This window comes from Psychrobacter sp. Ps2 (assembly GCF_022129405.1).
Classification (GTDB): Bacteria; Pseudomonadota; Gammaproteobacteria; order Pseudomonadales; family Moraxellaceae; genus Psychrobacter.
On record NZ_JADQAM010000046.1, the window covers coordinates 1 to 50,617 of the forward strand.

Sequence of the window (50,617 nt, forward strand, 5' to 3'; positions counted from 1 at the left end):
ATCGTTTTATGATTATGTTTGATGACCGTATCAGTAAGCATTTAATCTAAATGGCAGTTACACAGAATATGGGATGGTCTCAATTACTCTTCATTTTGATATTTACATGGCGTTTCGTTAGCGCTTGCCCTTCTAAGATAGCTTTCGCAGCTTTTGCTTCTTGAGCACTCTCGAAACCAGTAATATGATATTTGCGAACGTCACTGCTATCGACAATCTGTAATTGCTCGCCAATCAGCGTTATCTTATCACCATCCGTTAAATGAATATGCTCACGCTTACCTAGATTGTCATGGACCAGCTCGCCAGCCCTTACCCACAATGTGCCACTGCTAATCATACCGCTCATGGCTTTTTTATGCTGTTGGCGCTTTTTATTAAAAATGAAGCTACTAATGATAAGCAGGGCAAGCGCACCGATGGCTAGACGCTCAGGCAATAGGCTCATCGCCATGGCGACTGCGACGGCCCCGACCAATAATGCAGAACCAAACCAAAACATGCCATTATCAGCAGCATTTGATTGCCCTTGTAAGGTGATTTTGGCGCCATCATCAGTCAGCTTTAGCATGTGTTGTTACCTATTACGTAATGTACGAATATTTTCTATTAAAAAACTGCCTATTAGCAGCTAACAGGCAGTTATTGAGACCAAAAACAAAGACAGTGTGTTGTAACTAAGCGCTAGTCTACCAACCAAGCGCCGTCTGTTGCATTTTAATCAATTCAGCGATGCCTTTTTCAGCTAATGACAGCATAGCATCTGCTTGAGCACGAGTGAATGGCTTTTCTTCAGCAGTACCTTGCAGCTCAATGTACTCGCCTTTTTGGGTCATCACAACGTTCAAGTCGGTATCGCAGCTAGAGTCTTCTTCGTAGTTCAGATCAAGATACGCTTCGCCATCTTTCATACCAACAGAAACCGCAGCAACCAGTCCGATTAGCGGATCTGCTTTGAGTTTCTTGGCCTTTTGGATACTCTCTAGCGCATCGATAAGCGCAATTGCAGCACCAGTGATACTAGCCGTACGAGTACCACCATCCGCTTGCAACACATCGCAATCAAGATAGATGGTGTTTTCACCAAGTTTACTCAGATCAATCATGGCACGCAAGCTACGACCGATCAAACGCTGAATCTCTTGCGTACGACCTGACTGTTTACCTCGAGCCGCTTCACGCTGATTACGAGTGTTGGTCGCACGTGGCAACATACCATACTCGGCTGTGATCCAACCTTTGCCTTTACCCTTGAGCCAGCGCGGCACACCAGATTCTACACTGGCAGTACATAGTACTTTGGTATCGCCAAAACTTACCAATACTGACCCTTCAGCATGCTTCGTATAATGGCGCTCAAAGCTGATCGAGCGAAGTTGGTCAAGCTCACGATTGTCAATACGCATAAAAATTCCTAGTACAATGTTATAAAAGCAGTGTCATAAAAATACCTATCAGTCGTTAGCAAACACATTGATAGGTATGTAGTCGACTAAAATCTTAAGATATCCTAACGTGACAACGGCGCAATAGCAAGATTCACACCTGCCATTACGCCACCGTTATCAATAGAATGTCAGATATAAACTATTCTAACCCTTCCATCTTACGCAATTCCTTACGTAGGATTTTGCCAACGTTCGACTTTGGTAATTCGTCAACGAACTGTATATGACGTGGGCGCTTATAGCCAGTCAGTTGTTTTTTGCCATATTCTAGTAGCTCTTTTTCAGTCACGTCGCCTTTTTTGACCACAAACAGTTTTGGCTCTTCGCCGCGATCATCATTTGGTACACCAATAGCACCGCATTCTACGACTGCTGGATGCTCACTCATCGCCTCTTCAATTTCGTTTGGATAGACGTTGAAACCAGATACCAAAATCATGTCTTTTTTGCGATCAACAATTTTGATAAAGCCTTTTTCGTCCATGATTCCAATATCGCCAGTTTTTAAGTAACCGCTAGCCGTAAAGGATTCAGCAGTTTCTTTCGGACGATTCTGATAACCAATCATGACCTGTGGACCTTTTACACAGATTTCACCTCGATCGCCCATGGCTACTATATTTTCGTCATCATCAATGAGCACAATATCCGTACTAGGCGCAGGAATACCTATTTTTCCAGTAAATTCCGCAATGGTCATCGGATTGAAAGCCACTACGGGTGAGGTCTCAGATAGGCCGTAACCTTCAACGATAGGCAGGCCAGTGATTTTATGCCACTCTTTGGCTACGCTAGGTAATACTGACATACCGCCGCCGATAGATGCTTTTAGGTTAGAAAAATCCAAATCAGCAAAGTTATCTTTGTGTACTAAGCCATTAAACAAGGTATTCACAGCAGGAATAAACGCTGGCTTGTACTTGGCCATCTCTTTGATAAGCCCATCAAGATCGCGCGGATTCGGAATGAGTAGCGAGGCATAACCTTGGTACATACTACACATACCGCAGACCATAAATGAGAATACGTGATATAGCGGCAGTGCAGTCAAAATCACATCTCTACCATCTATATCATCATCAAATGCACTGTTCATTAGCGCGCTGACCTGTAGCATGTTGGCGACTAGATTGCCGTGAGACAGCATCGCCCCTTTCGCTACTCCTGTCGTACCACCGGTATATTGCAGTAGGGCCACATCGCTTAAGTTCAACTCAGGGCGCTGGTACTTACTGGCTGATTCAGCATTTAAGGCATGCTTGAAGCTCACACTATTCGGTATGCTATAAGCAGGAATCATCTTTTTAACATGACGAGCCACGAGGTTGACCACAGCTCCTTTAATCGTACCTAGCATATCACCAATGGTACACACCACTACGTGCTCTACCTGACCTTTATCTTCGGCATCTTGATACGTTTTGGCAAAGTTTTCAACGATAAATAGCGCTTTCGCACCACTATCATGCAGCTGATGTGATAGCTCACGGCTGGTGTATAGAGGATTTACATTGACCAACACCATCCCTGCGCGAATGATACCCAAAGCGACCACTGGATACTGCAAGACGTTGGGCATCATTACCCCAACTTTATCGCCTGCGACCAGTCCTATTGACTGCAAATAGCTAGCAATCTGTCGGCTATATAGATCTAATTGCTTAAAAGTAATCGATGAGCCCATGCAGATATAGGCAGGTTTTTGGCCATAACGGCTAAAATTACGCTCGAACACATCCAGTAAAGAGGTATTGTCTTCTGGCATCTCGATAGTAGCATCGATGCTATAGCGCTCATAAGCGCTCAGCCACGGACTATCACTGTCGATGGTCGGCATAGTAGGAAACGCGTTGCTTTGATAAACGTCGTTAGTAGTATTGGCTTTATCGTCAGTTGCAGCGCTATTATCTGTCGTTTTTTTATTAATATTATCCGTCATAATTTTCCCTAAATGTTACTGTTAAAAACATTGAATATGCTAATGGAAACACCATTTTTTATGATTATCGCTGACAGCAGAAGCTTATGAATAAGAAATAGATAAGTATGATCGGGTTTGTCATTCATAAGCTTTGCAAATTAAAGTGTGTTACTGGGTCTATGATAAATAATACTACCACTCAGCACGACCAAGTCGAAAACGATATTTACTACCATGATTTCGCCTGTTACCTTGAGCAAAACCAGTACGATTTTTTGGACAAAAACAAAAATACGTCGATGGGCACTATAGCAGTTTTAATAGATATTCTCTATTAATAGTGGCTGTCATCCGCAAATGTCAAAAGCGATAAAGACAAAAAAATGATAAGACAGCATGGTTGCAGCCTTATCATTTTTGGTTACTACTTTAGTTACTACAGTATCTAATCGAGCGACACTTTCACATGTGTCTTTGGTTAATACACACATCTATCAAACAACTATCTAGGTGCGTGTATCAGCAAATTAACCGTGGTTTTTTTCTTCGAGTACGCGTAAGTCTTTATGTAAGATTTTGCCGACGTTTGATTTTGGCAACTCATCGATAAACTCAACATGGCGCGGACGTTTATAGCCTGTGAGATTCTCTACCGCATAATCCAATACTTCTTGCTTGGTCAAGCTTGTATCGTTACGGACAACAAAAATCTTTGGTATCTCGCCGCTCTTTTCATCTTCGATACCGATAACGCCGCACTCCAAGATTTTTGGATGACCAGACATGACTTCTTCGACTTCGTTTGGATAGACATTAAAGCCTGAAACCAAGATCATGTTCTTTTTGCGATCAACAATAGTGACATAGCCGTCTTCGTCCATAATACCGATATCACCAGTTAAAAAATAACCATCTGGCGTCATCACTTCATTGGTCGCATCTTCGCGCTGCCAGTAACCTTTCATCACCTGTGGACCACGAACCCCAATCTCACCGCGCGCGCCGATCTCGACTTCATTGCCTTCTTCATCGATGATAGCAATTTCAGTACCTGGCATGGGAACGCCGATGGTGCCACTAAACTCTGTGCTGCTCAGCGGATTGGCAGTAGCCACGGGTGACGTCTCAGACAAGCCATAACCTTGTAGGATAATGTTGCCCGTGATTTCGCGCCATTTCTCAGCGGTAGCGCTCACAACTGCCATACCGCCGCCCATCGACATCTGCAACTTGCTATGATCCATGGCTTTAAACTCTTCGTTGTTAGCCAGTGCATTGAACAAGGTGTTGACCGCTGGGAAGAAGGCGGGTGGATTGCCTTTATATGCTTTCATTAAGCTATCAAGGTCGCGAGGGTTTGGCACTAGTAAGCAGACGCAGCCACGATAGATCCCAAACATACCGCAAACGGTAAACGAGAAAATATGGTATAGCGGCAGGGCGGTCAGAATAACAGCCTGCTCGCCTTTGGCATCGAACTCATCAAAAGCACTACCTAAGAAGGTGTTGCTCTGTACTAAGTTGGCAATGAGGTTTTTGTGCGTGAGCATCGCGCCTTTAGCCACGCCTGTTGTACCACCTGTGTATTGTAGGACAGCAACATCATTGAGCATAATGTCATTAGGACGCTTGTATTTACGCGCAGGACTTTTTTTCAGCATGTTCTTAAAGCTGATGCTTTTAGCGATACTATAATCAGGTACCATCTTTTTGACATGGCGTACGACAGTATTGACCATAAAGCCTTTGAGCGTACCCATCATGTCGCCCATACCAGTGATGACGACATTATCAACCACATCACGGCCGATATCTTGATAAGTTTTAGCGAAGTTTTCGACCATGATTAGTGCTTTGGCATCAGAATCTGTAAGTTGATGCTCAAGCTCTTTGGTGGTGTATAAAGGGTTGACGTTGACCAGGGTCAAACCTGCACGCAAGACACCAATGACAGATACTGGCAGTTGCAAAATGTTTGGCATCATGACTGCGACTTTATCGCCTTTGGTCAAGCCAAGCGACTGCAAATAAACAGCGACTTGCTTGCTTTGCTCATCAACTTCTTTAAAAGTAATACTAGCGCCCATACAGACATAAGCGGTCTTACTGCCATATTTAGCAAAACTTTGCTCAAAGATATCAATAAGCGAAGTGTTATCAGCTGGCATATCGATATCATAAGTCATGCCAAGCTTTTCATAGGTTTTTAGCCAAACTTTATCGTCACGACGGGTTAAGTTTCCTTGATTTTCCATAATCTTTTCTCTCCTAGTAATAATACATTACCGTCAACCCACGCCAATCACAGTGTGATAAATATACAAAACGTCAGAGTCGTGCCTATCACTATGATGAAAAGCAAGGCTGCGACATATTTGTATAGTGCTGAGCGAACAATATAGCGGTAAATAGCCCTTTGTTCATTAACATACACACTTTATACATAGTACTCAATACAAAAGATTGCTACACCAGTTCTCAAATAGGCTTGACGCTAAATATCTCCATATATATCAATACATTAGATTAAAAACATCAGTCATACCATTAGAAAATATGACCCTTAACTTCTGCTTCATAATGACTATCCCGACACGATATCTGTTCACTATTGGCTATTTTTTAGCGCACTCGCCAGCTCAGTCAACGTCACAAAGTTGCGACGAGTACCATCAGTATCGCTACTCGGTCTATCTGCGATACTACTTTTGGCAAGCTTAGTGCTATCACTGTACTGCCAGTCATTAATATAATTGCTTTGAGTCAAGCGTTGACCGAACCCTGCTACTGCCATCGCAAACTGAGTATCGATACTGGCTTTGTTTAAAGCGTGGCTAGCTTTATTAATAGGTTGGCTAACGAGTTTAGAGCTACCACCTGTCGGTGCTTTATAACGAATTTTTAGATAGCCAAGCTCATTAGAGTTCTGTTTATTATTCCAACTAATACTGGCATTGCTAGCAGCATAACGGCGATCGCTATATAACCCTTTTTGTCCTTTTGGTGTCACTTCAAACAAAGCTATCACTGCCTTACCTGCCCCAAGCTCACCTGCATCAATTTTGTCATTATTGAAGTCTTCTTCAGCCAGTACGCGATTTTCATAACCAATCAAGCGCCACTCGCTCACCACATCAGGATTAAACTCAACTTGGACTTTTACGTCTTTGGCAACAGTGTTAAATGTCGCAGCTAATTCATCGCCAAAGACTTTTTTTGCTTCAGTTAGACTATCAATATAGCTGTAATTACCATTGCCGTTGTCCGCCATCTGCTCCATCATGTGATCATTCAGATTACCACGACCGAAGCCAACGGTAGACAAAGAGATACCGCGATCGCGATTGGCTTTGACCAAATCCAGCATCTCATCGACATCACTAATACCGACATTAAAATCGCCATCCGTTAACATCATTATTCGATTGATACCGTTCTTTTTTAGTCCTTGTTCAGCTTGCCTGTAGGCCAATTTCAGAGCATCTTCCCCATTGGTTGATCCTGAGGCGTTTAACCCATCGATCGCAGCCAATATTTTTGCTTTTTGGTCACCACTGGTCGCAGGCAATGCCACACTAGTACTACCTGAATAGGTCACGATACTGATGCTGTCTTGGGCGCGCATTTGCTCCGTCAACAGCTTAAGCGACGACTGAGCCAATGGCAGCTTATCGCGTGACGACATAGAGCCTGAGACATCTACTAAAAATACGAGATTGGCAGGAGGCATAGACTGCTTATCCGTTTTTTGCAACCAACTACTATCAACGGCCTTGATACCAACTTTGACGATTTTATTATCCTGATCTGCCCTATCCCAAGGTGAGTCTACTACCTCAGTTGATACAACAAATGGGGCACTACCTAGGCGTTTGCCATCATCAAATTGATAGTTAAAATAATTAATCAATTCCTCTACCCGTACGGCATCAACAGGTGGTAGTTGACCCTCGTTTAAATAGCGGCGCACATTGGCGTAGCTGCCCGTATCGGTATCGATAGACAGGGTGGATACCGCCATATCCGTAGTTCGATGTACAGGATTGGCTGCGTTTTTTTGATAGTTGTCTTTTGCCTCTGGCGTGACTATGATGCTCGGTGATGGGCGTACGATACCTGTCTGCGCCGCAGAACGTATCATCATCTGTTGGCTGATGACTGATGGCTTAACACTGGGTGACGCCATGATAGACTCTGACATCACTGCTGCATCTTGATTGACTGTACTGCTTGTCTCGGCTGGTGGCGTTTTGCTCATTTGTGAAGGGCTACAGGCTGTCAATCCTAGATTGGCTATAGCAGTAATCAACAGCACATTTCTAGTAACGTTTTTCCCTAGGTGCTTACTTTCGTTTTTTAGCATTTTAGAGGCGGAAATTTTAGATAAAGTGTCAAATGACATAACAGAAATTCCTTATTGTAAGATAATTCAGTAGCGACTTGTCCGTGTCAATATATGGTTAACGCTATTTAAATAGGCAAAGTAGCCGCCTTTTTCAGTCTATTAACTGTCATACTTTCAGTTATTAATTTTGCATTAAAACTATTCTGAACCTACTGTCTGTAGACTAAGGATAGATAAAATATCTTAAATAAAAAGGATTAAACCTTAAGACATCTATTAACCATATAAAAAACAAATATTAGATTTACTATACTTAACTTAATCTATAAAAGCTATGAATCACCACACTATAAAAGACCCTTATAAGCGCTTGTTTTAAGCACGTCACGAGATGTCGTATATTCTGACATACGTCTTTTTAATTGGTGCAATATCCTTTACGATAGCACTATCCTATTTGTATGCTTGAACCAATTATCTATACCTATTAAAACTGATAAGTGAATCCTATTTTATGTCTGATGTTATTGATCATACGATCGCCCCAATTATTCCCAATGAGCCGATGGATACTCGTTCAGTCGCAGAGTTCACTGAGCAGGCCTATCTCAACTATGCCATGTACGTCATCATGGATCGGGCGTTGCCAAATATCGCTGACGGTCTAAAACCTGTCCAACGTCGCATCGTCTATGCCATGAGCGAGCTTGGGCTAAAATCCTCTGCCAAGGCGAAGAAATCCGCACGTACGGTCGGTGACGTCTTGGGTAAATACCATCCGCATGGTGATATCGCTTGTTACGAAGCGATGGTACTGATGGCTCAGCCGTTCAGCTATCGCTATCCGCTTATCACTGGTCAAGGTAACTGGGGTAGCCCAGATGATCCGAAATCCTTTGCCGCGATGCGTTATACCGAAGCCAAAATGTCGGCTTATGCCAATACGTTGCTCGCAGAATTGGGGCAAGGCACCGTCGATTGGCAAGATAACTTCGATGGCACGATGCAAGAGCCAACTACCCTACCTGCCCGCCTGCCTAATATCTTATTAAATGGTACGACAGGTATTGCTGTTGGTATGGCAACTGATATTCCGCCACATAACCTTAATGAAGTGGTACGCGCGGCCATTCGTTTGCTCAAAAACCCAGAGCTGTCGGTTAAGCAGCTTACCCAATCGATACCCGCACCTGACCTACCGACACCAGCGGAAATCATCACCAGCAAAAAAGATTTGCAAGCGATGTACGAGACTGGACGCGGCAGTTATAAGATGCGCGCCACCTTTCATGTTGACTCTAAAGAAAAGAATCTCGTCATCATTGATGCGCTGCCTTACCAAGTGTCAGGCAACAAAATTCAAGAGCAAATCGCCAAGCTTATGACTGATAAGAAGCTGCCTTGGGTGACGGATATTCATGATGAATCAGATCATGAAAATGCCTGCCGTATCGTCCTTGAGTTGCGCTCAACGCGGGTCGATGTCGAGCGTGTCATGAGCCATCTATTTGCCAGTACTGACCTAGAAAGTAATTACCGCGTCAATATGAATATGATTGGCTTAAATGGTAAGCCGCAGGTAAAAAACCTAAAGGAAGTCTTGGAAGAATGGTTAATCTGTCGCCGCTCGGTGGTCACGCGACGCTTGCAATATCGTCTCGATAAAATCGATAAACGCTTACATATCTTGGCGGGCTTACTGATTGCTTATCTGAATATTGATGAAGTGATTCGCATCATTCGTGAAGAGGATGATCCAAAAGCGACCTTGATGCAGGATTATGACCTGACTGACATTCAAGCCAATGCTATCTTGGATATTCGTTTGCGTCAGTTGGCAAAATTAGAAGAGATTGAGCTGCGCCGCGAGCAAGATGAACTTGCTGCCGAACGTGCCATCATTCAAGAATACTTAGACAATCCAGACAGTCTAACCAATCTGATGATCGATGAGCTTACTGCCGATATGAAAGAACATGGCAATGAGCGTGTATCACCATTGGCAGAACGCGAAGAAGCGCAAGCACTAAAAGAGTCAGACCTCGTACCAAGTGAGCCGGTCACTGCCATCTTATCAAAAGCGGGTTGGATTCGTGCTGCCAAAGGCCATGATGTCGATGCCGCTGGCATGAGTTACCGTTCAGGTGACAGCTATCAGGCGCACGTGCGCGGCAAATCAAACGAAAGGATTTACGTACTCGACAGTACGGGACGCAGTTACAGTATCGATGCGCACAATCTTGCTTCCGCGCGTGGTCAAGGTGATCCATTGACCAGTGTATTAAAGCCGCCAGCAGGCGCTAGCTTTGAGCAGCTACTAACGGGTGATAACGATCAACGTATTATCCTTGCCAGCTCAGCAGGTTATGGTTTTATCAATACCATTGGCAACCTTGATAGCAATCAAAAAGCTGGTAAAAACGTCATTAACCTAGCAACTGATAGTCGCTTGCTCCCTGTTGCACGTATCGACGTACCAGTAGAGACGGCCGCTAATACAGAAGGTGAAAATAGCAATATAAGCGTGACACCTGATCATGTTGCCGTTGCAACCAATGCAGGGTATCTACTGATATTTGCCCTCGATGATTTGCCTGAACAAGCTCGCGGTAAAGGGAACAAACTTATTAAATTAAAAGACGGTGAAGAAGTGCTCGCAATCACACCACTTAGTCAGCAGGACAGCCTTGTCATTACTGCTGGCAAACGCCATGTGACACTCAAGCCAAATGATTTGGCTAACTATACGGGTGTTCGCGGTAATCGTGGTGGACAGCTGCCAAGAGGCTTTCAGAACGTGACGAGTGTTGAGATTGGCTAGTTTGACTAGTTTGACTAGTTAAATTTTGGAAACCCTAGTTCAAAATCTAGCTAATAAAATTAAACAGCTTAAAAAGCCGCCTATACACAATGTATAGGCGGCTTTTCTACGCTACTCAAAATAGAGAAATTATTTAAGACTTATTAGATACAGCATCCTCAAAGATCGCTTTCAGGAAGCTTGTAATCTGAGTGCTTTTCATTAGATACGGATTAAAGTCAGCACCTGCTGAGAAACTTTTTAGGGTATATGCTTCGTCTTCTGCACTTGATGTTAAATATTTTATTAAAAACCCATCCCACCTACGTTCTTCTATTTCCTCAATTTCACTGAGGTGGGGTACTAGGTAAGAGTACTCACTGATCAATTTTACTAGTATTTCATTGATAAGAGGTCTTGGACCTTCAATATTTTGAATAAAGTAATTGTCATTCACGACAAGCGCTGAGGTTACACCACTTTTTTCATTATTCCTTCGCCATTGCTCAAGCAGACGAGCCAACCCTATTCCATTATTACTGTCACTATTTCTGCCAATATACGTTAGGCTTAGCGTAATATGCTCACCATGTCTTTTTCTATCTTCTAAAGGTTGGTTGGTAGTGATATGCATAAGAAACCTTATTTATAAAAAAATTATCTAAATCAAAAGACACTTTATAGACGGCTTTTTTACGCCAATTAAAATAGATGACTCTTATGGTATAGAAATGCTACTCACTTAAAACCTATCGGATTCAGCACCTTCAAATATCGCTGTCAAAAAGCTTTCAATCTGAGTGCTTTTCATTAAATAAGGATTGTAATCAGAGCCTGCTGAGAAGTTCTTTAGGGCATGCTCTTCATCTTCAACGCTTGAGGTTAAATGCTTAACTAAAAACCCATTCCAGTGGCGCGATTCGATTTCCTCTATATTCACAATATTAGGGACAATGGTGGAATGCTCGTCAAGTATCTTTTCCAAGGCAGTATTGATAGCAGGCCTTGTCCCTTGAAAACTTTGAACGAAATAACCTTCACTAATGACTAAAGCTGAAACGATATCGTTTTCTTCAAAATATCTGCGCCAGTACTCAAGTGCGCGAGTCAGCTCAATCCCAGAATCTAGATCGACATTTTTGGCGATATATGTCATGTGGATAAGAATATGCTCGCCATGCCTTTTTCTATCTTCTGAGGATTGGCTTGTCGTTATGTTCATAAGAAACCTTATTTATAAAAAATTCATTCAAATCAAGATACACTTTAAGATAAAGTATAATTAATAACGTTTTTTATCATTTGCTATGATTTTTTTAGATTTATAACATAGAAGTTTCAATGATATAGCATACCAATATTCATAGTAGTAAAATTATACTACAAAGTTGTCACGTTCAGTATCTTGGCATTATTCCAATAATTAACAAGCCTAATCTATATTCTCCTATAGCCCTGCCTCAACGCACTTATACGACTAAGTCATGTTTACTTATAGACTAAACTCTACAAGGATTCATCAGGGCCTGTCATGTTTATTAAGTTAGCGTATTTATAGGTATATAAAACACAACCTACTCTCAATAAAAAGCCGTCTACGCTATGTATAAACAGTCTTGTATAGACGGCTTTATTACATACTAATTGTTGCACACTAATTGCTGCATATTAATTGAATAGCTAACGTATCAATACCGACCCATTTCAACTGTTGTCTCAGCAAGTACCGAATCACCTTGCCATGCTTATACATCTACCGTATACAGATGGTTCTTGCCGCCAGAGCAAGGCGGCTTATATGCACCGCCTGCCTCGCCTTTACGATTACGGTATTCTGCGACCATCTCAATACCGACTGGTACTTCGTAAGTGTGACCAAATACTTGTGGCACTTCTGCGCTCGTAGCGCCCTCTGGTAGTGCGAACTCTACGATACCATGCCCACCATGCTGCATACGTTTGTTGCTTACATCGTTATAGACGAATACCAAGCTCTCCGTGCCTGCCGGAATGTTTGAAACAGTCATGCTAGGCGTGGCTGGACTTTTGCCATCATAATTTAGACATTGCTGCCCTTCAGGTATTTTCTTGCCATCCCAAGCAGCATCATTAAATTCAACATCCATTGCAAGAGCATTGGCAGATAAAGCCAAGGTTGCAAAAACTGTAATCGATTTTAAGGTGAAAAAGTTCATGCTTGTTCCTTTAGGTAGCCGATGCATTAATAGGAATAGACCATCTTATTTCGTAGATTGGTTTTGATAATTTAATATAACTTTATAATAAATAAACACGGTTAAGTTAGTCATATCGTTTAGCATTTTTGTTAATACTCTGGACAAGCAATGAGCGGTTCTACAGGCTACATGCAAATACTGTCTCAATAAGCATACTTGTAGCATCATAGGTTACTCGATAGGTATTTATCTGATTGGGTATGTTGTAGTAGTATCTGAATCATTGTATCTACACGACTAAAAATAATAGGATCATCATGTTTATCGAAGATAAGATTGCCAAAGAAAGTATGACTACTAAGATTTCGACCCCCAAAATCATCTTTTTTGACATCGATGATACCTTGAGCCGCAACGGCATTATCGCTGAACACAATAAAGCGACGCTTGAGCAGCTTGCAGATACCGATATTAAACTAGTGATTTCGACTGGTCGTTCTAAAGCCATATTGCCTGAAGACATTCTAGCGTTGCTTGATGCAGATATATTGGACGCCATTATTTGTATGAATGGACAATATAGTTTTGATAAAAGCGGCCGAATCAGCCACTACCCGCTAACGGCTGAACAGACAGATAAAATCGTACGCCTGTGTCAGCAGAGTGATTTGATTCATAAGTTTGACTCTGCCACTCATATCGCGTGGTCAGGTGAAAATGAACGTTTACGCGAGTTCAATGCTGTCACGCCCAATTCGATCCTTGACCCTGAGTACTACAAATCAAATACCGTCTATCAGTGCTCGGTATTTTTTAACAATCAGCAAGAAAAGATGCAAGACATCGACTTTGCCCAGTATGATTTAAAGCTGGTGCATTGGCATCAGATTGGTGCTGATATATTGCCAGCAGATGCGTCAAAAGCCCGCGGTATCAAAGATGTATGCAAATACTATGATGTAGATGCAAGCGAATGTATGGCATTTGGTGATGGTATGAATGATTTAGAAATGTTCGACTTGGTTGGATTTGCTGTAGCCATGGGAGATGCACAGCCAGCTTTAATAGAACGCGCTGACTTTGTCACTGGGACAATCGAAGAGTATGGTATCCAAACCGTGCTTAATCAGTTAGCAATGAAGTCATAAGACTGTTCAGGCACATAAAACCATTAATGTTTATTTAAAAAAAGCCCTTACTAGCTGACTAGTATGGGCTTCTTATTATGGGCTAGTTTTATATAGAAAATACAAATGAAAACTGTAGCGGTGATGAATCCAATACTTTGTCGAGTATTCATTTCATCCCTTCTACAAATCCAATAGAGCGTTGAGCAATCAGTTAAGGCCTCAATTAAGGCATAGTCAAGCCACCATCGACAGCGATAGATTGTCCAGTAATAGCCATACTCAAATCAGACGCCATGAGCAATACTGAATTGGCAAAATCCGCTACCGAAGTCGCTTGGCGTAGCGGTGTTGTAGTCGCGATATAATCGAATACCTCTTCAGTGGTTAAGCTACTTGCGTCGGTAGTTTTTAATAATCCACCTGCCAGCAAATTAACCCGAATACCATACTGTCCAAGCTCGCTCGCTAGGTTGCGGGTCAGTCCAATCAATGCTGATTTAGCCGTGGTGTAATCATAATAGGTAACCACTGGGTTGTAGACAAGATTGGTCGAGATATTGATGATTTTTCCTACTTGCTGCGCTTTCATTTGCGGCAGCACCGCTTGCACCATATTGACTGCGCCTTTGACGATACCGTTCATTTGTTGCGAAAAATGCGACCACTTTACTGTTTCGATACTGGTGTACGCAGCACTTGGATTGAATTGATAACTTGGTAAAGCATTATTGACCAATATATCAATACGTCCATGACGAGTGATGACTTCAGCTGCCATGGCTTGTACTTGCTCAAGCTCGGTGACATCCGCCTGATAAGCAAATGCTCGGCCACCTGTCGCGATGATATCAGCCACTACCGTCTCAGCAGCCTGTTTACTATTGAGGTAGTTGACGCAGACGATCGCACCTGCGGCTGCCATTTGCTGTGCAATCTGTGCACCAAGCCCACGACTGGCACCAGTAACTATGGCGACTTTATCCGTAAGCAAGGCTGGTATAACTGAGTGGCTTTTATTCAAGGCGTTTTGAGTTGAGGTACTTTCGGTCATTGTGCTGTATCCCTTATTATTATGGTATGGTTGGTGTCTTAGAGCCAAAAGCTTATACTTACTTAGATGATGTTCGTCATACTTCGGTCTGCGCCAATCATAGCATGGTTATATACTATCTTTTTTCGATTCGACGTTAGCAGCTGGCTAGCAATTCTACCCAAAATTAGCTGTCATTAAGTTAGTTTTGCTACTCATCTCATTAGCCCAACTGGCTATTTTTATTAGTATTATTGAGCATTGCCTTAATGATAACCCTTTAAATTGTATAAACTAATGACCATAATAGTTTTATTGGCCATGTCAGGCTTGTATCTTTTTGGCTTTTTTATTGAATTTTTCTGATTTGCATTATCTTTATTTAGGAGAGATATTTTGACCCATTTATCATCGTCCCATCCCACTACTCACACCTCGGCTAGTGTCGGTCGTATAGTGCCAAAAGCATTGTTAGCGGCGGCTGTCGGCTTGGTGCTTGCCAGTTGTAGCAACTCTGACAATGCAGCGGATGGCAGTGCTGCGGCGAGTAATGAGACGCTGAACCTTTACAATTGGTCAGAGTATATGCCGCAAGAAATTCTTGATGGCTTTGAAGAAGAGACTGGCATCTCAGTTAATTACACCACATTTGACTCTAACGAAGCGATGTATGCCAAGCTCAAACTATTGGATGATTCTAGTCAGTATGACTTAGCGATTCCATCGACTTATTACGTCGAAAAAATGGCGAAAGAAGGACTGCTACAAGAGCTAGACAAGTCTAAATTGAGCAATTTTAAAAACCTTGATACCTCATTTACCAATACCAAAGTTGATCCTGATAACAAATACTCTATCCCTTATATGTGGGGCAGCACTGGTCTAGCCATTAACGGTGACAGTGTCGATCCGAAAACTGTCAATAGCTGGAATGACCTTTGGGACCCTAAGTATAAGGGTCAGGTGATGCTGACCAATGACGTGCGTGAAGTCTTTGGTATGGCACTGCTGACTCTTGGCTACTCAGGTAATAGTAGCAATCCTGACGAAATCGAAGCCGCTTACGATAAGCTCACCACGTTGATGCCAAACGTCAAAACCTTTAACTCTGATGCGACACGTATGCCATATATCGAAGGTGAGACTGCGCTTGGTATGACATGGAATGGTGAAGCAGTCATGGCCAATGACGAAGGTTTGACTAGCTTGGTTTATAAGTATCCAACCGAAGGCGCTATCTTATGGATGGACAACTTTGTCATTCCAAAAAACGCCAAGCAAGTTGATGCAGCACATAAATTTATTGATTACTTATTGCGTCCTGAAAATGCAAAAATTGTCAGCGAAGAGATTGGCTACGCATCACCAAACATAGCAGCGCGTGAGCTGATGGATGAGAGCGTCCAAAACAATCCAACGATTTATCCTTCTAAAGAAGTATTAGCGAAAGCTGAGTTCCAAGAAGATGTAGGCGATGAGGCGTTGCAAGTGTATCAACAGTACTGGGATAAGCTAAAGACTGGTCGTTAATAGTTTTAATTTAGCATTTTAGAATAAAGTAGTCTTTGAAAAATAAAAACGCTGATCCTAAATGGTCAGCGTTTTTTTGCGCTATAAATGTAAATCCGTCTCGCCGCCCTGCTCTTTCATCCGGCGCTGCTCGCGGCGTTGATAGCCCAGACCAGATGCAGCAAACCAATGCGGCTTCGATGTTTGTAATAAATCACTCAGCTGCTGCAACTGAGTCTGCAAGGTTTGGGTCAACCAAAAATAGCCCTGCCACTCAAATGCTAGGTGCTGTACGCTTGGATACTCCGAGACAGCAATACGAGTAATGGGCCGGAATATTTCGTCACTTGGACTACGTAATACCGCTGCCATATGCTGCATCGCTTGGGTTAGCTCATGCTGATAATGTACCAATAAAACATGATTTTCTTCATCAATTTCGATATTTGCCAAGCGCGGTGCCGCACTTAACAGTAAGTCAATCGTCCCGATAATATTACGATGGGTACGTTGAATTGTCTCTAGCGTTTCCTTTTCAATACCTGACTCACTGGCCGTCGCCGCGATATGGGGTCGCACAGCCAGCAGACGTTTATTAATCTGTTGTAACGCTGTGACCAACGCTCTATCAACGGGTACTTCTTTAACAGGAAAAGCCACGGGGTTTAATTTTTGAACAGAGTCGTCCACTACTCCATCCGTTGCGTCAATATGATGACCTACGCCTGCATAGAGACTACTACACGCGTCAAGGTTACTACTCAATAAGAACCGCCACATCAACGTTGATTTGAGCGGCAAAATCAGCGTCACTGCTACCGAAACGCCTGTCCCCAGTAAGATATTTAATGCGCGGTAGATACCATCTTGACCAATGCTATTATTGCCTAAATCAGAGACAATCATCAACATAGTGATACCCGTTAGCAGCCCTGTATACCCAAGCTGCCTGACGGCTAGATAGCCAATGATGCCGCTGAGCAGACCAATGAGCGCATAGTCCACCCACAACCATGCGCCTGCGTTCTGATTAAACCATAACACCCCAAGCGCAGTACCAATACCTAACAAAGTACCGATTACGCGCTCTTTCGCCTTAGTATAAATAGCGCCTTGGTATTGCAATAACCCTAGAATAATAAATACTGTAATGGTCGTCCATTCACCGTGCGGAAGATTGGTGATTTTATTTACCAATAGGGCCAATATCACAGCCGTACCTAGGCGTATGGCATGTAAAATATCTGCATGTTGGTAGCGAACATAGGGTTCGACAAGTGGAGCAGTAATACGCTGATAAAGGGTGGGTTTCACGCAAGGCTACTCTTTTTGGATGGAATATTTAAGTGAGACATTTTAATAAAGTATTATTAAAAAACATCAATAACTAAGGGTAAGTATAAATGGATATTCTATCAGCAAAATGACGGGCAAAAAATAACGCCTTTTACCCATTATTCACAGGTAAAAGGCATTATAAAAAATATCCTAGCACACTATATTGAAATCTACGCTATTGAAGATTATTTATCAAATGACTTATCAAACTATTCATTGAGAACTGCGTCAGTATTAATGAATAATAGTCTATTGCGCTAGCGTATTACACTTCTAGGTAGTCTAAAATGCCTTCCGCAGCTTCGCGGCCTTCCCAAATCGCTGTCACAACCAAGTCAGAACCGCGTACCATATCGCCACCAGCGAAGATTTTAGGATTTTGGGTCTGGAATTTGAAGGTTTGCTTTTCGGCTGCTAGTACGCGACCAGAGCTGTCCATCCCCACTTGCTGAGACTCAAACCAATCAGCAGGACTTGGTCTAAAACCAAAGGCCATGATGACTGCATCACATGGAATGATCTCTTCAGAATTAGGGATTGGCTCAGGGCGTTGACGACCACGATTGTCTGGTGCACCCAGCTGAGTAGTAACAACTTTCACGCCATTAACTTTACCGTTTAAGCCGATGATTTCGGTTGGCTGACGATTAAATAAGAACTCGACGCCTTCCTCACGAGCATTGACCACTTCGCGGCGTGAACCCGGCATGTTTTCCTCATCACGGCGATAGGCACAAACTACTTTTTCGGCGCCTTGACGGATGCTGGTACGGTTACAGTCCATTGCGGTATCGCCGCCACCGAGTACTACCACTTTTTTACCTTTAAAGTCGATGTACTCTTCAGCGTCTTTTTCCCAGTCATTGCAACGGTTCACGTTGGCAATCAGGTAATCTAGTGCATCATAGACGCCTTTCAGCTCTTCACCAGCAAAGCCGCCGCGCATATAGGTGTATGTACCCATACCCATAAATACCGCGTCATAGTCAGCCAATAGCTCATCAATCGTGACGTCTGTACCAATCTCTGTCTCTAAACGGAATTCGATACCCATGTCTTCAAAGATCACGCGGCGATTGCGCATGACATCTTTTTCCATTTTGAACTCAGGGATGCCAAATGTTAGTAAGCCGCCAATCTCAGGGCGCTTATCAAAGACAACTGGTTTGACACCATTTCTGACCAAGATATCTGCGCAACCTAAACCTGCTGGTCCTGCGCCAATGATAGCGACTTTTTTGTCTGTCCAAACGACTTCAGACATATCTGGACGCCAGCCAAGTGCAAACGCGGTATCGTTGATATATTTTTCGACATTACCAATGGTCACTGCACCAAAACCATCATTTAACGTACAAGCGCCTTCACACAGACGATCTTGTGGGCAAACTCGTCCGCACACTTCAGGCAAGGTATTAGTACGGTGGCACAATTCAGCTGCCTGAAATATCTGGCCTTCTGTGGCCAGTTTTAGCCAGTTAGGGATATAGTTGTGTACTGGACATTTCCATTCGCAGTACGGGTTACCACACTCAAGACAACGATGCGCTTGCTGAGCAACAGCTTCGTTTTCGAAAGGTTTATAAATTTCAACAAACTCTGTTGAACGCGTTGCAATGTCTTTTTTGGTTGGATCAAATCTCGGTACATCTAAAAACTGGAAGTTATTTTCTAAGCGTTTTGCCATGGTGCTATCTCTTTTATATAAGGCTCTTTTGCAGTGGGTGGCGACAGTCAGCGATGTTTGGTTTGTCTAAAATTTAAGACATATATCGCTGCTGTCACGTACCTGCTGAAAACCTGTGAGTTAAAACGTCTCTAAAAACGGAACGCTGGCTAACCTAATCAAAGCGACTGCCGATCCATCAATGCACTCTATTGATACGATAGACAGTCATGTATCGGCTATTGTGGGTCGGCCATGGTAGTTTTAAGAAGGCTTGCAATGTTCGCCGCTTTTGGCTTAACCAAATAGAATTTACGAACATAGTGCTCGAAGTCGTTCAGAATTGTCTGACCCCATGCACTGCCTGTTTTATCTACATGAGCTTCAATCACTTGTTGCAAATGAATGCGATGCTCTTCTGTTTGCTCGCTTGAAATACGGTTTAGATCGATTAGCTCATGGTTGCAACGGTCAAAGAAGTCGCCTTCCATATCGAGTACATACGCAAAACCACCCGTCATACCAGCACCGAAGTTAAGTCCAGTACGGCCAAGAATCGTGACGATACCGCCAGTCATATATTCACAGCAATGGTCGCCTGTGCCTTCGATGACTGCATGTGCGCCAGAGTTACGAACGCCAAAACGCTCACCTGCTGTACCGGCAGCATATAGCTTACCGCCAGTTGCACCATAGAGACAGGTATTACCGATGATGGCCGTTTCTTGTGCTACAAAGTTTGAGTCTTTCGGCGGATAAATAACAATCTCACCGCCTGCCATACCTTTGCCCACATAGTCATTGGCATCGCCTTCAAGCTCGATATTTAAACCGCCAGCATTCCACACGCCCAAACTTTGCCCTGCGGTACCCGTTAGACGAAGCTTAATTGGCATATCGCTCATGCCAAGGTTGCCCCAGACTTGCGCAATCTCACCAGAAATACGAGCACCGATAGAGCGGTCACAGTTACCAACGAAATAGCTATAATCGCCGCCCGCCCCTTTGCGAATGTTCACAAGCATATCGCTAATCATCTGCTCAGCAAGCAAGCCTTTATCAAACGGCTCATTACGCTCAACCTGACAAGTTTGTGCTTTGCCCACACTGGCTGGGTGACTAAATAGCAATGGCGTTAGATCAAGATGACGCTGCTTATCCGTATTGCCTTCTAGAATATCAAGCAAGTCAGTACGACCGACCAGCTCTTCCATACTACGAACACCTAACGCCGCCAACCACTCACGCGTCTCAGTTGCGACAAACTTAAAGAAGTTAATCAGCATTTCTGCTTCGCCAATGAAATGCTCATCACGCAGCTTGGCTTTTTGAGTAGCAACACCTGTCGGACAGTTGTTCAAGTGACATATACGTAGGTACTTACAACCAACTGCAATCATCGGCGTGGTACCAAAGCCAAAGCTCTCTGCACCCAAGATAGCAGCTTTTACTACATCCAATCCTGTTTTTAGACCACCGTCAGTTTGGACACGTACCTTATCACGTAACCCATTCACTCGTAGAGACTGGTGAGTCTCAGCCAAACCTAGCTCCCATGGTGAGCCTGCATGGTGGATAGACGATAGCGGAGACGCTGCCGTACCACCATCATAGCCCGAGATAGTAATCAGATCGGCATAGGCTTTTGCAACACCTGTCGCGATCGTACCAACACCTGGACGTGAGACCAATTTAACCGATACCAATGCATCTGGATTGACTTGTTTCAAATCAAAAATTAGCTGTGCCAAATCTTCGATAGAATAAATATCATGATGCGGCGGCGGTGAAATCAAGGTCACACCTGGCACTGAATAACGCAAACGTGCAATCAGCGCATTGACTTTACCACCAGGTAGCTGTCCACCTTCACCAGGCTTGGCACCCTGAGCTACTTTAATCTGCATGACTTCAGCGGAACGAAGGTAGGCAGGTGTGACCCCGAAACGACCAGAGGCAACTTGCTTGATCTTTGAGTTACGCAACGTGCCGTAACGCGCAGGATCTTCACCGCCTTCACCAGAGTTTGAGCGACCACCGATGGTATTCATAGCCATCGCAATCGACTCATGCGCTTCAGGAGATAGCGCGCCTAGTGACATGCCAGCTGAGTCAAAACGCGTCAAGATTTCAGAGATATCTTCTACTTCATTGACATCGATACTGTTGTCGGTTTTCAGTTGCAACAAGTCACGTAAAGTCGCGACTGGGCGGATATTGACTAGATTGGCATAATTCTGATAATTCTCATAATCGCCCGTACGTACTGCCGTATGCAGGCTGTTAATCACGTCAGGGTTAAAGGCATGATACTCTTTGTTGAAAACAAACTTGAGCAGACCACCTTGATCTAGAGGGGCACGACGCTTAAATGCATTGGCAGCCAATTGAGCTTGATCAGCAGCAAGGTCTGCAAAGGTAGCGCCTTTGATTCGACTTTGTACGCCTTTAAAGCATAAATTGACGACTTCTTCTGAGAGGCCAACTGCTTCAAACAACTGCGCGCCGCGATACGACACAATGGTAGAGATACCCATTTTTGATAAGATTTTTAGCAAACCTTTATCCAAGCCTTTGCGGAAATTAACACGGGCTTGAATCGGATCACCAAGTAGCTCACCAGTCGCGACCAAATCATCGATAACATCATATGCCAGATATGGATATACACAAGTTGCACCAAAGCCAATCAATACTGCTATTTGATGCGAGTCACGGGCAAGACCTGTTTCAATGATTAAGTTAGCATCAGTACGGATACCTTGCGCGATTAGATAATGATGCACAGCACCAGTAACCATAATGGCATTGGCGGGTACTTTGTCTGCATCGATATCTTTATCAGACAAGACAATCAATGTATTACCTGAGCGAATGTTATCTGCCACTTGCTCACAAATAGCGACGATAGCATCAGATAGTTCTAAAGTACGGTCATAATTCAGATCAATGCGAGCCATCTTAAACGCTGGATCATCCAAAGTTTCAAGCTGCTGCATCTTGCTGGCTGACAATACTGGCGATGACAAAATAATACGATGAGCATCTCTCGCAGATGGTGCAAATACGTTAGTCTCAGCGCCTAAGCAGGTCTGCAACGACATCACGATTGATTCACGTAATGGATCGATTGGCGGATTGGTTACCTGTGCAAACTGCTGGCGGAAAAAATCACCGACATGGCGAATTTGCTGCGACAGTACAGCCATTGGCGTATCGTCACCCATTGAGCCGACTGGTTCTTGACCATTTTCAGCATTAGGGCGAATGATTTCTGTGCGCTCTTCATTGGTGATGTGATACATTTTTTGTAGCGCTTTGAGCTTATCACCACGGCACGCTTGCGTTGCCAATGTCTCTTCTAGACGCTCATCATCACGGACACGCGTCGCTTCTTCACGCAACCATTTGCGATATGGATGCGCCGTTTTTAGTAAAGTTGCAATAGCCGTCGTATCTAAAATTTGACCTGTTAACGTATCAATGACCAGCATTTGACCAGGTCCAACGCGACCTTTTGCTAATACATCTTGTGGCTCGTAATCCCAAACGCCCACTTCTGATGCAACAGTGATATAGCCATTCTTAGTGGTTACCCAACGTGACGGTCGCAGACCGTTTCTATCGAGCATACAGACCGCATAGCGTCCATCCTGAATGACTAGACCTGCTGGACCGTCCCACGCTTCCATATGCTGTGAGTAAAACTCATAAAACGCACGCAGATCCATATCCATGCTATCAACGTTCTGCCACGCTGGGGGTACCAAGATAGACATTGCATGGAATAGGTTCATACCGCCAGACATAAGCACTTCGAGCATGTTATCTAAGCTTGATGAATCTGAACCGGTACTATTTACAAGTGGTGTCAACTCATTCAAGTTAGGCAGTTTGTCTGATTTCAGCTTGGGCGTACGGGCTTTAGACCAGTTGCGGTTACCTGTAATGGTATTTAACTCACCATTGTGCGCAAGATAACGGAATGGCTGTGCCAGTGGCCAGCGCGGTAAGGTATTGGTTGAGAAACGCTGATGGAATACTACGATATGTGACGCCAAACGCTCATCTTGCAAATCCAAGAAAAACGCTGGTAAATCTGAAGGCATTACCAAGCCTTTATAAATAATGGTCTGACAACTCAATGAACAGACATAAAATAGCTCATCATCCGTCAAACGCTGCTCTGCTTTTTTACGTGCAACAAACAGCTTACGGTTGAAATCATCAGCAGCTAGATCATCTGGCGCATTAACGAACACTTGCTTAAAGTCTGGTAATGTCTCACGACCAATCTCACCAACTATACTTAAGTCAAGTGGTACATTGCGCCAGCCAGCCACTTCTAATCCTTGGGCGGTAATCTCATCGCTTAATACTTGCTGGCTATGCTTGGCTTTATCGCTATCTAAATTAACGAACACCATACCGACAGCAAAGTTGTCCGTAATGGCAAATTGCTGCTCGTCAGCAATCTGTTTAAAGAAATCGGTAGGCGTCGCTAATAGTAAGCCACAACCATCACCAGTTCTACCGTCAGCAGCAACGCCGCCGCGATGTGTCATACAACTTAAACTATGAATGGCAGTTTTTACCAAATCATGGCTCGCTTCACCCTCAATATGGGCAATTAGGCCAAAACCGCAATTATCAGAAAAATCATCTGGCGTGGCCAGGTGTGTTTGTGAGGAAATCATTGACATAGCTTGTCCTTTTAAGTAGACGGGCAACTTACAGTTCCAATGCGGAGTATAAGTTGGTACCCGTAAGCAGAACGGGCTGATAGTGGATATTCGTGTGTTCGAATTGGCAAATAGTGCAATGCTCGATAGACATCATACTCTAAGAGAAAGTAAAACCCTTGACCCTCCTGGTCATTAGCTGATGTCTTGACATGTGGTCCGTGTATCAAAAGATAGTAAGTAGCAGCCCTTGGCAACGGGAGAATCTACGCCCTTAAATGCCAGTCACTCAATCAGTGATATCTAATGCCATTCATTTAAGCATCATTTGTTATGTTGTCATGTCTAGCATTTAGAGCTAAGCATACAATGACTTAATAACGGTGCACTTGTTTATCTTGAATATCTGACGCCCTGTATTCAAGCACTTTGTTTACCCTAAAAAGAGTGACAATAAGAGAGGTTGCGTCACTTACGATAACCTTATTATAGATAGTAAGTAACCGCGCTTGAGACAATAATATTTAGTAAAGAACTCTAAAAACTAAGAAAAAACCACTAAATAGTTGTTAAATAGACATTTTTTACGATAACTATACAGAACGTCGCCCACAGTTATATTAGTTAATGATTGTCAAAAAATCTAGTCTTTTCTACCGATAGATCAACCATAAATTGTAAGAGGACTTATTACTATTGGTTATAAGACGAATAAAACTACTATTAAAATTTTAATGCAAACCATATAAATGACAGTTAGCAAAAGGCTTTGATAATACTTAGCAGTAGTAGCTTGCCGCTTATTGTGACGATAAAACTATTTTGTATAGTGCTAAAAAAACCCACTAACCAAATCGCTAGTGGGTTAAATTAATCAGACAAAAACTAATTACTCTTATCTTCTATTAGCGCTTTTATACTATCGCTATTATTTTTGGGAGGATTAGCGTTAGCACTTTTGCCATTAGCATTTGAATTATTGTTCGTGCTACTAGGAGGCTTAGGTGTTGGCACGACTGGTGGCTTCTTACTAATAGAGTTCTCCGCCGGTGCCGCAGGCTTTTTGTTTTCTGGCGAGGGCTTATTTGCATTATTTTCATCTTTTGGCGATGCTTCAGATATTGTCTGCGTCTCACCACCAACCGTACGCTCTTCGCTAACAGACAACGTGGCAGAGGTATCTACCGACTGACGAATACTTTCTTGAGTACTACTACTATTAGCGCTTTCTTGGTTACCTCGATTACTGGTAGCACTGGCTGCTTGAGCAGCGGCGTCAGCAGCTTCTTCTTGCAAACGAGCTGGCACTTCGCGCTTGGTAGGTTTTAAATCAACGGCACGTGTACGTTTCGTACTTAGATCTTTTACTGGATCAGGACGCTCATAATTATCAATAATACTGACATACCGATTAATCTCTTCTGGCAATACACGTACGTTTGTAGGTAGCTTAAAGTCTATTAGCTTTGCGGCTCCTACTGCTTCTTGCGGGCTACTCATAATCCCATAAGTCAGCATATAACGGACTTGTTTTTCATCATCAAGATAACGGAAATAAGCAAATTTATCACGATCTTGACGGCCTTCTAAGTAACTAACAATCACATCGTTTTCAGAGACATTCATTACTTGAACAGTCCATTTGCCTTTGTTAGCTAGCAGATAACGCTTGTCTTTAAACTCATCAGGATAATCGCGCAAATCTCGAATCGTTGCATCAAAGTTAATCGGTTGTACATCCGTATCTAGCTCATGCAGCGATTCGACTTTTAGTGGTTGCTCAAACTCTTCATTCAAAATCTCTGGCGCTGATATTGGTGCATTTTCAATTTTGGCACCCATGGCTGGCGTTTGACTAAACATCCATACTAACGCTGTGACCACCCCTAGAAGTAGGGTCACTATTAGCCAAATCAGTGCTTGACGACTGTATGATTGGCTAGCAGTACGCGTTTTTGTTTTTGATGTTGCCATGAGGCGGTCCTTGGTAAACACATGTTTTACAGCATAATATAAATGCTTATTTAAACAGAGGTACAGCTAACCAGTTGGCTATAAGTACGAGATTTTAGTATAAATATATAAACGATAAATTCTTGAGACGTTACGCGCTATGTTTTGACAAAACTTCATGCAATAGTTCGCCGTCAAACTCATTAGTCATTACCGCATCGCCAATTGATTTTAACAAAATTAGGCGGATTTGTCCGTGTTTCACTTTTTTATCGTGTCCCATTAAATCTAGAGCAGTGTCTACACCGATAGCTGGTGGCGTAATAGGTAAGTTTGCCAATTCTAAAACACGCTTAATACGTACGACTTCATCATCAGTTAACCAGCCAACTTTTTGCGATAGCTCAGCTGCTTGTACCATACCAGCCGCTACTGCTTCGCCATGTAACCAATTGCCATAGCCTTCATGTGTTTCAATCACATGACCAAAAGTATGTCCAAAGTTCAATAGCGCGCGCACACCGGACTCTCTTTCGTCTTGTGCCACTACGTCGGCTTTGTACTGACAGCAGCGCTTTACAGCTTCACCAAGTACTGCCAAGTCAAGCGCCATCATTGCAGGCAAGTTTGCCTCAAGCCACGTTAAAAATGCCTCATCCATGATAAGGGCATATTTAATAATTTCAGCCACTCCAGCCGATAGCTCACGTGCAGGCAGTGTCTTAAGCGTACTCATATCGGCAAGCACCATTTGCGGCTGCCAAAAAGCACCAATCATATTTTTACCTTGCGGATGATTGATACCTGTTTTACCACCAACACTAGAATCTACTTGTGACAATAGCGTCGTTGGAATTTGAATAAAATTGACACCGCGCATAAAACTAGCAGCAGCAAAACCAGTCATATCTCCGACTACACCGCCACCAAGGGCAATAAGTGTCACATCACGATTGAAGTGCTCTGTCATCAGCGCATCATAAATCTGATCAATACTTGCTTGATTTTTATATTGTTCACCATCTGGCAGCACGCACACCTTTACCACAAACTGCTCTGCTAGCTCATCTTCTAATGCTTTTAAGTATAAAGGTGCCACAGTATCATTAGTGACGATTAAAACCTGACGGCCACTGATATAAGGCGTGATTTGCTTCGCCATACTACTATGTTCAGTCGTAGATTGTTCAGTAATGACAATAGGATAATCATGACTTTGCGTATGAACTATTAGGCCATCATGAAACGGCATTACCATGTGATACTCCTAAAGCATTTTCGATGAGGTAAAAGTAATTGAGTCTGCATATCAATCGTAGTTGCCAGTCTATTACTAGTCTTCTTGGTGCGCCGATGAGTCCGTAGTGCAATCGACGAATGATTCTAGCTGTTGCATCAATTGATTGACCATATGGCGTGGGTACGTGTGACCAGTAGGCATAATAATATGGGCGACTTGGCGATAGAGTGGATCGCGCGCACTGTATAACTCTTGCAATATTTTTCTAGGATTAGGCTGCTGCAATAATGGTCGAGATTTGTCTTTAGAGGTGCGTGCCAGCTGCACCTCGACAGGTGCATTAAGATACACGACGATGCCACGCTGTTTTAGGAACTCTCGGTTTTCAGCACACATGACTGCACCGCCACCGGTGGCTAATACGATTTGAGAGTTTTGGGTCAATTCATCAATGGCACGCGTTTCACGCTCACGGAAACCTGCTTCACCTTCTTTGGCAAATATCCAAGCAATGTCGGCACCCGTCTGCGATTCAATATACCAATCGCTGTCTACAAAGGTGCGACCTAACTGCTTGGCAAGCAGTTTTCCGATTGTCGTCTTCCCTGCTCCCATCGGACCCACTAAAAACACCGACGGTAATTCCTGCCCCATAATACTTACTCAGCTAAATTAGGTATGATACAACGTCATTGTTATTCTGGCTAGTAATGAGCCGTGATTATTGTGAGTAAAATTTAGAGCACACCATTCATCGGTACATACATAGGTATTGCAACTCGAAAACCCCTAATTTCGCGCATAAAAAAAGCAAGCACTATGGCTTACTTTTTTTAGCAATTAGCTAACCGCTTTATGACTAGTTTAGACGACTCGTACCATCATTAATAAGCTTCGGAGTTACGAAAATCAGTAGCTCTTCCTTACTATTACTACGTACATCACGACGGAAGGCACGACCAATATAAGGCAAGTCTCCTAAGAAAGGTACTTTATCTACACCATTACTAGTGCGGTTTTTGAAGACGCCGCCCAGTACGACTGTCTGACCATCTTCAATAATAACGTTGGTTGATATAGAATCCTCAGAGATGGCAACCTGATTATTAATGATTGTCGGCGTGCCGTTGGTAATGACCAATTGCAAACCAATTTTACCATCAGGCGTGATATTTGGTGTCGCTTCTAGACTTAATGCAGCCTCTTTAAAGCTGGTTGTCGTCGCACCACTGGCTGATGCTTCTTGATACGGAATCTGAGTACCAGAAGAGACTTTTGCAGTTTGCTTATCCGCGGTCAAAATCTTTGGTGTAGAAATAACTTCACCACGGTTATCTGCTTGTAGCGCTGATAATTCAAGATCTAGCATTACATCAGACATACTGAGCAAACCAAAGGCGATACTACCCGCTGGGTTAGAAACGCCTAAATCAACGTTTAGGTTATCAGGACTAGTAATGTCATAAGAAGGATAAGAAACGGTCTGACCATTTACAGTCGTCGTCTCTATATCAAAGTCCTTAAGATCAGCTAGTGTTTGGTTGCTACCACCGACCAGTAAGCTACGGTTGTTGGCTGCACCGTTTGACAAAATACCCCAACGAACACCAATCTCTTTACTGAAGCTATCAGTTGCACTAACAATACGTGCTTCAATCATGACCTGACGAACAGGAATATCAATTTTACTGATTAGTTTATGGATGTTTTCGATACTGTCAGCAACGTCTTTAATAATCAAAGTATTGGTACGTTCATCAACCGTTACCGTACCACGATTGGATAACAATGTATTATTATCCTCACGATTTGCTAGGCCACTACTATTACCAGTCGCGCCGCTACCTTGCGAAATAAGCGTTAAGACATCTTGTGCTTTTGCATAACTTAAACGAATGTACTCAGTACGCAGAGGTGCGTAAGATTGGACAGCTTGCTGCGCTTCTAGTTCACGTGCTTCTTGCTCAGCGAGCTCAGTAGAAGGCGCAACCAAAATCACATTACCATTTTCACGCTTGCCTAAGTTTTTGCTTTTCAAAATAATATCAAGGGCCTGATCCCAAGGAACATTGATCAAACGCAGGGTGATGTTGCCAGCAACAGAGTCACTTGCCACGATATTCATCTCAGTAAACTGCGCCAAAATATCTAAGACACTACGAACCTCAACATCTTGAAATTCCATAGATAGCGGTTCGCCACTATAGACTCTTTCTTCCAGCGTCGGCTCACGTAACAGCTCAGGCTTTTTAATGCCAATATTTAACTGGTTACCTGATTGGTAGGCCTGATACTCATAATCGTCATTCATGTTAATGGTGACGACGCCATTCTGTCCTTGGTTTTTGGTATCAATGCTACCAACAAGACCACTATTAATATTCAATCGGCGTAGTAAGTTTCTCGGAACCGTACTACCAGTCAAACGTACGACAAGGTTATTGCCTTGACGCTGCACATCTACTGGAATAGCTTCGTTGGCAAGCACCATACTGACATTACCGCCACCATCGTTACCTGCTGAAAAATTGACTGCGCTTAGCCCATCATAACTATACTGCTTGCTTACTTGCGAAGCTGCCAATTGAGGATTCAAAAGCGGATTGACTCTGACCACCATCGTATCAGCTGGTACCTCGTTCTTCACGACAACCTTACTCGTGGTACGTACAGGTGCCACTGGTACGGTAGAACTCTCAACAATAGGCGTAACGACAGCGGTCGTTGTCATACTATTATTGTTATTGAGCACATCTTGAATCGGGTCGCTGGTAATAACTGGACGATTAGGGTCAGTGATGGTTAGCAATAAATCATTGCCTTCAACCGCTGTCGTATAACTCCCTGACTCTTTTAAACCAACAATGAGACGTGTGGTACTGTCACTGCTGAGCGTAGTAACGTCATTAATCGCACCGATGTTATATTCATTAAAGCGGCTAGCCAGCCCATTCTGCACTTGTTCGAAATCTAGAACTAAGCGACTAGGATCATCAAGCTGATAGGCTGCAGGCAATACTGGCAATCCTGTAAACCCCAAACGCATTTGCGTCACTGCAGGTGCGGTCTGTACTACAGAGACATTATCGATGCGCTGTGCAGCATGAGCACTATTAGTCACAGCCACCATACTGACTGCCAGTGCTGAAATGGCAAAAGCAGAAGACATGCGGTTGCTCATCATCATTACCTTGTTATTGCGTACTGTCATTATTTATTCCTCAAAAAATCTGCCGACTTAGCTTATAGGGGATACCAGCGACTGGGGTTTTTCCACAAACCCTGCGCGGCTATCTGGCACAATTTCAATCAAGTTAACCTGGGTCGGCGTGATTTCAACAATACGGCCGTCATTCAATCCAAGATAATCGCCTACTTTAACACTGGCAACCGAACCATCTGGACGTTGTATCAATGCATATCGCTGACCTTCGGGCGAAATCACCACACCTCGGAAGACCAATTGCGACAGTTCATACTGCTCAAGCGGTTCTTTGATTCTGTTGATATCTGGTCGTACACCATCTATAGGAGTGGTCGGGCCTTGCACATTGACTAAACTCGGTGGTAAAAATGGACTACGTTGCGAGCTTGCGCTATATACAAAATCCTCTACCAGCTCGGCTTTAGGCGGCGGCTCAATAGGCTGCGCAGGCTGGTTGCGGATATCGGTCATTGCCTGCTCTGCCATACCTATGCGGTCACTACACCCAGTCATAGATAAAACAGCGACACTTAAAACCAATAGCATGGGCATTCTTTGGATATTCATTAGTTGCCTCCTGCATTTGTATCAGTAGCGGCGGCGGTATCACCTTCAGGAGCCGCTTCTTTAGAGCGATAAGTCTTAGTTTGCAAGACTAAGTTAAGCTCTGGCAAAACATCCAATGTAGGCTGTGGATTGCTGACTTCAAAATCATGCATCGTGATAATTCGAGGCAGTGCAGCAAGACCACTGATAAAGCTACCAAACTGATGGTATTCACCCAAAGCCGCAATACGTATAGGCTGCTCAATAAAGAATTCATTTTCAATTTCAGGTTCTACTGAAATATCTTGGAAACGGATATTGCTACCAACGCCTGTCATGTTTATGCCTTCTACCAATTCTGACACACGCGTATCTTTCGGCAACTGATCCAATAAAGTATTAAATTCAGTTTCCATTTGGACAACTTGTGCCTGATACGCTTTTAAATGACGTGCGCGAGATTCTTTTTCACGGTAGCTATCAAGCAAGGTCTGCTGCTGGCTTTCAGCCGCATTGATCTCATCGATTTTGCTACTGATGGGTAATGCCCATGACAATGCTGCGATAAAAGTGATGATAAGACCAATCACTGTCACCTTTACAGGTAATGGCCAACTGCCATAGTTTTCTGAATCTAGCGACTCAAAACTACGGCGAAACTCATTTAAATCGAATTGCTTTTTTGGCTTTAAAGCAGATTTTTTGGTTTTAGAGAGGCTCTTTTTGCGGATAAGCTTCATAACGCTCCTCCTAGACCAGTATCGGTGTCAGCAGCAGTCGGAGTTTCCGATTGTACTCTAGTCGTTACTACAAACTGTACGTAACTGTCTTCAGGATAAACAGGTCGCGCCTGCTCACCAGTATTAACCGTATTATTGAGGACTGGAGCAGCCTCATAAGCGCTAATATTCTGTTGAATGTTACTTACTGCTGAGTTGCCCATCCATTTACTGTTATCAAGGTTACGAATCAGGCTGGACACAATGTTTGGATTGTCCGCTAAGCCTGTCAAAGTTAGCGTATCACCTTCACGTTTAAGGTTATTTAGATAAAGTGCTGGTGGAATAGCTTTAGCGAGATCATCCCACAAGCGTACAGGTACAGGACGTCGCCCCTGTAGATCTTGAATAACTTGCATGCGTGAAATAATGTCTTCACGGCGCTGCTCTAAACTGTCAATTTCGGTCAATGCGGTGTCTAAGCGAGTATTTTCTTGTTCGATCAATGCATTGGCATCAAGCTGCTCATCAAGTTCATTATTAAAATAACTCCATGAAGCAAAAGCTGCTAATAGTGTCAGTAATGTCACCGCCACTATCAATGTCATAAACTCTTTGTTACGACGTTCACGCTCTTCTTGTCGCCAAGGTAAAAGGTTAATACGAGCCATTAGTCAAAGCTCCTTAACGCAAGACCGCATGCAGCCATTAAGCTTGGCGCATCAACCGCCAGTTGCTCATTATCGATATTTGGTGCAATAGTCATATTGGTAAAAGGGTTGGCAACACTGACAGTTACACCCAGCTTTTGTTGTGCCATACCAGCGAGACCTGCAATAGAACTGCTGCCTCCTGCAAGCACTACATGATCGATACTGCTATACTGACTTGATGAGAAATAAAACTGTAAAGAGCGAGTGATCTGTTGAATGGTATTTTCTATAAAAGGGGTCAGTACTTCAGGATAATAATCATCAGGTAAGGTACGTTCGCGTTTACTTAGTGTCGCTTCTTCTGCTGATAGGCCATAGCGATTTTGTATTGCCTCGGTCAGCTGAGCACCGCCAAACAACTGCTCACGACTATAAATAAACTCACCATTCTTAGCGATATATAATGTGGTCTGATTATGGCCAATATCTACCAACGCTACTAGTTCTGGTACATTCGGTAGGCTATCTACCATCAATCCAAATGCACGCTCGATTGCATGAGACTCGATATCCATAATTTTCGTTTGCAAGCCACCAAAGGCCAAAGCATCGACACGTTGGTCGACGTTCTCTGAGCGAGAGGCAGCAAGCAACACCTGAACCATATCTTCACTAACCAAAGACGGTCCTAATACTTCAAAATCTAGATTGACGTCTTCTAATGGATAAGGCACATACTGGTCAGCATCCAAACGTATTTGCGCCTCACGCTCAACATCGCTGAGTGTCATATCCATATCAATGATTTTAGTAATCACCGCAGAGCCAGAAACAGCGGTCGCAGCATTGCTACCCGCGACTTGGCAGCGTCGTGCCAAGACCGTTATAATATTACCAGCAGCTTCTGTATCTACTAGAATCTTATCAACCACGATACCTTCCGGTAGTCTTTCAATACCATAAGATTTTAGGTGGAACATGCCTTGCTGACGCTGTATGTCAACCAACTTTACTGAAGTGGCACAAATATCCACACCAATCAAATGTCGACTTTTGGAAGTAAATAGCCTCACTAGCTCTATACCTTATATTAAGTGTACAATCTGGTAATTATTTGTAATAATTCAATACAATACTTTACTTAATTGATAGATTCAAGCATTTAAAAATATATTAAGGCCAACTTACACATTTATTATGACCTGCCTATTTTGTTCAATGTATAATAATATTGTCTGCTACAAATTCTAACTAATAAGTCTTATTATGGCCAAAACAAATGCTACCGCTCGTCTCATTCGCTTTTTGGTGGGACTCTTTATCGCTTGCCTAGCATTGGCAGTTGTTCTAGCACTTGCTGTACCTATTGGTTTTTATGGGATGGCCATGTATCTATCGCCGACCCTACCTAGTACGCAAGAGATTAAGACGGCTAAACTAGAAATGCCATTACAGATTTATAGTAGTGATGATAAATTAATTGGCCAATACGGCAATCGTTTATCTTTACCAGTTAGTTTTGATGAGATTCCTGAAGATTTAACTCATGCTTTTTTGGCAGCTGAAGATGCTTCTTTTTTTCAGCACAGTGGAATTAGCATTAAAGGTCTTGGTCGCGCTGTCACCGAGGCAGTCACTGACGATGATGGTCAGACGGGTGGCTCTACTATTACTATGCAGGTCGCTAAGAATTACTTCTTGAGTCCGGAACGTACTTTAAACCGCAAACTAACAGAATTATTTTTAGCGCGTAAAATTGAAGACGAGCTGAGCAAAAATGATATTTTGACACTGTATGTCAATAAAATTTATTTAGGTGAAGGTGCTTATGGTATCCGTGCTGCAGCTAAAAAATACTATAGCAAGTCGTTGGATAACCTAACTATTGCTGAAATGGCGATGTTAGCAGGTCTACCAAAAGCCCCCTCTAAATACAACCCTGTTGCCAATCCTAGTCGTGCATTGACTCGCCGTAATTGGATTGTTGGACGCATGCACGAGCTTGGCTATATTACCAAAGCTCAGTATGACGAAGCGGTCAACTCTCCTATAGGTATCAACCTATATAAAGAAAAGCTCGATGTAAATATGCCTTACTTGGCAGAAATGACACGAGCTTCTTTAGTTGAACGTTATGGCGATCAAGTCATGCACGGTGGTTGGCGCGTACGTCTCACAGTAGACAGTAAAGCGCAAACAGATGCAGAAGCAGCAGTAGTAACAGGATTGATTGCCTACGAGCATCGCCATGGTTGGCGCGGGGCTGAAGCAAATGATGAGCCTCTCGAGAACTTCCAACGCTACAGCAATATGTCTCCTGCCAAAGTGACCAAAGTCAATTCTCGTAGTTTTAATGCAGTCCTACAATCTGGTGAAGAAGTGACCGTTAATTGGTCTGGTATGAAATGGGCACGCAAATATATTTCTGCTGACCGTATTGGTTATTACCCTAGCAATGCCAGTCAAGTTGTTAAGAAAAACGATATCGTTCGTGTGATACCTACTACGAATGGCAACTGGCAACTAGGTCAAATACCTAAAATTCAAGGCAGTTTGGTCTCGTTAAATCCAGAGACTGGTGCTGTCAATGCATTGGTTGGTGGCTTTGATTTTAACCACAGTAAGTTCAACCGCGCTCTACAGGGCTGGCGTCAACCTGGCTCAACCATTAAGCCACTTGTTTATACCGCTGCTTTAGAAAAAGGTTATCGTCCAGATACCATCGTTTCTGACCGAGCTATTCAAGTAGGTGACTGGAAACCGAAAAACTCTGATGAACGTTTCTTAGGTGATATCACTTTACGTCGTGGTTTATATTTGTCGCGTAACCTCGTATCTATTCGCTTGTTACAAGCGATCGGTATCTCAAGTACGCGCAACCTATTAGATGAATTCGGTCTTGATAAAGAAAAGCTACCAACAACCTTGTCATTAGCACTTGGAGCAGGACAAGCCACACCATTACAAATGGCCACGGCTTACTCAACCTTCGCCAATGGTGGTCATCGTGTCCAACCTTACTTTATTGAACAAATTTACAATTATAAGAACGAGCTGTTGTTTCAGGCAAATCCACGTCAAGCATGTGCACTATGCTTTAACGAAAAACTTGAAAAGGTTAATAGCAGCTTAGTTGAAGAGTATGAGAAGTCAATTGAAGCGCTTGATGATAGCAGTAATGAAATAACTCCCGATAATTCATCATCAGAAAGCAATGATGGTAACGAAACAACAGATAAAGAGCTTGATTTAACGGTATACAACGCAGGTCCACAATCAGACCGCCTAAAAGCGCCAGCCGTACAATATGTAAGGGCCAAACAAGCACCGCGCATACTGCAACCTAGAGTCGCTTTTGAGATGGCCGATATACTACGCGATGTAGTCCAACGCGGTACAGCGGTAAGAGCAAAGGCATTAGGACGCAATGATATCGGTGGCAAAACTGGTACCACCAATCAGGCAAAGGATGCATGGTTTGCAGGGTTCCACCCTACCAATGCAACAGTAGTATGGATGGGATTCGATCAACCATCTACTATGGGACGCCGTGAATACGGTGGTGTAGCAGCGCTGCCAGTATGGATGGACTTTATGAAAGCACAGCTGAAAGACACGCCAAGCCAATGGGTATCTATCAATAACCGCTCAAAATCCAGAAAGCAACAGCAAACCATCATAGAGATGACTGATGATGGCATCCTAGTTGATGATGACGCCAAGAAATCAGCCAAGCCCGTTAAGACTCAAACTCAGCAGCGTAAGCCTTCGGTTCCAGAGCCTACTGAGGAGACGAGCACTCCACCATCAACGAAACCAAGTAGCAATCGTAGTGATGACAGCGTACCGGAAAATCCATTAACGGTGACACCCGTTGAAAGTATGCCACCGATGCCAGAGTAACAAACAAGACTATTTTTAGTTAATAAGAAAAAGGCTTATTCAGCAATGACTGAATAAGCCTTTTTTATGCGCTGTAGACTATGGCCTACCCTACTTAATCATACTTTAAAATGGTTCAATAAATAGCGGTCAAAGAATAAATCTTCTGGTGAACTTCCTATTAGAATTCAACCATACCTGCACGCAGTTGTTCAATCAACTCTAAAAGCTGATTACGCCATTCCCGTATCGTTGTTTCATCAGGTAGCCATTGGTTAGATAAAGTGACAACATTGACAATCAAGTCTGGCGACGCTGAATGACTGCTTGGCGCTTCATCGACGATAGTATCTGGCGGTACTGCATACAGACAGCGCTGATAAGCACGTTCTATATTGGCGATAAAACCTTGCTGCTGTAATTGCTGCAGACGCTGAATCTCAGGAGATACTTGGGTACGCTCGCTCAATGCTTGTTCAATATCGAGCAAAGTTGGCGCTGTCATATTTAAGCTATAGAAATGACCGAGCTCCTGAATAAATGCTAATAAAGCACCATGCAAATGAAAAATAGCAGTCTCACAGTGTGCTTGGTATAACTGTTTGTCGTTGGTACTTCCTGCAGATTGACAAGATAAACGACAGAAATATAACTTTTGATTGGTTCGATCTGCTTGATATTTGGCGACGCGAGTTTTACCTGCCATTTGCTAATTATCCTTTTATAAATAGTGAATTAGAGCCTATTTCCAGTGTACTATTTTTTTAGATGATAGCACCATGCCTTTCTTAGTTTTTTATACGCGCAAAAAAGCCAGCAACTTAGGCTGGCTTTTTTATCAAATTAAGAATGAATCAAAATACTTAATACGATTAATTATCTTGATTTAATTCTTGAGCAAATGCTTCGTCGAAGCTTGCAAAATCTTTGCTATCAGTGCTTGCAGTCATATCAAACGCTGCATTCAAATCTTTATCTTGTAGCTTCTGATCTGCTTTTTCTTTGCGTGCTTTATGATAAGCAAGACCAGTACCTGCAGGGATCAAGCGACCAACAACCACGTTTTCTTTCAGACCACGTAGCTCATCTACTTTACCAGTCACAGCAGCCGCAGTTAGTACACGGGTTGTTTCCTGGAAAGAAGCCGCTGAGATAAAGCTTTCAGTTGCTAGACTTGCTTTGGTGATACCTAGTAATTGACGCTCAAACTGTACTGGGAATTTATCTTCCGCTTCTAGCTTAGCATTCAATGCTTTGATATCTGCATACTCGACCTGATCACCTTTGAAGTGACTTGAATCGCCGCCGTCAGTGATTTCAACTTTACGCAACATCTGACGAATGATAACTTCGATGTGCTTGTCGTTGATTTTTACACCCTGTAAGCGATAAACGTCCTGTACTTCGTTGACGATGTAATCAGCAAGTGCAGTCTGACCTTTCAAGCGCAAGATATCATGTGGGTTCTGTGGACCATCAGCGATCACTTCACCACGTGCTACCGTCTCGTTTTCAAAGACGTTGATTTGACGCCATTTCGGGATTAACTCTTCATGTACTTCACCATCTTCATTGGTAATAATGAAGCGGTTTTTACCTTTGGTCTCTTTACCAAAGCTTACCACACCAGTCATTTCTGCCATGATGGCGTGATCTTTTGGACGACGTGCTTCAAACAAGTCAGCAACACGTGGTAGACCACCGGTAATATCTTTCGTACCAGAAGACGCTTGTGGTACACGGCCTAGAATCGAACCTGCTGCCACTTTCTCACCATCGCTTACGCGGATGATAGTTTCAGCTGGTAAGAAGTAAACCACTTCTTTGCCTTCGTCAGTGTTCAAGATAATCGCAGGACGTAAGTCTTTTGCTGAACTTGAACGGTCACGAGTGGCTAGAATCTCAAATGAGCTCATACCAGTCGCATCATCAACCTTCACTGTGGCAGTCATACCGTCAGTGATATCACTGAAGCGTGCGGTACCAGCAAACTCTGTGATGATTGGATGCGTATGCGGATCCCACTTAGCGATAGTTTGACCGCCTTCAACCTGCTCTTCGTCTTTCACAAGTACGCTTGAACCGTACGGTACTTTATAGCGCTCACGCTCACGGCCAAGCTCATCGGTCAATGCGATTTCAGCTGAACGCGATACGATGACTAAGTGACCATCGGTATGCTGTACTGTTTTCATGTTCTCAAAGTGCGCTTGACCAGCATTACGTACAGAGATGCTGTTGTCTACAGATGCTGAGCTCGCTGCCCCGCCCACGTGGAACGTACGCATGGTTAACTGAGTACCCGGCTCACCGATAGACTGAGCTGCCATAACACCGACTGATTCACCGATATTCACTTTATGACCACGTGCAAGGTCACGACCATAACACTGTGAACATACGCCATGTTCGATATCACACGTAATTACTGAACGTACCCAGATATCATCGATTGCGTTGTTATCAAGGACGTTAACCCAGTACTCATCGATCAATGTACCAGCTGGAATCAATACTTTATCAGCATCATCGTTATAAGTCACATCACGTGCAGTCACACGACCCAGTACTAGCTCGCCTAATTTCTCAATGATTTCACCACCTTGGATATGTGGCTTCATGAGTAGGCCTTCTTCAGTACCACAGTCATCACTCGTGATAACCAAATCTTGTGCCACATCAACCAGACGACGAGTTAGGTAACCCGAGTTAGCCGTTTTCAGTGCCGTATCCGCTAGACCTTTACGTGCACCGTGAGTTGAGATGAAGTACTGTAGTACGGTCAAACCTTCACGGAAGTTGGCTTTAATCGGTGTCTCAATGATTGAGCCATCTGGTTTCGCCATCAAACCACGCATACCAGCCAACTGACGAATCTGTGCCGCACTACCACGAGCACCAGAATCTGACATGATAAAGATAGAGTTGAATGACTTCTGCTCGTCTTCTTCACCTTGTGCGTTGATAACTTTATCTGTTGCCAAGTTGTCCATCATCGCCTTAGCGACTTTGTCATTGGTACGTGACCAGATATCAACTACTTTGTTATAGCGCTCACCAGCAGTTACGAAACCTTGCTCGAACTGATCTTCGATTTCGCGAACTTCGCCTTCTGCCACTTTAATGATTTGCTTCTTAAGTGGTGGAATGACCATGTCATCGATACCGATAGACACGCCAGATAATGTTGCTTGAGCAAAACCAAGATACATCAATTGGTCAGCAAACATAACACTTTCTTTGACGCCGACTTTACGATAGCAAGAGTTAATCAAACGAGAGATATTTTTCTTCGTCATCTCTTGGTTACACTCATCAAACGTCATACCTTTAGGCATGATGTTCCAGATAAGTAGACGACCAGCAACCGTATCTTTGATACTGATTTCTTTAGTCTCGTTACCGTCTTCGTCAATTTGCGTCTCAGTAACACGCACTTTGATCTTGGCGTTTACATGTAGGTCGTTTGAACCAATTGCACGCAATGCTTCATTAACGGTAGCAAAAATCATGCTCTCGCCTTTGGCATTGATCGACGAGCGACTGATGTAATATAGACCTAGTACAACATCCTGAGATGGTACGATGATCGGATCACCGTTCGCAGGTGACAAGATGTTGTTGGTAGACATCATCAAGGCACGTGATTCAAGCTGCGCTTCTAGCGTCAATGGCACGTGAACGGCCATTTGGTCACCATCGAAATCGGCGTTGAATGCAGTACAAACAAGCGGATGCAACTGGATTGCTTTACCTTCGATCAATACTGGCTCAAATGCCTGTAGACCCAAACGGTGAAGTGTTGGCGCACGGTTAAGAAGTACTGGATGCTCACGGATAACCATGGCCAGCATATCCCACACTTGTGGCTCTTCACGCTCTACCATCTTTTTGGCAGCTTTAATTGTAGTCGCCAAACCATGAGACAATAGTTTGTTATAAGTAAATGGCTTGAATAATTCTAGTGCCATTTTCTTAGGTAGACCACACTGATGTAGACGTAGTGTTGGACCTACAACGATAACCGAACGACCAGAGTAATCGACACGCTTACCAAGTAAGTTCTGACGGAAACGACCTTGCTTACCTTTGATCATATCTGCCAAAGATTTCAATGGACGCTTGTTACTACCAGTGATGGCACGACCGCGACGACCGTTATCAAGCAACGCATCTACTGACTCTTGCAACATACGCTTTTCGTTACGTACGATGATGTCAGGTGCGCTTAGCTCAAGCAGACGCTTAAGACGGTTGTTACGGTTGATCACACGGCGATATAGATCGTTTAGATCTGACGTCGCAAAACGGCCGCCTTCTAGCGGTACTAGAGGACGCAAATCTGGTGGTAGTACTGGCAAGATGTTCATTACCATCCACTCAGGCTTGTTATTAGAATCACGGAATGCTTCTAATAATTTGAGACGCTTAGACATTTTCTTAAGCTTAGTCTCAGAACCTGTTTGTGGAATCGCTTCACGTAGCTCATCAATCTCAAGATCCATATCGATATCTTTCAATAGGTCTTGAACTGCTTCAGCACCCATCTTAGCTGTGAATTCGTCACCAAACTCTTCAAGCGCTTTGTAATAATCTTCATCATCAAGCAACTGGTACTTTTCTAAGCTAGTTAGACCAGGCTCGGTGACGATATAGCTTTCGAAATATAGAACGCGCTCGATATCACGTAGCGTCATGTCTAATAATAGACCGATGCGGCTTGGTAATGATTTTAAGAACCAAATATGCGCCACAGGACTGGCTAGGTCGATATGACCCATGCGATCACGACGAACTTTAGCAGTGGTAACTTCAACACCACATTTTTCACAGATAACGCCTTGGAACTTACGGCGCTTATATTTACCACATAGACATTCGAAGTCTTTTACTGGGCCAAAGATTTTGGCACAAAAAAGACCATCACGCTCAGGCTTGAACGTGCGATAGTTGATGGTTTCAGGCTTTTTTACTTCGCCGTGCGACCATGACTTAATAACGTCAGGTGAGGCTAAAGTAATTTGAATGCTATCAAACTCTTGGTTACCGTTGCCGGTAGGGCTTTGCATGATATCGAGTAAATCTTTCAAGTTGCTTCTCCGTTATCTTTATAATCATCTGACAGCGTACCATTGACGCAGATAAGATGAATGAAGGCAATGAATAGGGTTGAGACAAATCACTAAAAGCAGCAGCAATAAAGCAGACTGCCTTTAGTGGACAACTAAGTTAAACAACGGGCTAGTTGCTTTGTTTTAACTCAATATTAATACCCAGTGATTTGATTTCTTTGGTCAGTACGTTAAACGACTCAGGCATGCCTGGATCCATATACTGCTCACCATCAACAATGTTTTTGTACATACGAGTACGGCCTTCAACGTCATCCGACTTCACCGTTAGCATTTCTTGCAACGTGTAAGTCGCGCCGTATGCTTCTAGTGCCCATACTTCCATCTCACCGAAGCGCTGACCACCAAACTGAGCTTTACCGCCGAGTGGCTGCTGCGTCACTAGAGAATAAGAACCTGTTGAACGCGCATGCATTTTGTCATCAACCAAATGGTTAAGCTTGAGCATGTACATGTAGCCGACAGTTACTTTACGGTCAAACTTCTGACCTGTACGACCATCATATAACGTCTGCTGACCATCGCGATCCATACCAGCAAGCTCGAGCAAGTCTTTAACTTGGCTTTCTCTTGCGCCGTCAAATACTGCTGTGCCCATCGGTACACCGCCACGTAAGTTGTCTGCTAACGCCATGATGTCATCATCACTTAAGCTATCAAGATCAACTTGCTCACCGCCTACTTGGTTATAGATTTTGTCCAAGAAGTCACGTAGCTCTTTGATCGCTGCTTGAGATTTGAGCATACCATCAATCTTCTCGCCCAATCCTTTCGCTGCCATACCCAAATGCGTCTCTAGAACCTGACCGATGTTCATACGAGATGGTACACCAAGTGGGTTCAATACGATGTCAACGGTATTACCATTCTCATCATAAGGCATGTCTTCAACTGGCATGATGCGCGATACCACACCTTTGTTACCATGACGACCGGCCATCTTGTCACCAGGCTGAATACGACGCTTAACCGCTAGATATACTTTAACGATTTTTTGTACGCCATGCTGTAAGTCATCACCAGCAGTCAATTTGCGTTTTTTCTCAGCAAACTTCACATCGATGTCTTTTTGCTTATCAACCAAGTAATCAGCGATTTGCGTTAGACGCTCAGAGATTTCTTCTTCTACTGGTTGGATATCAAGCAAGGTCTCAAGGCTCATATCTTTCATATCAGCCAAAGCCATAACCGTACCCGCTTTTAGACCAGCACCGCCGCTGACTTTTTGGCCATCTAATAGATTACCAATACGGCCACGTGCTGCCTCTTCAAAGATACGTAGCTCTTCTTTCAAATCTTTGCGATAGCTATCAAGCTGCGATTTTTCAATCGCTCTTGCGCGTGCGTCTTTTTCAACGCCATCACGGGTGAAGACCTGTACATCAATAACCGTACCTTTACTTGAAGTCGGTACGCGTAGTGAAGTGTCTTTCACATCAGCCGCTTTTTCACCAAAGATAGCCCGTAGTAGTTTCTCTTCTGGCGTTAGTTGTGTTTCACCTTTTGGTGTCACTTTACCAACTAGGATATCACCAGCGTCAACTTCAGCACCGATATAGACGATACCTGCTTCATCAAGACTTGATAGTGCTGCTTCACCAACGTTTGGAATATCAGCCGTGATCTCTTCTGTACCTAGCTTGGTATCACGAGCCACACAAGTTAATTCTTGGATATGAATAGTAGTGAAACGATCTTCTTTAACTACTTTCTCAGATAACAAGATTGAATCTTCGAAGTTGTAACCATTCCACGGCATAAATGCGATGCGGATATTCTGACCAAGTGCTAGCTCACCAAGATCCGTTGATGGACCATCAGCCAAGATATCACCCAAAGCAATCTCGTCACCTTGGTTAACGATGATACGTTGGTTGATACAAGTGTTTTGGTTAGAGCGCGTGTATTTGATCAAGTTATAGATATCGATACCCGCTTCACCAGCAGTCATCTCGTCTTCGTTTACACGAACAACGATACGTGATGCATCAACATCTTCAATCACACCGCCACGCTTAGCGATAACACAAACGCCAGAGTCACGAGCAACGTGACGCTCCATACCAGTACCTACTAACGGCTTATCAGCACGTAGCGTAGGAACAGCCTGACGCTGCATGTTCGAGCCCATCAAGGCACGGTTAGCATCATCATGCTCTAGGAACGGAATCAGACCTGCTGCAACCGATACTACCTGACTTGGCGACACATCCATATGCGTCACTTTTTCTGGCGGCATACGAACAAATTCACCATAGCTACGCACACTGACCATCTCGTCAGATAACGCGCCATCTTCAGTCATCGGAGAATCGGCCTGTGCAATGACAGTACCTACTTCTTCGATTGCTGATAGATACTCAATAACGTCAGTAACTTTACCATCAACCACACGGCGATAAGGCGTTTCTAAGAAGCCAAAGCTGTTGGTTTTAGCAAACGTTGCTAGTGAGTTGATCAGACCAATGTTTGGACCTTCAGGAGTTTCAATAGGACATACACGGCCATAATGTGTATCATGTACGTCACGTACTTCAAAGCCTGCGCGTTCACGAGTTAGTCCACCAGGTCCTAACGCTGATACACGGCGCTTATGGGTAACTTCAGACAACGGGTTGTTCTGATCCATAAACTGTGACAATTGGCTTGAACCAAAGAATTCTTTAACCGCAGCCGCTACTGGCTTAGAGTTAATCAAATCTTGTGGTGACAAGTTGTCTGATTCTGCTGAGCTTAAACGCTCTTTTACAGCACGCTCAACACGTACTAGACCAACACGGAATTGGTTTTCTGCCATTTCGCCTACTGAACGAATACGGCGGTTACCAAGATGGTCAATATCATCGACATCGCCGCGACCATTACGAATCTCGATAAGCTCTTTTAGAACGTTAACGATATCATCGTTGGTCAATACACTGCGTTCGCGCTGGATATCAGGATCATCAGTGTTATCAAATTCTAAACCAAGACGACGGTTGAACTTCATACGACCGACGTTTGATAAGTCATAACGATCTGCATTAAAGAACATGCTCTCAAACAGTTTCTCAGCAGTTTCAACCGTTGGTGGCTCACCTGGACGCATTACTTTGTAGATTTCGATCAACGCTTCTTCACGGCTTGATGTACTATCAGCACGTAGCGTATCGGCAATATAACTACCTTGGTCGATGTCGTTGGTGAATAGAATGCTGAATTCTTTGATGGCACCACTGGCTTCAAATGAGTTCAATTTAACCAATAACTCGTGGTCGATTGGCGTGTTTGCTTTAGCGATGATTTCATCATTAACCACGATATCTTCTGCCAAGATACGCTCATATAGATACTCATCAGGCACAGCAATTTTCGTCATACCTGCTTCTTCAAGCTGACGGATACGGCGTGCGTTAATGCGTTTGCCCTGCTCTACAATAACGTCACCTTCAGGTGATACGATATCGAACTGAGCCATCTCGCCACGTAGACGATCAGCAACTAGATCAATTTCAAACGTCTCTTCAGCTTTATAAACAGCGACTTTATCAAAGAATAAATCTAGGATTTCAGAAGTTGTTAGACCAAGTGCGCGTAGGATGATTGACGCAAGTAGCTTACGGCGACGGTCAATACGAGCAAATACTAAATCTTTTGCATCAAATTCAAAGTCTAACCATGAACCACGGTAAGGGATAATACGTGCGTTATAAAGCACTTTACCACTTGAATGCGACTTACCTTTATCATGATCAAAGAACACACCAGGTGAACGATGTAGCTGAGATACGATAACACGCTCAGTACCATTGATAATAAAAGTACCGTTAGCAGTCATCAAAGGCATCTCGCCCATGTAAACGCTTTGCTCACGGATATCTTTGATAGCAGCTTTGCTATCTTTGTCTTTGCTGTCTTTATCTTTGATGATCAAACGTATTTTGACACGCATTGGCGCAGCAAACGTTGAACCACGTAAGATACACTCACGCTCATCAAATTCAGGCGTGCCTAAATAGTACTCAACAAATTGTAGCTCTGCGTTACCAGAGTGACTCTCAATTGGGAAAATAGAGGAATACGCAGCTTGCAAACCAGTATTCTCACGAGCTTTCGGCTTTTTGTGCTCTTGCAAAAATTGCTCATAAGAATCTACTTGAATAGACAGTAAATAGGGAATGTCCATTACAGTGGGCAATTCAGCAAAACTTTTGCGAATACGCTTTTTTTCAGTATAAGAATATGCCATCGAGAGTCCTTACAGTAAACGTGGAAACAAATTAAAAGCGTGGCCAGTATGCATAAATACGATGCAAACGTGACGACGTAAACGATAATATAAAACGGGTCTTCGTGTTCAGTTCATGTCTTTTCTGTCAATTACTACTTTACTCTTCAGTGCTTACCTAGCACACTTCACTTAATCTCGTCGTTGCTTGCTAGATTCATGGTAAGTGAATCAGTCTATATGACTGTTGCAACCAAAAAATTCAATATTATATAATCTATAACGCATTGCCTATCAGGCTTAATTTACAAATACAATGCTGGGAAATAATGTCTATTAAGATTGCATCCATACCACTTGCCATCTGGACTACTTATTACCGAACTATGTTCCCTACACATACAAACTGTCTATGAGACTGAATGTCGACAGTCATGCCACACCAAGTAGGCAACTTATGATCAACAGCTTTTTTAAGAATACCGCTTTTTTCAGGATTAATAATCGGGGTAACTATAACTTTTAGAATCAGTATAAACTATAGTGTTGATAGGAAAGCATGCAGACACAAAAAAATGCCAAACATCTACAGACGTTTAGCTCATATTAACTGATTTCAAAAACTGGCATGTGTGCTTGCATGTATATCGTCTGTCCTTTTGATGGGTATCCACCGTGATGTTGCATACGTATGTTGGCAGACACAAAAGGTCAAGCTACGAATTATAGTAAAAAAAAGCTGGCAATGCAAGGCATTACCAGCTTTTTTTCGTACAGTGTTAAACTTATTTTAGTTCAACAGTTGCACCAGCTTCTTCAAGTTTCTTTTTCAACTCTTCAGCTTCAGCTTTAGATGCGCCTTCTTTGATTGGAGCTGGAGCGCTTTCAACCAAATCTTTCGCTTCTTTTAGGCCAAGACCAGTAGCTTCACGTACGGCTTTAATTACGCCAACTTTCTTCTCGCCAAAGCTGGCAAGAACTACGTCAAACTCGTCTTTTTCTTCAGCAGCAGCAGCAGCAGGACCAGCAGCAGCAGGTGCAGCAGCAACAGCAGCTGTTACGCCGAATTTTTCTTCCATGTCGCTGATTAACTCAACGATATCCATTACTGACATTTCAGCGATTGCATTTAACACGTCATCTTTAGATAGTGCCATGAGAACTCTCCGTTATCTGATAAAAATTAATTGATTCTAATATCGCCTTGATTGCTTGCCTAATGTGACAATAAATTGCAACCAAAATTAGCGATGTTAAAGTTACGTTAAAACAAGCAATTAAGCAGCTTCTTTTGCGTCTTTGATTGCCGCTACAGTGCGAACGAACTTGCCAGGAACAGCGTTCATAGTCTGGACAAGCTTGGTCACTGGTGCATTCATAGTAGCCATCAAGATAGAGATTGCTTCGTCGCGAGTTGGTAGCTTCGATACGCGCTCTAGCTCTTCTGGACCATAAACTTCACCACCGACTGATACTAATTTGGTCTCTAAAGCTTTGTTATCTTTGCTGAAGTCGAAAACGACTCGAGCAGCAGATCCCAAATCTTCCATAGAGAAAGCCAAAAGTAGTGGACCAGTCATACGGTCTGACATGCTCTCAAACTTAGTGCCTTCAAAAGCGCGTTTTGCTAGTGTATTTTTTACCACTTTCAAAACGACACCTTTATCACGAGCTTGTTCGCGCAGCTTAGTAAGCTGTGCAACACCAATACCGTGATATTCGGCAGCTACTGCTGAGTAAGCATTAGCAGCAACTTCAGACACTTCAGCCACAACTTGTTGTTTTTGTTCTAGCGTTAATGCCATAAGTTGACTCCTTTAATCTTATCAATCGACTTATAATAAAAGTGCCAAAAACAAGGTTTTTATGCGCTCAAACTGTAAGCTAAGACTGACTTGATACGACACATTACCAGTGGATTCAATTAATAAAAAAAGCATCTACTGGTAACGACTGATTACGGCACCGTTATCAGAATGACGTTGAGTAATAGTTTGAAGATTATAAATAACCCTATCGCCCTATTCGCTCGTGTCTTAAACTGTGTGGGCCACCGTCTGCGTAGGACAACTAAGATTTTCATCTGTCGTCGATTAACAAAAGTGACTTATTATCATAAGCAACTATCCGAAGATCGCTAACTATGACTCTAAACTACTCTCTACCTACGGTCTTAGACAGCGTAGCAAATACTACGCTGACCTAATTCTTTAAAAACTGTTTGTGTTTATCATTCAAAATATTTGAAGATAAAAAATTTAATTATTTAGCAGTACGATAAGGAACAGCGTCGATCGTTAGACCTGGACCCATCGTGCTAGACAAGGTAATTTTCTTAATGAAAGTACCTTTAGAAGTAGCAGGCTTAGCACGCTTTAGATCAGAAAGAATCGCTTGCGCGTTTTGCTCGATTTGATCAGCAGTGAAACCAACTTGGCCGATAGTTGCATGGATGATACCAGCTTTATCAACACGGTACTGAGCCTGACCAGCTTTCGCATTAGTCACAGCTTCAGCAACGTTTGGCGTTACTGTACCAACTTTAGGGTTAGGCATTAGACCGCGTGGGCCTAGGATAGTACCTAATTGACCAACAACACGCATTGCATCTGGAGCTGCGATAACGACATCAAAGTCCATGTTACCAGCTTTGATTTGCTCTGCTAGGTCTTCAAAACCAACGATGTCTGCACCAGCTTCTTTAGCGGCTTCAGCAGCAGCGCCTTGAGCAAATACAGCAACGCGTTTGGTTTTACCAGTACCAGCAGGTAGGTTAGTTGCACCACGAACTACTTGATCAGATTTACGTGGGTCAACGCCCAAGTTTACCGCGATATCGATAGACTCTTTGAATTTTAGCGCTGGCAAATCGTTTAGGATTTGAACCGCTTCTTCAATAGTGTACTGTTTTTCGTTATCAATACGGCTTTGAATTTCTTTTTGACGTTTGGTTAGCTTAGACATTATACACCCTCCACGGTAATACCCATTGAACGTGCAGTACCAGCGATGGTACGAACAGCAGCGTCAAGATCAGCTGCAGTTAAATCTGCATTCTTAGTCTTAACGATATCTTCTAGTTGTGCACGGTCAACTTTACCAACTTTAGCAGTGTTCGGTGTACCTGAACCTTTAGCAATACCAGCAGCCTTACGTAGTAAGTATGCAGCTGGTGGTGACTTCATGATGAAGGTAAAAGATTTGTCGCTGTATACTGTGATCTCAGTTGGGATCGGTAGACCTGGCTCTTGGCCTGAGGTCGCAGCGTTAAATTCTTTACAGAACGCCATGATGTTCACGCCTTTTTGACCCAAAGCTGGACCAATAGGTGGTGAAGGATTTGCTTTGCCTGCAGGCACTTGCAGTTTGATGTAACCATCAATCTTCTTAGCCATGATACTCTCCTAAATGGGTGATAGCGCCAAATCAACGTGGTATACACCTAGTTGACTAACAGCTCCCCGGTTGATGAATTTTTTGCTAATTTAGTCCAGTTTTTCAACTTTACTAAATTCAAGCTCAACCTGCGTAGGTCGATTAAATACGTTTACCGTTAGATGTAGCTTAGACTTCTCGTAATCCACTTTTTCTACCAACCCTTTAAAGTCAGTAAATGGGCCATCGATAACCAACAACTCTTCGCCTGGCTCAAATAGAGTCTTAGGACGTGGGTCAGTCTCAGTCTGGTTCAAACGGTTTAAAATGCGATCAGCTTCTACTTGCGTAATCGGTGCAGGCATCTCAGGCGTACCACCGATGAAGCCCATAATACGAGGACAGTCTTTTACGATGTGCCAAGTATTGTCGTTCATTTCCATTTGGATCAATACATATCCAGGAAAGAACTTACGCTCGCTCTTACGTTTTTTGCCGTCTTTCATTTCGACGACTTCTTCAGTAGGAACCAATACATCACCGAATGACTCAGCAAAGTCACTACGATTAATACGATCAGTTAATGAACGTTGTACTTGTTTTTCATATCCTGAAAACGCTTGGACAATATACCAACGCATATCACGCTCCTGATCATTATAAATAAGTTGTTATGAGTAAATGTCTCGCTAATAGTCACTAATACGCGCTATTAACCGATGAAAATACCAACGAACCAATTAAAAAAGTTATCCAATAACCAAATAAAGAAACCAGCAATCGCAATCACGACAATCACTTGCCATGTATATTGAAAGGTTTCGTCTTTACCTGGCCATGTCACTCGGCGAAGCTCAACGGCAGCATCTTTTAATAATATTTTAAAAGCACGGCCTTGATGCGTTAACGCCAAACAAACTAATGCAAATACAACAAGTGCGACAATAATACCAATACGTACCCAGACGTCGTTGGCAGGTTGCCAATAGCCCGGTAAGTATTGATTTACTAGAGTCGCACCGATTAATACAGCTGCGGCAAGTAGCCACAAAATCAAATCTTTTATTGAGCCAGTCTTAGCCACTTCAACAGCAGTAGTACCGCTAGCTGAAACATGCTTATTTTTAGACAGCATTCCACCAGCAACCGCCTTGGCATCAGATAACTTAGTCTCGAGGTTATCTTGATCATTGCTCATAAAGAACTCGCTTCGGAGATGGTGGGGTACAACAAAGATGTGATAAGAAGATGGCAGGCGATGTAGGACTCGAACCTACAACCCTCGGTTTTGGAGACCGATGCTCTACCAATTGAGCCAATCGCCTATGGGTGTAAAGGACAGCATTATACAATATCTAGCATAGAATGCAAGCCCTTGACGGTAAAATTATTAATTTTACCTGATTTTGCACTACTGCAATCTAAAATAACTGCTAGCGTTGAGTGCAGCGATAATATAACAAGCTATGCCACAGATTACAATATGCTATCTAACAAATAATTATCTCTATCATGCATATGGAAAACCTATTAATACACGCTAGGTCTACTTCTATTTTCGAACGTGCTTCACTATCCCAATAAAAAAAGGCCACCCTAGATAGGATGGCCTTTTTTATGACTAATTCATAAGCTCATTGCTGAGTCTTAAGTCTTAGT

33 protein-coding genes and 1 tRNA gene are annotated in these 50,617 nt (G+C 43.1%); 4 read left to right on the forward strand and 30 right to left on the reverse strand.

What is annotated here, in order from left to right:
* Window positions 1–79: 79 nt before the first annotated feature.
* The 5 genes from I3254_RS05420 to I3254_RS05440 all read right to left on the reverse strand — a co-directional run bounded on the left by I3254_RS05420 (window position 80) and on the right by I3254_RS05440 (window position 7,771).
* Window positions 80–571, reverse strand: coding sequence for a hypothetical protein (locus tag I3254_RS05420; protein ID WP_238051950.1), 492 nt, complete (start codon window positions 569–571; stop codon window positions 80–82).
* 118 nt (window positions 572–689) lie between these two features.
* Window positions 690–1,406 (reverse strand): ribonuclease PH, encoded by a 717-nt coding sequence (rph, locus tag I3254_RS05425; RefSeq protein WP_057761673.1) that lies wholly within the window; start codon window positions 1,404–1,406, stop codon window positions 690–692.
* A 181-nt stretch (window positions 1,407–1,587) separates the two neighbouring features.
* Window positions 1,588–3,387, reverse strand: a complete 1,800-nt coding sequence (locus I3254_RS05430; RefSeq protein WP_160023500.1) for an AMP-binding protein — start codon at window positions 3,385–3,387, stop codon at window positions 1,588–1,590.
* A 509-nt stretch (window positions 3,388–3,896) separates the two neighbouring features.
* Window positions 3,897–5,624: an AMP-binding protein gene (locus I3254_RS05435; RefSeq protein ID WP_160023498.1), complete on the reverse strand. Its 1,728-nt coding sequence runs from the start codon at window positions 5,622–5,624 to the stop codon at window positions 3,897–3,899.
* A 353-nt stretch (window positions 5,625–5,977) separates the two neighbouring features.
* Complete coding sequence (locus tag I3254_RS05440) at window positions 5,978–7,771, reverse strand: VWA domain-containing protein (RefSeq protein ID WP_238051952.1); 1,794 nt, start codon at window positions 7,769–7,771, stop codon at window positions 5,978–5,980.
* A 457-nt stretch (window positions 7,772–8,228) separates the two neighbouring features.
* Here I3254_RS05440 and parC point away from each other — a divergent pair, with 457 nt between their 5' ends.
* Complete coding sequence (parC, locus tag I3254_RS05445) at window positions 8,229–10,535, forward strand: DNA topoisomerase IV subunit A (protein WP_238051955.1); 2,307 nt, start codon at window positions 8,229–8,231, stop codon at window positions 10,533–10,535.
* Window positions 10,536–10,668: 133 nt separating this feature from the next.
* On the opposite strand, the gene I3254_RS05450 is transcribed toward parC, so the two are convergent.
* The 3 genes from I3254_RS05450 to I3254_RS05460 form a co-directional block, all read right to left on the reverse strand.
* Window positions 10,669–11,148, reverse strand: coding sequence for a BLUF domain-containing protein (locus I3254_RS05450; protein ID WP_238051956.1), 480 nt, complete (start codon window positions 11,146–11,148; stop codon window positions 10,669–10,671).
* A 108-nt stretch (window positions 11,149–11,256) separates the two neighbouring features.
* Window positions 11,257–11,736 (reverse strand): BLUF domain-containing protein, encoded by a 480-nt coding sequence (locus I3254_RS05455; protein WP_238051958.1) that lies wholly within the window; start codon window positions 11,734–11,736, stop codon window positions 11,257–11,259.
* Between the two features lie 523 nt (window positions 11,737–12,259).
* Complete coding sequence (locus I3254_RS05460) at window positions 12,260–12,709, reverse strand: hypothetical protein (RefSeq protein WP_238051960.1); 450 nt, start codon at window positions 12,707–12,709, stop codon at window positions 12,260–12,262.
* A gap of 299 nt (window positions 12,710–13,008) precedes the next feature.
* On the opposite strand from I3254_RS05460, the gene I3254_RS05465 reads away from it, so the two are divergent.
* On the forward strand, window positions 13,009–13,839 hold the full coding sequence (locus I3254_RS05465) for an HAD family hydrolase (RefSeq protein ID WP_238051962.1): 831 nt from the start codon (window positions 13,009–13,011) through the stop codon (window positions 13,837–13,839).
* Window positions 13,840–14,044: 205 nt separating this feature from the next.
* Here I3254_RS05465 and I3254_RS05470 read toward each other — a convergent pair whose 3' ends face one another.
* A complete protein-coding gene (locus I3254_RS05470; protein ID WP_238051964.1) occupies window positions 14,045–14,872 on the reverse strand; it encodes a 3-oxoacyl-ACP reductase in 828 nt (275 codons plus the stop codon).
* 375 nt (window positions 14,873–15,247) lie between these two features.
* On the opposite strand from I3254_RS05470, the gene I3254_RS05475 reads away from it, so the two are divergent.
* Entirely contained in the window at window positions 15,248–16,381 is a 1,134-nt protein-coding gene (locus I3254_RS05475) for an extracellular solute-binding protein (protein WP_057761690.1), read from the forward strand.
* Window positions 16,382–16,462: 81 nt separating this feature from the next.
* Here I3254_RS05475 and I3254_RS05480 read toward each other — a convergent pair whose 3' ends face one another.
* From I3254_RS05480 to pilM, 11 genes are all read right to left on the reverse strand, one after another.
* Window positions 16,463–17,674, reverse strand: coding sequence for an FUSC family protein (locus I3254_RS05480; protein ID WP_238051966.1), 1,212 nt, complete (start codon window positions 17,672–17,674; stop codon window positions 16,463–16,465).
* A 289-nt stretch (window positions 17,675–17,963) separates the two neighbouring features.
* The gene (locus tag I3254_RS05485) at window positions 17,964–19,385 is read right to left on the reverse strand and encodes a glutamate synthase subunit beta (protein ID WP_238051968.1); all 1,422 of its coding nucleotides are present in this window, start codon (window positions 19,383–19,385) and stop codon (window positions 17,964–17,966) included.
* A 218-nt stretch (window positions 19,386–19,603) separates the two neighbouring features.
* Complete coding sequence (gene gltB / locus I3254_RS05490; RefSeq protein ID WP_238051970.1) at window positions 19,604–24,067, reverse strand: glutamate synthase large subunit; 4,464 nt, start codon at window positions 24,065–24,067, stop codon at window positions 19,604–19,606.
* An 864-nt stretch (window positions 24,068–24,931) separates the two neighbouring features.
* Window positions 24,932–26,020: a hypothetical protein gene (locus I3254_RS05495; RefSeq protein WP_238051971.1), complete on the reverse strand. Its 1,089-nt coding sequence runs from the start codon at window positions 26,018–26,020 to the stop codon at window positions 24,932–24,934.
* Between the two features lie 130 nt (window positions 26,021–26,150).
* The gene (gene aroB, locus I3254_RS05500) at window positions 26,151–27,257 is read right to left on the reverse strand and encodes a 3-dehydroquinate synthase (RefSeq protein WP_238051973.1); all 1,107 of its coding nucleotides are present in this window, start codon (window positions 27,255–27,257) and stop codon (window positions 26,151–26,153) included.
* Window positions 27,258–27,332: 75 nt separating this feature from the next.
* Complete coding sequence (gene aroK, locus I3254_RS05505) at window positions 27,333–27,893, reverse strand: shikimate kinase AroK (RefSeq protein WP_201549312.1); 561 nt, start codon at window positions 27,891–27,893, stop codon at window positions 27,333–27,335.
* A gap of 205 nt (window positions 27,894–28,098) precedes the next feature.
* Window positions 28,099–30,450 carry a type IV pilus secretin PilQ gene (gene pilQ, locus I3254_RS05510; RefSeq protein WP_238051975.1) on the reverse strand — a complete coding sequence of 784 codons (2,352 nt, stop codon included), beginning with the start codon at window positions 30,448–30,450 and terminating at the stop codon, window positions 28,099–28,101.
* Between the two features lie 27 nt (window positions 30,451–30,477).
* Window positions 30,478–31,011, reverse strand: coding sequence for a pilus assembly protein PilP (locus tag I3254_RS05515; RefSeq protein ID WP_057761705.1), 534 nt, complete (start codon window positions 31,009–31,011; stop codon window positions 30,478–30,480).
* On the reverse strand, window positions 31,011–31,730 hold the full coding sequence (gene pilO / locus I3254_RS05520; RefSeq protein WP_102093192.1) for a type 4a pilus biogenesis protein PilO: 720 nt from the start codon (window positions 31,728–31,730) through the stop codon (window positions 31,011–31,013). Before pilO ends, I3254_RS05515 begins: the two co-directional genes overlap by 1 nt.
* The gene (locus I3254_RS05525) at window positions 31,727–32,380 is read right to left on the reverse strand and encodes a PilN domain-containing protein (RefSeq protein WP_201572584.1); all 654 of its coding nucleotides are present in this window, start codon (window positions 32,378–32,380) and stop codon (window positions 31,727–31,729) included. Before I3254_RS05525 ends, pilO begins: the two co-directional genes overlap by 4 nt.
* Window positions 32,380–33,435, reverse strand: a complete 1,056-nt coding sequence (gene pilM, locus I3254_RS05530; protein WP_102090385.1) for a type IV pilus assembly protein PilM — start codon at window positions 33,433–33,435, stop codon at window positions 32,380–32,382. Before pilM ends, I3254_RS05525 begins: the two co-directional genes overlap by 1 nt.
* Window positions 33,436–33,628: 193 nt before the next feature.
* Here pilM and I3254_RS05535 point away from each other — a divergent pair, with 193 nt between their 5' ends.
* Entirely contained in the window at window positions 33,629–36,265 is a 2,637-nt protein-coding gene (locus tag I3254_RS05535) for a PBP1A family penicillin-binding protein (protein WP_238051978.1), read from the forward strand.
* Window positions 36,266–36,425: 160 nt separating this feature from the next.
* On the opposite strand, the gene I3254_RS05540 is transcribed toward I3254_RS05535, so the two are convergent.
* The 10 genes from I3254_RS05540 to I3254_RS05585 form a co-directional block, all read right to left on the reverse strand.
* Window positions 36,426–36,950: a DUF6586 family protein gene (locus I3254_RS05540; protein WP_101204294.1), complete on the reverse strand. Its 525-nt coding sequence runs from the start codon at window positions 36,948–36,950 to the stop codon at window positions 36,426–36,428.
* Between the two features lie 166 nt (window positions 36,951–37,116).
* On the reverse strand, window positions 37,117–41,334 hold the full coding sequence (rpoC, locus tag I3254_RS05545) for a DNA-directed RNA polymerase subunit beta' (RefSeq protein ID WP_238051981.1): 4,218 nt from the start codon (window positions 41,332–41,334) through the stop codon (window positions 37,117–37,119).
* A 151-nt stretch (window positions 41,335–41,485) separates the two neighbouring features.
* Window positions 41,486–45,604, reverse strand: a complete 4,119-nt coding sequence (rpoB, locus tag I3254_RS05550) for a DNA-directed RNA polymerase subunit beta (protein WP_201572590.1) — start codon at window positions 45,602–45,604, stop codon at window positions 41,486–41,488.
* Between the two features lie 764 nt (window positions 45,605–46,368).
* Window positions 46,369–46,740 (reverse strand): 50S ribosomal protein L7/L12, encoded by a 372-nt coding sequence (gene rplL / locus I3254_RS05555; protein WP_057761722.1) that lies wholly within the window; start codon window positions 46,738–46,740, stop codon window positions 46,369–46,371.
* Between the two features lie 120 nt (window positions 46,741–46,860).
* Entirely contained in the window at window positions 46,861–47,388 is a 528-nt protein-coding gene (gene rplJ, locus I3254_RS05560; RefSeq protein ID WP_057761724.1) for a 50S ribosomal protein L10, read from the reverse strand.
* Between the two features lie 457 nt (window positions 47,389–47,845).
* The gene (rplA, locus tag I3254_RS05565) at window positions 47,846–48,547 is read right to left on the reverse strand and encodes a 50S ribosomal protein L1 (protein WP_057761725.1); all 702 of its coding nucleotides are present in this window, start codon (window positions 48,545–48,547) and stop codon (window positions 47,846–47,848) included.
* Window positions 48,547–48,978: a 50S ribosomal protein L11 gene (gene rplK, locus I3254_RS05570; RefSeq protein ID WP_057761727.1), complete on the reverse strand. Its 432-nt coding sequence runs from the start codon at window positions 48,976–48,978 to the stop codon at window positions 48,547–48,549. The genes rplA and rplK overlap by 1 nt, the downstream gene beginning before the upstream one ends.
* Window positions 48,979–49,068: 90 nt before the next feature.
* Window positions 49,069–49,599, reverse strand: a complete 531-nt coding sequence (nusG, locus tag I3254_RS05575; RefSeq protein ID WP_057761729.1) for a transcription termination/antitermination protein NusG — start codon at window positions 49,597–49,599, stop codon at window positions 49,069–49,071.
* 71 nt (window positions 49,600–49,670) lie between these two features.
* Window positions 49,671–50,156 (reverse strand): preprotein translocase subunit SecE, encoded by a 486-nt coding sequence (secE, locus tag I3254_RS05580; protein WP_057761731.1) that lies wholly within the window; start codon window positions 50,154–50,156, stop codon window positions 49,671–49,673.
* A 51-nt stretch (window positions 50,157–50,207) separates the two neighbouring features.
* Window positions 50,208–50,283 (reverse strand) — tRNA-Trp (locus I3254_RS05585).
* Window positions 50,284–50,617: the final 334 nt, after the last annotated feature.

Excerpts from the sequence above, each read along its gene's own strand:
- I3254_RS05420 (WP_238051950.1), bottom strand. The coding sequence starts at position 571 with ATGCTAAAGCTGACTGATGATGGCGCCAAAATCACCTTACAAGGGCAA.
- rph (WP_057761673.1), bottom strand. The coding sequence starts at position 1,406 with ATGCGTATTGACAATCGTGAGCTTGACCAACTTCGCTCGATCAGCTTT.
- I3254_RS05430 (WP_160023500.1), bottom strand. The coding sequence starts at position 3,387 with ATGACGGATAATATTAATAAAAAAACGACAGATAATAGCGCTGCAACT.
- I3254_RS05435 (WP_160023498.1), bottom strand. The coding sequence starts at position 5,624 with ATGGAAAATCAAGGAAACTTAACCCGTCGTGACGATAAAGTTTGGCTA.
- I3254_RS05440 (WP_238051952.1), bottom strand. The coding sequence starts at position 7,771 with ATGTCATTTGACACTTTATCTAAAATTTCCGCCTCTAAAATGCTAAAA.
- parC (WP_238051955.1), top strand. The coding sequence starts at position 8,229 with ATGTCTGATGTTATTGATCATACGATCGCCCCAATTATTCCCAATGAG.
- I3254_RS05450 (WP_238051956.1), bottom strand. The coding sequence starts at position 11,148 with ATGCATATCACTACCAACCAACCTTTAGAAGATAGAAAAAGACATGGT.
- I3254_RS05455 (WP_238051958.1), bottom strand. The coding sequence starts at position 11,736 with ATGAACATAACGACAAGCCAATCCTCAGAAGATAGAAAAAGGCATGGC.
- I3254_RS05460 (WP_238051960.1), bottom strand. The coding sequence starts at position 12,709 with ATGAACTTTTTCACCTTAAAATCGATTACAGTTTTTGCAACCTTGGCT.
- I3254_RS05465 (WP_238051962.1), top strand. The coding sequence starts at position 13,009 with ATGTTTATCGAAGATAAGATTGCCAAAGAAAGTATGACTACTAAGATT.
- I3254_RS05470 (WP_238051964.1), bottom strand. The coding sequence starts at position 14,872 with ATGACCGAAAGTACCTCAACTCAAAACGCCTTGAATAAAAGCCACTCA.
- I3254_RS05485 (WP_238051968.1), bottom strand. The coding sequence starts at position 19,385 with ATGGCAAAACGCTTAGAAAATAACTTCCAGTTTTTAGATGTACCGAGA.
- gltB (WP_238051970.1), bottom strand. The coding sequence starts at position 24,067 with ATGTCAATGATTTCCTCACAAACACACCTGGCCACGCCAGATGATTTT.
- I3254_RS05495 (WP_238051971.1), bottom strand. The coding sequence starts at position 26,020 with ATGGCAACATCAAAAACAAAAACGCGTACTGCTAGCCAATCATACAGT.
- aroB (WP_238051973.1), bottom strand. The coding sequence starts at position 27,257 with ATGGTAATGCCGTTTCATGATGGCCTAATAGTTCATACGCAAAGTCAT.
- aroK (WP_201549312.1), bottom strand. The coding sequence starts at position 27,893 with ATGGGGCAGGAATTACCGTCGGTGTTTTTAGTGGGTCCGATGGGAGCA.
- pilQ (WP_238051975.1), bottom strand. The coding sequence starts at position 30,450 with ATGACAGTACGCAATAACAAGGTAATGATGATGAGCAACCGCATGTCT.
- I3254_RS05515 (WP_057761705.1), bottom strand. The coding sequence starts at position 31,011 with ATGAATATCCAAAGAATGCCCATGCTATTGGTTTTAAGTGTCGCTGTT.
- pilO (WP_102093192.1), bottom strand. The coding sequence starts at position 31,730 with ATGAAGCTTATCCGCAAAAAGAGCCTCTCTAAAACCAAAAAATCTGCT.
- I3254_RS05525 (WP_201572584.1), bottom strand. The coding sequence starts at position 32,380 with ATGGCTCGTATTAACCTTTTACCTTGGCGACAAGAAGAGCGTGAACGT.
- I3254_RS05535 (WP_238051978.1), top strand. The coding sequence starts at position 33,629 with ATGGCCAAAACAAATGCTACCGCTCGTCTCATTCGCTTTTTGGTGGGA.
- I3254_RS05540 (WP_101204294.1), bottom strand. The coding sequence starts at position 36,950 with ATGGCAGGTAAAACTCGCGTCGCCAAATATCAAGCAGATCGAACCAAT.
- rpoB (WP_201572590.1), bottom strand. The coding sequence starts at position 45,604 with ATGGCATATTCTTATACTGAAAAAAAGCGTATTCGCAAAAGTTTTGCT.
- rplL (WP_057761722.1), bottom strand. The coding sequence starts at position 46,740 with ATGGCACTATCTAAAGATGACGTGTTAAATGCAATCGCTGAAATGTCA.
- rplJ (WP_057761724.1), bottom strand. The coding sequence starts at position 47,388 with ATGGCATTAACGCTAGAACAAAAACAACAAGTTGTGGCTGAAGTGTCT.
- rplA (WP_057761725.1), bottom strand. The coding sequence starts at position 48,547 with ATGTCTAAGCTAACCAAACGTCAAAAAGAAATTCAAAGCCGTATTGAT.
- rplK (WP_057761727.1), bottom strand. The coding sequence starts at position 48,978 with ATGGCTAAGAAGATTGATGGTTACATCAAACTGCAAGTGCCTGCAGGC.
- nusG (WP_057761729.1), bottom strand. The coding sequence starts at position 49,599 with ATGCGTTGGTATATTGTCCAAGCGTTTTCAGGATATGAAAAACAAGTA.
- secE (WP_057761731.1), bottom strand. The coding sequence starts at position 50,156 with ATGAGCAATGATCAAGATAACCTCGAGACTAAGTTATCTGATGCCAAG.